We start from the raw sequence: 57,671 nt of genomic DNA, 5'->3' as shown, positions 1-57,671 counted from the left end.
AATTACTAATGGTAGCCACTTATTTTTGGAAGCTAAACCTATGCCTTGCATTAAGTAGCCTCTAAACAAATACTCTTCAAAACTTGTTTGAATAGGCACTAAAACTATAGCAATAATAGCCAGTATAGCAAACTTCTGCGCATCGAAATTCCATACATAACCAGAAGGATTCATTTTATAACCCACCACTGTTAAAACAACAGTTATCAATCCCCACAAACCAAAAGCAAAGAATATTCTTTTCCAGTCTATTTTAGATCTAGAAGTTGTTAACCAAGTAAGTGTTCCTTTATGTATAACTTTATTCCAAATTAACAACAGCACTAATCCTACTAAAAAGGGAAATAATATAAGAACTAATGTAATATTAGGCTCAAACATGGTAAAAATGGAATTTAAATCTGTTATGTTCGGGGCTTTGCCATCTTTAACAGATTTATAAGCTATAGCACCAAACAAAGGCAAGGCACCGATGATTTGAGAACCAATAAAAAAGCTAACCAAAACGCCTAAAACGTAACGCCAGCCATCGTGTAAACCTTTATATGCTTGAGATATATACATATTTTTATTAATTAAAACACCTGGCTTAACCTAGTGCATAATGATTTTAGTGATTATTTAAATATTAAAATTCCAATTCAATTTTTTGTTGTAATATAAATGCCCATTTTTTACTTCTAACGGACTATCGATATTATTGGTATACAAACTCCCAGTTCCTAAACCTTGTGGCAAAGGGTTGTTTAGTGTAAACGTCCATTGACTTATGGCATTTAAGCCTACATTACTTTCTAGAGCACTGGTTATCCAATTACTTATTTTTAAATCAGCTGCTAAATCAATCCATTCTTTACTTCCTTTAAAACCTCCTATCAAGCTAGGTTTTAAAATAATGTATTGCGGTTGTATTGTTTGTAGCACTTTTTTCTTATCTGTTACAGAAAACACACCTATTAATTCTTCGTCTAATGCTATTGCCAAGGGTGATTTCTCACAAAGCATTGCCATTTCATTAAATTGTTTTGGCTTTATAGGCTGCTCAATAGAGTGCAAATCAAACTCAGAAAGCTTTTTTAGTTTTTCTAAAGCATTAACTGGAGTAAAAGCACCATTAGCATCTACGCGTAACTCAATATCATTTTTAGAAAATTCTTTTCGAATACTTTTTAGTAAATCTAATTCTGTTTCAAAATCAATCGCTCCAATTTTCATTTTAATACATGAAAAACCTTGTGCTAATTTATCTTTTATCTGAGATTTCATGAATTGCTTATCACCCATCCAGATCAAACCATTGATATTGATACCTATTTTATCTTTTGTGAATGGTGAAGTAAACAATTCAAACTGATTTTGACTATTTAAAGACATAAATGCTTGCTCTAAACCAAACTGAATAGATGGATATTGAATTAACTCTGGTAACAATTCATCTAATCCTAAATGAATATTTAAACAAGTCCATTGCAATACTTTTTCATATTCTGGAACATCATCTACAGATAATGTTCTTAAAATACCACATTCACCTATTCCTTGTTTTCCATCTTTCTCTAGAATAATAAACCAAGTTTCCTTAGTATTTAGAACACCTCTCGAGGTTCCGCTAGGTCTTTTAAATTCTAGAATATGTTTTTTATAAATAGCTTTCATTAAACAGTAAGACTATCACCTATTTCTAATAACACTAAATTTTTCCCTTTATTAGAAAACTTAGTAATAGCCTCTTCTTTATTTATTTTTATGGGTGGAAATGTATCATAATGGCATCCTAACACTTTATTACACTCAACAAAATCAGATGCTAGTATTGCCTCATCTACTCCCATAGTAAAATTATCTCCTATTGGTAATATAGCTAAGTCTATATTATTAAACATAGGTATTAATTTCATATCGTATGTAACTGCTGTATCTCCAGCTATGTATACAGATTTATTACCATGTGATAATACAAATCCTCCTGGTTGACCTCCATAACTCCCATCTGGAAATGAAGATGTATGAACAGCGTTTACATATTTAATATTTACTTCATCGAATTCACAACTACCTCCATGATTTAAAGGGTGTCCTTTAAATTCTTTAGCTACATAATGCATTATTATTTCGTAATTAGATATAATGGTAGCTCCTGTTCTTTTTGCTATTGTTTCTACATCTAAAATATGATCTTGATGAGCATGGGTTATAAGTATATAATCAGCTTTTAAAGAATTGACATCAATGTGTTTAGCTAAAGTATTAACTGATATAAAGGGATCTATTAAAAATGTTTTATTGTTAATTTCTACACTTATAGATCCGTGTCCTAAATAAGTTACTTGCATTGGTTTGTTTTTTATATGAAGCAATATATAAAAAAAGCAAGCTTTATAAAAGCTTGCTACAAGTAATTCTGTTGGAAGATGTGTTTATTTAAGGGGGTATATATTTCTTTTTCTTACTGTAAATATAGAGCTATTTTTAAGGGTATTTTATATTATGTTGCCAATTAAACAAATGATGTTGTAAAACGATTGGTTATTAAATTTCAATAGTGTTTAAACTTATTGTTAAGTTTAGTTGTTGAGATAACCTATATATAATCTTACTGCTTAGCCCTTCTTGTAAATCTCCATTTAGTCTTTTTATAATACCTTGATTAGGTAAATTTACATTTAATTTCTTTTTCAATAAGTCTATATCTATAGCAATATGATCTTTAACATTTATTTCTTTCTTAAATAAAATAAGTAATAATTCATTAATTATTAAACCTAAAGGTAAGGCTTCTTCTATGCTGATATTGGTAAAGAAAAAATTAACTTTAAAATTGGGGTCTTTATTACATTTTGGAGATAACAAGCCATTTTCTGCTTTGTATTTATTAAATATTTTATCTATAAAAATATCTTTATAAACCTTTGTTGATATGCTATTATTAACCATATCTTCACATAAATAAGCTTTGTTAATAAGAGATAGGGTTGCTAACCTTTTGTGGGTATCGTCTAATTCTCTAGAGATGTTTGAGTTCTTTACATACCTTCTTTGTAAATTAACTAAACTATATGCAAGTTGCATATTATTTTTAACCCTATGATGCAATTGCTTTTTTAAAGAACAATTTTCTACGAAAACTTTTTTGTACTTAAAAAAAAGCACAGATAGTAAAGCAATTAGTATTACAATAAATGATATTAAAAAAAAATCCCCAAACATTTAAGCCTAAATTAAATTAAAGCGTAAACAACTAGGGATTAAGTTATTATAAAAATACAGTTTAGTAAGCTATATAAGCTTTAAATGTTGTTAACTGCATGAATTTTGTGGTAAAATGCTGAATTATAGATTTAAAATAGACTGCATTATAGGTTTAAACTCTTTAGAAATAGGTATCATTTGGTCGTTAATAATTACGTCTCTAGAGTTAATTGATTGAATATGCTTAATATTTATAATATAAGATTTACTAGTCCTATAAAAAGCATCTTGAGGCAATCTTGTTAAGAAATCTTTTAATGTAGAGCGCAAAACATACATTTTACTTTTAGTATATACTTCTACATATACATTGTCTGCCTTGACATATAAGATATCTTTGTATAATATTTTATGGTATAAATGACCTTCTTTTATAAAAATAGAGTTTTTTAATATTTTATTTTTACCATCATTAGAGTCAGATTCTGCATCTTGAAAGTTAGACATAGTTATTTCTATGGTGGTAAATAAATCTTTCTCTTCAAAAGGTTTTACTAAATAACCGTTTGGCTTTACGTCTTTAGCTTTATTGATTGTATCTTTATCTGAGTTCGATGTTACAAAAACAAATGGAATATTGTATTTTTCTCTAATATGTCTACCAATATCTATACCTGTTTTTTCTGTAGCCAACTGAATATCAAGTAGAGCTAAATCTATAGAGTTATTAGCCAATGCATCTACAGCTTTTTCATATGATGTTACATTAGCTGCAATCATATACCCCATATCCTCTAACATCATTTGCATGTCATCTGCTATAAGCACATTATCTTCTACTATTAATATATTTATTGGTTTATCCATCAATGTTTTTTGTTTTATTATCCAAAATTAAATATACAAAAAAAAAGAATTAATTTGTTGTGAAACGTGTTAAAAATGTTGTAAAACAACTCATTTTTGTTGTAAAATTAATTAAGTCTTGTTTTGCAGCATTAAAAGCTGTAAATTTATTTCTATATATAATAGTATTTTGTTTGCACCTAAAAAACATACTTACTGGATTTTTTTCTTCTTTTTCTTGTCTTATACTTTTAGTCAAGAATCACCTATGCATTTTAAACATTTTACTATTAGCAATGGGTTATCTCAAAACACAATCAATTCTCTTTATGAAGATCAGAATGGGTTTATATGGGTTGGAACAGATGATGGCATTAACAGGTTCGATGGTATTAATTTTAAACTGTACTACTTCGATTTAGAAAACAACAATAGTATATCTAACAATCAGATAAACTCTATAACCGAAGATCAACACAATAATATTTGGGTTGCAACTGTAAATGGTTTAAATAAAATTAATACTATTAGTAACCGCATTACACGTTATTATCAAGATAAAATAAACGGTATAAATAATAACTTTATTTCTAAACTTCTATCTTATGATGAAAATTCTTTTCTAATTTCAAGTACAAATAGCATTAGCTCTTATAATAGTAATAAGAAAGAGTTTATACCAATTATAGATCTAGGTAATCAACTAATTAATGATTTTATAATTGATAAAAATGGTAATTTATTAATTGCTTCTGAAAGCAAATTATTCTTTTATGACATTAAAAATGAAAAATTAAAGCATATTTCTATTCAGAAAAAAGAACTAAAATATCAAAAATTATTATTAGATAGTGATAATAATTTATGGGCTGGAACTAATGTAGGTGTTTTAAAATTTGACTCTAATTATCAAGATATAACACCTAAAAACATTTTAGAAAACACCAATAATGAATCTGTAATTACATTATTTGAAGATCATTTTAAAACTATTTGGATCGGTACAGAAAACGGTGTGAGATCTTTTAACCTAAAGAATAAAACTATTCATGCCTATAAGAGAGATACTAATAATTTAAATTCCTTATCTAACGATTCTATTCACTGTATAATTCAAGATAGTTCAGAAACTTTATGGATTGGCACATATCATGGTTTAAACAGCCTTATGCTTAACCAAAAAAACTTTAACCATATATCTTTATTTCCTAAATACACTAAGGACATTAGTTCTAACTTTATTTGGTGTTTTACCAAAGATAAATCAGGTAACTTATGGTTAGGAACTGCTAATGGACTTTATATACTAAATGAAGAAAAAGATCTATTTAAGTCAATAGAAATCGAACAAATAAAGCAAAAATTAAGAAAAAGTATATTTTATATTTACTTTGATAAATATGAAAATTTATGGGCTGGTGGTAGCCAAGGTTTACATTATCTACCTCAGGAAGTTGTAAAGAATATATGGGAACACAAAAATCCAACTCTGAAAAAATTAAACAACAATCCTATAAAAAACATTACTAACATAACAAATATTACAGAAAATCCTGCAACAGATGAAATATGGATTGGCTCTTTAGATAATGGTGTTTTTAAAGCAAAAAACACTCATAAAAATCCTGATTTAATTAATTTTATCAATTATAAAAATCAAAAAAACATCCCCCACTCACTACCGAGCAATACGTCTGCCAATATAATTTCTATAAAAAATAAAAAAGGGGATTATGATATGTGGGTTGGTACCCGAAAAGGGCTGGCCAAATACTCTTCTGAGAATAATAACTTTATTACTTATAACTTTAATAGAAATAAAGATGTTGACTTGCAAATATCTGCGATAAATACATATAAAGATAGTATTTTATGGATCGGTACTTTTAACAGCGGACTCATAAAATATAATTTATCAAGTAAAAGACATCAGTATATCAATACTAAAAGTGGGTTAGCTAACAATTCTATTTATGGAATTTTAATACACAATAATGAGTTATGGCTTAGTACTAACAGAGGCCTATCTAAATACAATACCATAACACATGATATAAAAAACTATGATAAAAGCTATGGACTTCAAGATGATGAATTTGCTGAAGGTGCTTATTTTAAAGACAAAACTAACAAGTTATATTTTGGAGGTTTACAAGGTTATAATGCCTTTTATTCTCACAAAATAACAAGTGATTCTATACCTCCTAAAATAAATTACATTGATTTTAAAATATTTGATCAATCTGTTTTACCAAATATAAGCAATACCAATCAAAATTTATCTAAAGACAACAACATCATATTAAAGAAAAACATTACATATACAGATACTATAAACCTATCTTATCAACATTCAGTTTTTTCTTTTAAAGTAGCTATTATACATAATAAAAATAGCCTTAAAAATTTATATGCATATCAATTAAGTTCAATAGATAAAGATTGGAATACAAGACCGAGTATACAAAATCAATTTACATATACTAACCTCAATCCTGGCCAATATATTTTAAAAATAAAAGCAGCCAATAGCGATGGTATTTGGTCTAAGCCTAAGTCAATTTATATAAATATCGAACCTCCATTTTGGCAAACTAAATGGTTTTACTTGTTAAGCTCTATACTTTTATTAGCAACCATATTGCTATTCTTACAAATTTGGAAAAAACAGATAAAACTAAAACAGCGTAGAGATTTTCATAAAAGAGAAAATGATCAAAAAACAGCTATGATTAAAGAAATACATCATAGAGTAAAGAACAACCTGCAAGTAATAAATAGTTTTTTAAGAGTTCAGGCATCTAAAATAGAAGACCCAGAAATAGTTACTATTTTTAAAAAAACTCAGAGTAGAGTCCTTTCAATGGCAGTTATACATGAAAAAATGTATCAAACAAAAAACTTACATTCTTTAAATGCTCAAGAACACTTTGAACCATTAATTATAGATTTAATAGAAGCATATGGTATTAACAAAGATGTAAGTTTAGACCTTAAAATTATACCTGTAGACTTTGAAATGGAAACACTTACGCCTTTAGCTCTAATTATTAATGAACTAATTAGTAACTCATTAAAATATGCCTTTAATAATCAAGAAAATGGAACTATTAAAATACATTTAAACACTACCAACACACCTAATTATTATCAATTAATAATAGGAGATAATGGATCTGGATACGACCAAACAAAGACAACCAGCTCTAAGCAAATTGGAACAAAACTAATAACTTCTTTTGTTAAGCAACTAAATGGTAGTATTAAACAATTAGATTTGCCTGGCACCTATTTTGAAATCTTTTTTTATTGCAAAAAAAGAGAGCTATAAATTAAATGTTATAGACACTTTTAGCCCGTTGCTTCCGTCTAATATAGCCTCGCTATTTAGCTGATGTGATAATCTTTTAACCAACCTCATTCCTAAAGAATTTAAAGTTTCTAAAGTAGTTGTCTCTACTCCTATTCCGTTATCTTTATAATTAAAAATTATCTGTCCGTTTTGCTCTTCTAATTTAATATTAATTATTCCAGAATCCCTATTAACAAATGCATGTTTATAGGAATTGGTTAACAATTCATTTAAAATTAACCCCAAAGGTATTGCCTTATCTAAATCTAAATAAATATTATTGGTTTCTACATCTACCTGAATATTTTTTTTGCTACTATATACTTGAGAAATATTGTTTATTAAAGACTTAATATAACCATCTAAAAATACTTTTTCTAATTTATCTGATTCATATAAAATCTTATGAATTAAAGCCATAGCCATTACTCTAGATTTACCTTCAGAAATAATTTTAAGAGCTTCAGAATTGTTATCTATTTCTCTAGATTGCATATTAAGCATGCTGTAAACAATCTGTAAATTGTTCTTTACTCTATGATGTATTTCTTTTAATAATACATCTTTTTCAGCATTTTTATGATTAATAAGAGCTAAAGACTCTTTTAGGTTATCTTCTGCTTTTGCTCTAATTTTTATTTGGTTTCTTAGCGTTTTATTCCATAGGTAAAACAAGCTAATAGCAATCATAAAAATAATCACAGAAATGTATATGTATTGCTTTAATTCTTGTTTTTTTATTCCCCTATCATACCTAAGGACTACCCATTTAGCTCTAATGGCGTATTTATCATTTTCAGATAAATTATCAAAAACTTTTTGAACTATATCTCTAAAAACAGACCATTCTTTATTAACCCCGAAACATAATTTAATAATACCATCACTAGTAGAAGATGCTATTTTTAAATCTTTAAATCCATATTCATTAATATAAAATGTAACTACACTTAGACTTCCTATAAAAATATCTGCCTTATTGTTACTAACCATGTTCAAAGCATGCATAACATCTTTACTTTCTACAATAGTTGCCGATGTGCATTTGGACTTTAATTTACTTACTCTATTGTATCCTTTAGGGACAACTACCCTCTCCGTAGTAATATCTTCTATACTTTTTATAGATGTATTTTTTTTTCGTGTAACAATAACCAATACATCTTTTATATATACATCTGTAAAAGCATAATCGTTATTACTATTTCTACTTTCTCCTAAAGCAGATAGCACTTTAATTTGCCCTTTATTAAATTTATCAAGAGACTCTTGCCATTGCAATGGAGGACCAGGAATCATATCTATTCCTGTTTCTTTTTCAATAATTTTTACATAATCAGCAATAATACCTTCGTACTCTCCATCATTGTACATTTCAAACGGTGGCCAATTAGGCTCATAACCAAAGTGAATTGTTGGATGTTTTGCAATCCAATCTTTCTCCTCTTCTGTAAAATCTATTTTTGTTTGTGCATTAGATGATTGCGATACAATCGCAAAAAAAACCAATGCATAAAAATATTTCTGAAACATGTAAAAATTACTGAATACTTATTAAGCTATTTAAATATAAGAAAAAAAGCCAAGTATTAACCTACTAATTTACTTATAAGAAAAAGGATTGATAATAAAAATGTACTCAAAGCTACCTTCTTAAGCTCTGTATCTAAATCTTTAAACAATATATTCTTAGCCACTACTATTATGTTTTTTACTAAAGGAATGTATGCCAAAAATATCCAACTATTTGTTAATAAGCTTTCTTGTTTATACAAGTAGGTTGTCAAACATAATAATGAACCTAATATTAAAAAATAATGATAATTCTTAGCTTTTTTACTTCCTAGCTTTACTACCAAAGTATTCTTACCAGCTTTTTTATCTTGAATTTGATCTCGCATATTATTCAAGTTCAATACAGCTGCACTTAGCATACCTATAGCAGAAGCAGGTAAAAGTATATAACATGAATTTAACTCTTGGCTGTATAAATAGTAACTTCCAATAACACTTAACCATCCAAAAAACAAGAACACAAAAACATCTCCTAAACCAGAATATCCATATGCATTAGAACCAACCGTATACTTAACTGCTGCAATAATACTAGCTATCCCTAATGCAAAGAATAACAATGCTTTATAAAAATTATCTGGAAAAGAAATGTAAATTAGTAAAAGTGCTATTATTAAAGTTATAAATATCGTGACTGTCATAGCTTTCTTCATTTGCTTCGGTGTTATTTTACCTGAAGCTACGAGCCTTAATTCTCCTTCTCTTTCATCATCTGTTCCCTTTATTCCATCACCATAATCGTTAGCAAAATTAGAGAGTACTTGAAAACCTATTGTTGTTAAAATAGCTAATATTAGTATACTAGCATGAAACTTACCTTCACCAATAGCAATAGCAGTTCCGACAATTATTCCAGACACTGATAAAGGCAAGGTTCTCAACCTTGCCGCTTGAATATAGTCTTTAAGGCTAGGCATTAATTAGGTATCCATTTTTTATCAAAATTCGGAGCTCTTTTTTCTAAGAAGGCATTTCTTCCTTCCTTAGCTTCATCTGTCATATAAGCCAAACGAGTAGCTTCGCCTGCAAATACTTGTTGCCCTACCATTCCATCGTCTGTTAAGTTCATAGCATATTTTAGCATCTTTATAGAAGTAGGAGACTTAGCTAATATTTCTTGCGCCCATTCGTAAGCAGTATCTTCTAATTCATCATGAGGAATTACAGCATTAACCATTCCCATCTCAAAAGCTTCTTGAGCTGAATAATTTCTTCCTAAGAAAAATATTTCTCTTGCTTTCTTTTGCCCCACCATCTTCGCTAAATAAGCAGAACCGTAACCGCCATCAAAACTAGTAACATCTGCATCTGTTTGTTTAAAAATAGCATGTTCCTTACTTGCTAAAGTTAAATCACAAACTACATGCAAACTATGCCCACCTCCTACAGCCCATCCTGGTACTACAGCAATAACAGCTTTAGGCATAAAACGAATTAAACGTTGAGCTTCTAATATATTCAATCTGTGGTAACCATCTTCTCCTACATAACCTTGATGCCCTCTTGCCTTTTGATCTCCTCCAGAACAAAATGAATAAACACCATCTTTAGGAGATGGACCTTCTGCAGAAATTAATACCACTCCTATATTTACATCTATAGTCGCATCTTGAAGAGCATCTATTATTTCTGATGTTGTTTGAGGCCTAAAAGCATTTCTTACTTCTGGTCTATTAAAAGCAATTCTTGCTACTCCGTTAGACTTTTTATATGTAATATCTGTATATTCTTTGGCTGTTACCCAATTTATTGTGCTCATATTTTTTTATTTTGCGTAAAAATAAATCTTTTTAATCTCAAATAATAAAAAACCGATGCGTAAATTTTTCATTTGTATTTGCATTTTTTTCAGTAGTAATTTCATAAATGCACAAGAATATAAATTTACTCCTATAGTTGATATTGAGTGTTCTGATGTGAAAAGTCAAGGAAGAACAGGTACCTGCTGGAGTTTTTCTACTTCATCTTTTATTGAAGCAGAAATTAAACGAATTACTGGTAAAAACATTGACGTATCTGAAATGTACACAGTACGAAACACTTACCCAAAAAAAGCTTGGAATTATGTTATGCGCCAAGGAAAAGCCCAATTTAGTGAAGGAGGTTTGGCTCATGATGTAATTAACTCTATTTCCGATTATGGATTAGTTCCTGAAAATGTGTTTTCTGGATTAAGTGATAACAGTAATCAACACAACCATACAGAAATGGTAGCGGTTTTAAAAGGCATGCTGGATGTTTATATAAAAAATCCTGCTAAAAAATTAAGCCCTAGATGGAAAGAAGCAATTAATGCTGTATTAGATATTTATTTAGGCAAAAATGTAACTGAATTTACCTATAATGGAAAAAAATACACTCCAAAATCGTTTAGAGATGAATTGGGTATAAAACCAAATGATTACATAACAATTACTTCTTTTGCTCATCAACCCTTTTACTCGAACTTTATTTTAAGCATACCTGATAATTTTTCTAACGGAAGTATGTATAATGTTCCTTTAAATGAATTCGAACAAACTATCATTAATGCTTTGGAAAAAGGATATACAGTAGAGTTAGATACAGACGTTAGCGAACAAACTTTTTCTTCTAAGGATGGTCTAGCTGTTGTTCCGTTACACAATGATAAAGCTGCTGAATCTTTGTTAAGTGTTAGACCAGAAAAGGTTATTACACAAGATTATCGCCAACAAGAATTTGAAAACTTTACCACTACAGATGATCATTTAATGCATATAACCGGAATGGTTAAAGACCAAAATGGCACTATTTACTTTAAAACTAAAAACTCTTGGGGTAGTGAAGGCAATAGAGTTAAATTTGGTGGTTATGTTTATATGAGTAGCTCGTTTATTAGATTGAAAGCTATTTCTGTTACCATAAATAAAAATGCTTTAAACAAAGATTTAAGTAACAAGTTAGATTTGTAAAATAAAGTATCTTGAAGGTTTTGCCCTTTTAGTATTTGGGTTCGGATTATTTTTTTTCTTAATGGGGTGGCCTGGTGGATTAATAATGATTATTACCTCTTTAGGCTCTTTATCGATTTTCTACCTAATTTTTGGGTTTAATTTTTTAACTAATATAAGACTAAGAGATTCTTTCAATAAAGTAAATTACCAAAACCTTTCTGCTACTAGAGTAATTGGAAGCATTATGGCGGGGATTAATTTATCAATATTATTAATTGGTGTCATTTTTGGTCTGATGAATTGGCCTGGTTCAGGTGTAATGCTCTTAATTAGTTTTTTACCTTCATTTGTTATAGCAGTAATATGTCTAATTAAACACTTAAAAAACTCTAAGGGTTACATAAGAACTTTAAGTAGAACTGGTGTTTTTTTAGTTCTTGGATTGATTCTTTATTTCTGTCCAATTGTATTACAAAAAATAAGATATCGCAATCAACCAAAAATACTACATGCCTATGAAAGGTATTATAACGAGCCTACTAATGAAAATAGAAAGCTTTTAAAAGCTGAACTAAATAGAAATATTTTTTCTAAAGAAAAGTTAAATACTAAATACAAAGACAGTATTTAGCTATAATTAAAAAAAGCTTCTACAGTAAAACATTACAAGCCATCCATTCAACACTAAAAAGTATTTTCACCACAAAACACTAAACTTAAACAACTTAATTTCAAACAGTTAACTTTTATAATGTTTCTTTGAACTATCAAATTAAGCCTAGCTTAAAAAAATTAAACCCAATGAAAAAGTTAACCTTACTAATTACATGTTTATTTCTTTCTATAATTTCTTTAAAAGCACAAAATGATTCTGTAGATATAGATGGAAGAATACAGCCATATTTACAAGACTTTTTAAGTTATTGCGATGCTTATGGAATTGAATACCAAGATAAATTATTTCAATTAAAAAGTATTAAAATTGTTAATGATTTACCTCTAGAAGAAAGCAACACTGTTCTTGGTAAAGTTTTACGTGATGAAAAAGGGAATATTGATAGTATCGTTTTTAACTGGGCTACTTTATTAGATAAAGAAATATTACAGGTAGTTGCTTTTCATGAATTTGCTCATCATTTTTTAGATTACAAACACACTTGTAGAGACTGTAACGAAATTATGGCTGAAACCAATGTAAGTTATTTTGATATTATACGAGACTGGGACAATCAGGTTAGTTTTTTATTCGAAACCTCGCCCGCCTATTTAAATCAACACCCTGAAGAATCTATAGCGGTTGCACAGAATAAAACAAAAAGCTTAGCGAAAAGTAAAGGGTTTAGACCATAAAAAAACACTTATTAAACCAACTAAAAACTTAATATAAGTGATTAAAGAGTCGTTAGAAATAAAGCACTAACGACTTATTTTATTTCCTTGTTGTATAAATACCATCCTTTTCAATAGTTATAAGCCTTTGCTTATATAAAGAACCAATAGCTTTTTTGAAGTTCTTTTTACTCATTTGGAGGATTTGCTTTATAATTTCTGGATTAGATTTATCTGTTAAACCTAAAAAACCTTCATTATCTTCTAATTCGGTTAAAATTCTTTGTGCATTAGGCTCAATACTTTTATAACCTATTTGTTGAAGCGAAACATCTATTTTATTATCCTTTCTTATTTTTTTGATGATTCCTTTTAGCTTATCACCTACTCTAATATCTTTAAAAACTTGATCTTCATAAACTAGACCTTTATGTTTTTTATTGATGATTACATTTACACCTATATCGGTCATATGAGAAACGATTAAATCTACTTCATCAAAAACTGACACAGTTAACTCATCATTCGATAAAAACTTATTAATCTTACTCGTACCTACAAGCCTATCAGTTTTTTCATCTAGGTGCATGTATATTAAATAAGATTTTCCTTCTTGCATAGGTCTTGCCTGCTCTTTAAAGGGTACAAATAAATCCTTTTCAATACCCATATCTAAAAAAGCCCCATGTCGTGTTATTTGATTTACTCGTAACCATGCAAAATCATTTAATTCTATATAAGGCTTTAAAGTAGTAGCAATTATTCTTTCTTCATTGTCTAAATAAACAAAAACATCTAGCTTATCTCCTATCTCAAATGTTTTGGGTATGTACTTACCTGGTAGTAATACGTCATTGTCTTCTTCATCTATCAAAAACAAACCAGGTGATGTGTTTCTATCTATAGTTAAGCTATTTATTTTTCCTAATTGCATATTTTATCATTTCTAAATGCAAAAGTACAAATAAGAATAAGATAATACATGATTAAAAAATAATCATAAAAAAAGCGCTCTAAAAAGAGCGCTAAATATCTATTAAAGAACTATTAGTTATAAATAGCTTCTTTTCCAAAATGTTTTGCTAATAAATAATATACAACTGCTCTGTATTTATTACGATTAGATCTTCCATATTTTTCCATAACAGCATCTATACCTTTATCTAAATCTGCACCATCTTTTAAACCTAATTTTTTGATTAAAAAATTATTTTTAACAGTAGCTAATTCAGACTCGTCAGAACCAGAAACAGTAGAAGCATCGTTATTATAGATAGATGGACCACATCCAATTGTTACTTTAGTTAATAAATCCATATCTGCAGTAACTCCGCATTTATCTTTTAAATCTGCAGCATATTTCTGAATTAATTCGTCTCTTTTACTCATAATAGTTAATAGATTTTAATGTTGATTATTTTGTTCAAAACCAAATATAGTTATTTTACTTGTTATTTAAAAACGTTTATCCAACAACAATACTTAATCGATGAAATGTTTAAAATATCCGATTAAAAGCTCATCGTTAATAATTCTAGGAGTAAATACTTCTAACAATTTAGGTTGTTTATTGTCTTTAAAAAAAGATTTTAAACTCATTTTAAGGTTAGCTTCGTCGGTTGCATGAGCATAAGTAATACCATACATTTCGCATAAATGTTTAGCCGTTAAATTATGTGTAGTTTCAAAATAAGTTTCAAAGTTTTCTGTATTCTTATTACCAGGTAAAATTCTAAAAATACCACCTCCATTGTTGTTTATTACGATAATTCTAAAATTTGAAGGAATGTAATTATTCCATAGTGCATTAGAATCGTAAAAGAAACTTAAATCTCCCGTAATAAGTACTTGTTGCTTATTAGAAACAACTGAATGACCTATTGCTGTACTTGTCGATCCGTCTATGCCACTGGTTCCTCTATTACAATATTGTTCTATAGTCGGGTTGTTATCAAACAACTGCATGTACCTAATTGTAGAACTATTACTTAAATGTAAGCCAATGTTATTAGGAAGGCTTTCTATAATATTTTCAAATACTTTTAAATCTGAAAAAAGTTGTCTTTTTAAGTATTTTTGATGCTTGTCTGCTCTTTCTGCCTTTTTAGAAAGCCAATTAGATTGATAAGTACTTTTAGTTTTTTCAACAAACTGGATCATTTGATTGAAAAAATAATTTGGCCTACAGTTAAAATGATATGTCAGACTAAAAAAAGTATCTAAAGCCCTTACAGAACTTATATGGTAATGATACTTAGGTTTATAAGTACGTAAAAATGCTTTGATTTTTTTAGAAACAATTAAACCTCCAAAAGTTAGTAAAACCTCTGGTTGTAAGTCTATAAATTCTTCTTCTGTTAATGGAGCTATTATTTTATCTATACTTGGAAAAAAATTAGCGTGATGAATATTAGAGGTTGTTTCTGTAAAAACTATGGTTGACTCATCATTCCCTAAAAACTCTACTACTTCTTTATCTAAAGTATTAGGTTGTTTAACACCAACTAAAACCATTTTTTTATTTGCCCCATTCCAATTCTTAATAAATTCTTTAAAAACTGTAGTGTCAACAGTATCTATATTAAAATCTGGTTTAAGCAAAGTAATTTTTTCTGTAAATTCTTGTTGCGTATCGTATAAAGGTTCAGCAAAAGGAATATTTATATGAACAGGACCTCTCTTAGTAATTGCTACATTAATAGCTTTATTAATTTCTTTCTGATTGAAATTTACAAGTTTATCATCTATTCCTGATAGCTTATCAATAATAAAAGAAGGTATGTCTCTATCTTTACCAAAACGCTCATCATTAACAACCAAATCTTGTTTTAAATTAGCACTATAAAGTATGTGTTTTTCAAAAACATTTTCTTGCCTTATTGTTTGCCCATCGCCAACATCTATTAAATGCTTGGGTCTATCGGCTGTGAGTACTATTAAAGGAATATTGGTATAAAAAGCTTCTGCTATTGCAGGGTAATAATTTAGTAAAGCTGAACCAGATGTACAAACAACAGCAACGGGTTCTTGTAATTTTTGAGCAATACCCATGGCAAAAAATGCAGCACAACGTTCATCTACAATACTATATGACTTAATTTCTGGGTGATTAGAAAACCCTATAGTTAATGGCGCATTTCTACTACCAGGAGAAATAACAACATGATTGATACCTTTAGCTTTTACTAACTGAATAACTTGTTGAGCGAGTGGTATTTTGGGATAACTCAATATCTTATAATTTTGTATCCAACAAATTTAAGAAAGTTAATGCATTATCTTATACAATAACTCTTTTAATAAATCTCCTTGAGGTAAATTACTAGCTCCTACTCCTTTACTTTTTACATCGGCCTCTCTTAATAAACTTATTACCTGACTTACTTTTTTCATAGGATAATTTTTACCCGCCACTAAATATTCCCCAACAAAATACGGATTTACTTTTAAGGCTTTTGCTACACTAAATTTAGACTTGTCTGCCAATGCATGATATTGTAGCAACTGAGAAAAAAAATTATACAATAACGAAATAGTCATAACTGTCGGGTTGTCTTTCGGGTTTTGAGCAAAATACCTACTTATTTTGACTGCTTTTAAAACATCTCTTTCTCCTACAGCTTTGCGCAACTCAAAATTGTTATAATCTTTACTAATTCCAATATTTTCTTCTATGTGCAATGGTGTAATTACTGTTCCTTTTGGCAGGATTAACTGTAATTTCTCTAATTCATTACTTATTTTACCCAAATCTGTTCCTAAAAACTCTACTAACATCTGAGCAGCTTTAGGGTCTATTGTATAGCTTTTACCTTTTAACACACGCCTAATCCAATCTGGAACTTGATTGTCATATAACTTTTTACTTTCGAATAAAACTCCGTTCTTTTGTACTGTTTTATATAATTTTTTTCTTTTATCTAACTTTTTGTATTTGTAACAAACAACTAAAATGGTAGTTAACTGTGGGTTTAATACGTAAGCTTCTAATTTTTCTATAGTTCTACTTAAATCTTGAGCTTCTTTAACTATAACAACTTGTTTATCAGCCATCATAGGATATCGCTTAGAATTAGAAACAATATCTTCAACAGTTATGTCTCTACCATATAAAACCATCTGATTAAACCCTTTTTCTTCTTCCGCTAAAACATTTTTTTCTATATAATTAGAAATTGCATCTATATAGTAGGGCTCTTCTCCCATTAAAAAATAAACAGGAGAAAAATTTCCGTTTTTAATATCTGTAACTATTTGTTTTACCTCTTCCATCAAGGAATTAAAAGATTAGCAATTTATAAATAAAAAGATTCTTATTTTTGGGTCGTGCAAGAACTCAACTTTCCTACATATCAGTTTCGATTCAAAAATAGCGAAAATAAACTCAAAATTTTTGATGAAATAAGAAAAAAATTCGTGGTTTTAACCCCTGAAGAATGGGTGAGACAACATTGTGTTCAGTATTTAATTCAAGAAAAAGAAATTCCAAAATCTTTAATTAACATTGAAAAAGAACTCACCATAAACAGTTTAAAAAAAAGATATGATATAGTTGTTTTTCATCCTAATGGCAACATTTATATATTGATAGAATGCAAAGCCCCCAAGATTAATATCACACAAAGTACTTTTGACCAAATTGCTCAGTACAATTTATTATTAAAAGCTGACTTTTTAATGGTTACAAACGGATTAAATCATTACTATTGTATAATGGATTTTAAAAAAGAAAAATATCATTTTTTAAATAAACTTCCTAATTATAGTATACAACCATGAATATTGCAATAGTTATTTTAAACTGGAATGGAAAACAGTTATTAGAACAGTTTTTACCAAGTATTGTAAAATATTCTAAAGGAGCGAGTATTTATGTTGCTGACAATGCTTCTACAGATGATTCTGTTAACTTTTTAAGAACTAGCTACCCTGATGTTAAAATTATTAAAAATCCAACAAATGGTGGTTATGCAAAAGGGTATAATGACTCCTTACAAAGTATAAATGCTGATGTTTATTGCTTATTGAATTCAGATATTGAAGTAACAAATAATTGGTTAACTCCTATAATTAAAGAGTTTAAAACAAATAGCAAAATTGCAGCCATTCAACCCAAAATATTAGATTATAAAAATAAATCAGTATTTGAATATGCTGGTGCTGCAGGAGGTTTCATAGATAAATATGGGTATCCTTATTGCAGAGGAAGACGCTTTACTACAATAGAGAAAGATACCGGACAGTACAATGATATTATAGATGTTTTTTGGGCTTCTGGAGCTTGTTTATTTGTAAAAAGTAATATTTACCATGAATTAAACGGTTTTGATGAGGATTACTTTGCTCATCAAGAAGAAATAGATTTATGCTGGCGCATACAGAATAAAAATTACTTAATTAAATACGTTGGTAATTCTACAGTATTTCATGTTGGTGGCGCTACACTTGCCACCCAAAACCCTAAAAAAACTTTTTTAAATTTCAGAAACTCTTTATTCAACTTAGTAAAGAACAGTCCTAAAAACAAAGGGTTTTCATTAATTTTTACCAGACTTTTATTAGATGGATTAGCTGGTGTTAAATTTTTACTAGAATTAAAACCATTACATACAATTGCTATTATAAAATCTCATTTTAGTTTTTATTGGTACTTACCCAAAATGTTAAAAAAGAGAAGGTCTAAAAAATATAAAAAAGACTATTATCAAATTAAAAGCATTGTTTGGAATTACTTTATAAAGGGATTAAAAAAATAATATTATCTCCTCATCAAACTGCAACATATTTCATCATAAAAAGTCTTTAAGGTAAGAAACGAACAAACTCTCTTAAATGACTAAATTTATTTTTACTTTTTTAAGCTTACTTATCACTGAGCTACAGGCTCAAGATTTCAATCCAAAGATCTTAGAATTACCAAAACCTCTTGTCTCTAGTGATTTTTCTTTTTTAAAAGACGAATTGAAAAATGTACAAGTATTCATGCTGGGTGAAAAAACTCACAATGATGCCAACGTTTTTGAAACCAACGTAGAAATTGCTAGATACTTAATTAAAAATCACGGTTTTAAAACTATTGCTTTTGAATCTGGTATTTATGATTTATACAAAGCTACTCAAGAAATACAAAAAGGTACTAGCTTAGATGAAGCCCTTAGAAATTCATTATTCTACTTTTGGAGTAAAACAAATAAATCAAAGTTGTTATCAGATTTAATAAAACAAAACAATATAAACATTACTGGGTTTGACAGTCAGATTACAGGAAATTATGGAAATTTATTTTTAATAGATGATTTATACTTTTATTGTAAAAAAAATAAGTTCTCATTTAACTTAAATAAAGACGATTTTAAGTTATTAATTGAGTCAATTAGGTTTTCCAATGTCTTTGATGAAGGAGATATTAGTTTTGATAAATTTAAGTACGAAATAAACAATCTAATTCTACAAATATCTAAAAGTAAAAAGTCTGAAAAAAATACTTATTGGATACAAATAGCAAAGAGCATTTACTCACTTGGTTTAGATTCTTATCAAAAAGGAAAGGACATTATTTCAACTTTTAACTGCAATGCTACTGACAACATTCGTGACAAACAAATGGCAGAAAATTTGCTATCATATATAAAAACTCATCCCAATGAAAAAATAATTTGCTGGGGAGCTAATCTTCATTTTATCAATAATATAAGTTCAGTAAAAACTGCTATTGCCAAAGACTTTATTCCTATGGGGTCTTATTTAAAAAAAGAACTCAAAAACAGAATGTATAGTTTTGCAAATATTACAGCGCAAGACTCCATTTTTATACAGGACAAATGGGAAACAACTCCTATAGAAAATAATAGCTTAGAGCATTTTTTAAATAATACAAAAAGTAAACATGTTTTTATTTCTAGTAAAGATTTAATCAATAATTCTTTCATTAAAAATCGTTTGTTCTCCCCTGTTACATTTATACCCGCACAATTAAACGCACTACATGATGGTTACCTATATCACAACACCACCACCCAATATAAATTTATAAAAGATGAATTAAACGATCAGAAAGAAACCAAACAGCTAAATGAATTAGACTATATAACTGGTAAAATCATTGATGAAAAAACAAAAGAAACGATACCATTTGTTCAACTTCTTATTAAAGGGACAACAAGAGGCACTATGGCTGATAAAAAAGGTGAATTTAGGTTGGAATACTACAATTCTGATGAAGAAATAATTCTTTCTTCATTAGGGTATAGAGAAAAAACAATTAACATTAAAGATCTTAAATCTACTATTAGCTTAAAAGAAGATGCAGAAACTTTAGAGGAAATAATTCTATTTGGCAAAATTTCACCATATACCATTATTGAAAATTCAATTAAAAACAAAAAGAAAAACTATTCAACTACCGGATACAATTCTAAACATTATGCAAATATCAATTTTAAAACTCGAGATAGTTCTTTATTAAAGTTTGAATTTATTAGTCAACAATTTTCTAGAGGAGTTCATAAAACATATAGAAACACCCAAGTAATTGAGGAAATTAAATGGAGTAAAAAACATGAAAATTTACCCGAAAAAATACATCTTTTTTTAAGAGAATCAGACGCAATAAAAAGAAGTGCTTTTTTAACTAAAAACAAATACAAAAAATTTTGGTTCGAAATAGAAAAAGTAATTGATTATAAAGAAGAGGAGACATACATTATTAATTTTAAAGTCAATCGCAGTCATTGGAACTATACTCAACAATTTTACCCTACAATATATTCTGGACAACTTTATATAACCAAAAACACTTATGCCATTGTAAAAATAATTGAAAACTGGGAAACAATAGCTTATCCTGAAATTTTCAAAACTTACTCTGGCTTAAGGTATTGGCCTAAAGAGTATATAGAAATTACGCCTCAAAAAACAACTAGAGTTTGTAATTACATTAAAAAATCTGATAATAAATACTACTTAAAAAATTCAGTTATTAATACAAACGGTATTATTTCTTCAAAAGAAAATAAACTAATTCCTTATTCGGAAACATATTCTTCAATTTGGTATGACTTTGAAACAAAAAAACCTAAACCCATTAGTTTTAAAGAAGATGAGGAAGGAGAAAAATTTAAAAATATAACATATCACTCAAAATTTTGGGAGACTTATACTTGTCCTAAATAAAAATCAATAGAATCTATTTAGACAATTACAAAAGTTTTGGGCATAAAAAAACAGCTAATACCTCATTAGCTGTTTAACTATTTATAAATATATTTTATTTTTTTCCAAAAATTCTTCCTTTAAGTGCCGTAAAAAGTGCTACAGCTCCTATAGCTATAAATTTCCAAAACTTTAATAATAAAGCAAAAAAACCAGCTTTAGCCAATACCTTTCCGGCTATTAATCCTCCAATACCATAAGCAGCTACTTTATCTACATCTGGATTAAAGTCTGAATATTTATTTCCCTCTGTAAAAGCAGCACTAGCAATTATTTTGTCTACGTTATTCTTTACCATAGGTAAAACAGTCATATCTCCAATTACATTTAAATTTAAATATCCTTTTCTACCTAAAACTCTAATGTTATAATTTAACGTATTAACATCTGTATTTTCAAACTTTAATTCTTTAGCCCAATGCAATTTCTTCTCTACTTCATCGTAATAAGGAGCAGAAGCCCAACCAACCATATCCATTGTACCATAACCTAACTTTACCCTTTCTGGGTTTGCCAGTTCAGTATCCTTTTTCATTTCTTCTAATAACTCATCATAATCAATATCTTTCGCATCTTCATCATCTATATAACCTTCTTCTGAATATGTAATCTCTACTGCATATGTAAAATTATCACTCACTGGACTAATATCTTCCGGAAATAACATTCCTAATGGTTCACTAGGCGGATTACCCCATAAATCTGTTAATACTTTTTTACTTTGTTCTGCATTTAAAAACTTATAACCTTTAGGTACCGTAATTGTTGCCATATCGCCATCTAGAACAACAGTCCCTTTTTCATAAGTAAAACTTGCAGCTATACTATCATATACTTTTTGAATTGATTCAAAAGTCATTGTTTCATCAATAGCCGAATCATCTTGTGCAAAAGACAAACCTATACACAATAGAAATGCCCAAAAGAATGTTTTTTTCATATTTATTCTGTTACATATTAGTTAGTTCTGGCAAAGTTAAAATCTTACACACAAAACAACCTATATTTACAAAAAAACTCCTGATAAAATTTATCAGGAGTTTTTTTACAAAAGTTAATTTATTTTATTTACTCTGTTTCTTTATCAAATTCAATGCAGATCCTTCTTTATACCACTCAATTTGTCCTTCATTATAAGTATGATTAGCTTTAATTACATCTTTAGAACCATCTATATGCAATACTTCTATCATTAATGGTTTCCCTGAAGTAAACTGATCTAAATCTAAAAAGTTAAACGTATCATCCTCTTGAATTAAATCGTAGTCATTTTCATTATCAAATGTCAATCCAAGCATACCTTGCTTTTTCAAGTTAGTTTCATGAATACGAGCAAAAGATTTTACTAAAACAGCTGCCACACCTAAATGACGAGGCTCCATTGCTGCATGTTCTCTAGAAGATCCCTCTCCATAATTATGATCTCCAACTACAATTGTTTTAATTCCGGCTGCTTTGTATGCTCTTTGAGTCTTAGGTACTGCATCATACTCTCCTGTTAATTGACTCTTAACAAAATTTGTTTTCATATTAAAAGCATTGACCGCTCCAATTAAGCAATTATTAGAAATATTGTCTAAATGTCCTCTATAGCGTAACCAAGGTCCAGCCATAGAAATATGGTCAGTTGTACATTTACCATGAGCTTTAATTAATAATTTTGCTCCATTAATTTTATCTCCTATTGGAGTAAATGGTGTTAGCAATTCTAAACGTTCAGAATTAGGGTCAACCACTACTTCTACTCCGCTTCCATCTTCAATTGGCTCTAAATATCCATTATCATCTACTTCAAAACCTTTAGGAGGTAATTCCCAACCTGTTGGCTCATCTAACATCACCTCTTCTCCATTCTCATTAATTAATTTATCAGTTAATGGGTTGAAATCTAACCTTCCTGCAATTGCAATTGCCGCGGTTAACTCTGGTGAAGCTACAAAAGCATGTGTATTAGGATTACCATCTGCACGTTTAGCAAAATTTCTATTGAATGAATGTACAATAGAGTTTTTAGGTGCGTTTTTAGGGTCTTCATATCTAGCCCATTGACCAATACATGGCCCACAAGCATTGGTAAATATTTTAGCATTTAGTTTTTCAAAAACTTGTAAAATCCCATCTCTTTCTGCTGTATAGCGAACTTGTTCTGACCCAGGATTTATACCAAATTCTGCCTTAGTTTTTAACCCTTTGTCTAAAGCTTGCTGAGCTACAGAAGAAGCTCTTGATAAATCTTCGTATGATGAATTGGTACAAGATCCAATAAGCCCCCACTCTACTTGTAATGGCCAATCGTTAGCTTTTGCTTTTTGGCTCATTTCTTTACCAACCGTAGTTGATAAATCTGGTGTAAACGGTCCATTTAACAAAGGCCCTAATTCAGATAAGTTAATATCTATTACTTGATCAAAATATTCTTCTGGATTTGCATATACTTCAGAATCTCCCGTTAGGTGGTCTTTAATTGCGTTTGCTGCATCTGCTACATCATTTCTATCGGTTGCTCTTAAATAACGTTCCATAGATTCATCATAACCAAAAGTAGAAGTTGTTGCACCAATTTCAGCACCCATATTACAAATTGTTCCTTTACCAGTACAAGACATTGCTGTTGCACCTGGTCCGAAATACTCTACAATTGCTCCTGTTCCTCCTTTTACTGTTAAAATTTCTGCTACTTTTAAAATAACATCTTTAGGAGCTGTCCAACCTGATAACTTTCCGGTTAGTCTAACTCCAATTAATTTTGGAAACTTTAACTCCCATGGCATTCCTGCCATAACATCTACAGCATCAGCCCCTCCAACACCTATAGCCACCATTCCTAATCCTCCTGCATTAACAGTATGAGAATCGGTACCAATCATCATTCCTCCAGGAAAAGCATAGTTTTCTAAAACTACTTGATGAATAATTCCAGCTCCTGGTTTCCAAAAACCTATTCCGTACTTATTAGAAACAGATTCTAAAAAATTAAATACCTCATTAGAAGTATTTAAAGCTTCTTGTAAATCTGTTGATGCACCAACTTTAGCTTGTATTAAATGATCGCAATGTACTGTAGTAGGCACGGCCACCTTTTTCTTACCCGCTTGCATAAATTGCAATAATGCCATTTGAGCTGTTGCATCTTGACATGCAATACGGTCTGGTGCAAAATCTACATAGTCTACTCCTCTTTTATAAGCGGTTGTTGAAGTTCCATCCCATAAATGAGCATATAAAATCTTCTCAGCAAGTGTAAGTGGTTTTCCAGTTAGTCTTCTTGCTGCTTCAACTCTCTCAGGAAATTTAGCATAAACCTCCTTTATCATTTTAATATCAAAAGCCATTGTCTGTTAATTTAGTTGTCACACGAATTTAACAAAAAAAGAGGATAAAAATCTCCTAAATAACTAAATATAATGATGATAAATAAGTTTTATTTGTTATGTGTATCTACTCAGGTCTTACAGGTAAATAAGGTAGAAAGCAATGAACCTAATCGTATCTGATCTTATTTATGTAATATTTATTGGTGCTTTTTCTATTCAATTTAGTATATAACATGAGTTATAAAACAAACTCAGAATAATGTAGAGAAAATACATTTAGTAGTACCATATCTCTAATCCGATCAGCATAAAAAAAACCTGAGTTTATGATACTCAGGCTTTATATAGTTTTAAATAATTATCTTATTAATTAGTTCATTACTAATTCTTTAGTGGATGGTTTAAACTTAGTTAATACAATTCCGTTAACCGCAGCCTCATATTCTTCCATTGTAGGAGTTCTTCCTAGAATAGTTGATAATACTACTACCGGAGTTGATGATAAAAGTGATTCTCCTTTCTTACCTTCTGCATCTTTTACTACACGGCCCTGAAATAAACGTGTAGAAGTAGCCATAACCGTATCTCCTGGCTCTGCTTTTTCTTGGTTACCCATACATAGGTTACAACCTGGGCGCTCTAAATACAATTTATTTTCATATTTGGTACGCGCCGAAGCTTTTGGATTATCATCATCAAAAACAAACCCAGCATATTTAGCTAAAACATCCCAATCTCCTTCTGCCTTTAATTCATCTACAATATTGTATGTTGGTGGCGCTACAACTAAAGGAGCTTTGAATTCAACCTCTCCTTGTAATGCTTCAATATTCTTTAACATCTGAGCTAAGATTTGCATATCTCCTTTATGTACCATGCAAGAACCTACAAATCCTAAATCTACTTGTTTGGTTCCTCCATAATAAGATAGCGGACGAATAGTATCGTGAGTATAACGCTTAGAAGGATCGTCATTATGCACATCTGGGTCAGCAATCATAGGTTCAACTATTTCATCTAAATCTATAACAACCTCTGCATAATACTTTGCGTTAGCATCTGGTCTTAACGCTGGTCTAATTCCAGTTTTAACTTCTTGTATTCTAGCATTAGCCTTATCTACTAATCCTTTTAATACTTGTTTTTCGTTATCCATACCTTTCTCAATCATGATAAGGATACGATCTCTAGCAATTTCTAATGACTCTATTAATGTTTCATCTTCTGAAATACAGATAGATGCTTTCGCTTTCATTTCAGCCGTCCAATCTGTAAATGTAAAGGCTTGATCTGAAGTTAATGTCCCAATATGTACTTCAATAATTCTTCCTTGGAATACATTTTCTCCTCCAAACTGTTTCAACATTTGTTGTTGTGTTGCATGTACTACATCACGGAAATCCATATATCCTTTCATGTTACCTTTAAAAGTAACTTTTACCGAATCTGGAATAGGCATGGTAGCCTCTCCTGTAGCTAAAGCTAAAGCTACTGTACCAGAATCGGCACCAAAAGCAACACCTTTAGACATACGAGTATGAGAATCACCTCCAATAATTACATCCCAATCATCAACTGCTATGTCATTCAACACTTTATGAATAACATCTGTCATTGCATGATACTGTCCTTTAGGGTCACGAGCTGTAATTAAACCGAAATCGTTCATGAACTTCATTAACCTAGGAATATTAGCCTTAGACTTATCATCCCATACAGAAGCCGTATGACATCCAGATTGATAACCCGCATCTACTATTGGAGAAATAACGGTAGCTGCCATCATTTCTAATTCCTGTGAAGTCATTAAACCTGTAGTGTCTTGAGAACCTACAATATTTACTTCTACACGAACATTAGAGCCTGTATGCAATGTTTTTCCTGGAGTTGTACCAACAGCATTCTTATTGAAAATTTTCTCAACAGCCGTTAATCCTTGCCCATCTATAGAAATTTCTTTTGAAGGAGCATAAACCTGAGGAACATCAATCCCTAAAGCTTTACATGCAAAAGTTTGTAATTTTTTACCGAAAACTACAGCATAAGATCCTCCCGCCTTTATAAACTCCATTTTTTGTGGAGTTAAAGCAGTAGAAATATCTTTTAACTCTTGATCTCCGTTATATAACTTCTTCTCTTTTGTATTAATTGTAAGAACAGTTCCTGTATCTACAGAGTATACCTGCTTTAAAATAGGCTCTCCATCTTTATCTACAATCGTATTTCCGTTCTCGTCTTTTTGCTTAACCCAGTTCTTTAAATCTATACCAATACCTCCTGTAACTCCAACAGTGGTTAAGAAAATTGGTGCAATTCCATTAGTTCCTGCAATTACTGGAGCTATATTGATAAATGGCACATACGGACTAGAAGAAACACCTGTCCATAATGCTACATTATTTACACCAGACATTCTTGAAGAACCTACTCCCATAGTTCCTTTTTCTGCGATTAACATAATACGCTTATCTGGATGCTGAGCCTTTAGATCTAAAACTTCTTGTTGCATTTGTTTGTTGTGTTCAAACATACATTGCCCATGCAACTCACGATCTGATCTAGAGTGTGCATCAGCTCCTGGAGATAATAAATCTGTAGAAATATCTCCTATTCCTGCAACATAAGTTACTATTTCTATTTCTTCGTCTATTTCTGGTAATTTAGTAAAGAATTCTGCTTGAGCATAGCTTTCAATGATATCTTTAGCTATTGAATTACCTGACTTCATAGCTGTTTCTAAACGCTCTGTATCTGCTTCATATAAAAACACCTGTGTCTTCAAAACTTTAGCCGCTTCTTGAGCTATTGCTTCGTCATTTCCTAAAGCTAAATCTAATAATACTTCAATAGAAGGTCCTCCTTTCATATGAGATAATAACTCAAAAGCAAAAGCAGGAGTAATTTCTTCAACATTATACAACCCAAGAATTATTTGCTTTAAAAACTTAGCTTTCACTCCAGCAGCACTAGTAGTACCTGGTAAAACATTGTAAATAAAGAAATTTAATGATTCTTTTCTATGCTCGTTATTTACATCTATAATTTGTGTGATTAACTCACTTACTAGTTCTGCTCCATCAATTGGTTTTGGGTGTAAGCCTTGACCTTTTCTTTCATCTATCTCTTTTAGATAATCTTTATAAATGCTCATAATTGTCTTTATTGTCTGTTATTATTCCCGCGAAAGTACGAAAAACAGGACTCAATTAAAAGATATTCAACCGATAAAGACTTTGTGTGAATTATTTTTATCAGATCCTTATTTTTAACATTCTATTTTTAATAAATGTAAAAATTACTCGTTATTTTTTGTTAATTAATCAATATCAATAATATTTGTATGTAATCATAATTAATTTTAAGTGAATGCTCTATATACTTATTAGTTGGTTTTTTATGTTTTTTATTAGCCTTAACTTTAGTTTAGCTTTAGAAAACATTATAAATATTAGTTATTCTAATATGTTCACTCAGCATTTGTTGGGCTTATTTTTATATATGATAGCTATATGGATAGCTGCTTTTTTTATTCCGATTAATGGAGCTTTTTACCTGAGCATACTTATAATTAATACTATACTTTTTTTTAAGTATAGATCAGATGTTTTTGATCACATAAAAAAAATAAAAAAGAGTGTTAAGAATTGGTCTTTCGTATATAGATGCTTATTTATTTGTATTGCTTTTATTTTATTAACTCAAAGCAGTACAGCTCCTTACTTATTAGATAATGAAAGCTATTATATTCAATCTATTAAATGGATAAATGAGTATGGTTTTGTTAAAGGACTTGCTAACCTACATTTGTTTTTTGGACAAACTTCTGGTTGGCATATTTTACAGTCTGGATTGAATTTTTATCCTATAACAGATCTATTAAATGATTTAAATGGGTATGTGCTACTTCTATTCTCATTCATATCTATTGAAAAACTTTCAGTTTATACTAAAGAAAAAATTGAGTTTGCATTTATTTTTGGCGTACTATTTTTCTTTGCTTTTTTAATGCAATTTATTAATACTCCATCTCCAGATATACCAATCTTCTTGTTATGTAGTATTCTATTTTATTTATTTATTATTCGGTTTAAAAATATCAACTCAAAACAATTTACTGAAGTTTTATGTTTAAGTCTAATGGTGTGTACTATTAAAGTTACCGCAGCTATAATGGTTATTATACCTATATTTTTATTTTTAAAACATTATAGTAATGTAAAATCTTTTACCACTACCTATAGCATACTTTGTATTGTGCCAGCTGTATTATTTATTTTAAAAAATTATATCATCTCTGGCTATATTCTATATCCTCTTACTAGTATTGATATTTTTTCTCCAGATTGGAAACAACCCAATATACTAATATCTGAATATGGAAAATTTACTTATTTATGTGGTTTTAATAATATACCTCTTGATGATTTAAATAAATTAAGTTTACTTGAAAAAGTAAAATTCTGGCTTACAATACCCAAGTTACATAGCATATTTAATATATTTTACTCATTGCTTATTGTATTGGCTCCCTTTATAATTACTCTAAAAAAACACACAAATACTTACTGGATATTATACTTGATATGTGTGTCTCAGCTAATATTGATATGGCATTTATCTCCTCAATATCGTTTCTTTTTTATGGGTATTATATTCTTATCTATATTCGTATTTATTTCACTTATTAAATCAAAGAAAATAATCTTAGTAATTATTACTACATCAGTTATTGCAAGTTATATCCCCGTATTTATTCCTATAGACCTTAACAAAATTAGTACCAACAAGTTTAATTTATCTTTAAATACATTCAGTTTAAATAATTTAATAAAACCTTCAGGCATATCTAAAATAAAAGAATACAAATTAAATAGTTACAATAATTTTGAGTTTTATTCTCCTGCAAATGAAGATTTTCCTTTTTCGACTGGAAATGGAAAACTACCAACAAGTAACGAGGTTTTAATTAAATACATTGATAAACATTATCAATATATACCTAGAAAAAGAACTCACCTATTAAAAGATGGTTTTAAATCTGTTAAGACTAATAATTAAGGCTTTTTAAATATTGGCTTATCACGAAGATCCATCATAGGCTTTTCAAAATACTTATACATATAAGATGATAACAAATAACTTAAAATTGTATAAAGTAAAAGTAAAGCCCATTTTTGAATAATAGAAAAAGAATTCAATGGCAAATACTTAACCATAAAAGAAAGTATTAAAGAATAGTGTATTAAGTATATTGAATACGAATACATGCTAATATTCTGTATTAAATTCTTTAGCATGACATTTGGTTTTGACAAGTAATAAATAAATGGTAAACAGCTTGCAATTGCTATTGAATTAAGAGGTAAATAGAGAACATTCCAGAAAAATTTAACTCCTGTTATTTGAAATTTAGTAACTATCATTATTCCATAAATAAGAAAAAATAATACCATACCGAATAACAACATATACATTTTATATCTTTTAAAGATTCTAATATGCTTATTAAAAAGATAAGCCATTAAAAAACCATAAAATATACTATCTAACCTATAAACCACAACCCCTTTTAGGCTTGCATTCCAAATAATCAAATCTTCATAATTATGAACATTAGAAAAATAATATGATAATTTAACTCCTATAAAAAATACAATTGCAAAAATACTAGCCAATAAAAAAGCCTTAGCCCTATCTCTCACTAATTTAATTAAAACTAGTATTAAAAGTGGAGCAAACACATAAGAAAACTCTTCAACAGTTAAACTCCATGATTCTGGAAAAAAATACGATTGCTTATGGTTGAAGTTTTGTAAAAAGAAAAAATATTTCCATAATTGACCAGGTAAGGCCTCAGAAAAAATAATTGACTTAACAATATTAATTAGTAATATTAAAAAATACAATGGTAGAGTTCTAAACCATCTTCTTACCCAAAAATACTTTACTGTATGTATTGTCAAGCTATTTTTATCAAGTAATTTTAATAAAATACCTCCTATTAAAAAACCACTTAATACATAAAACATTTCTACTCCAAAAACTCCTAACAACTGTAAAGCATCTGTTACTAAGTTATTATAGCCCGGAAATAATAATGCTCCATGAGAAGCTATTACTAAAATGGTAGCAAAAGCTCTAATAAAATCTAACCCAAAAATTCGATCTTTAGTTATCATTAATAATATTCTATCTCTGTTGGAATTTTAGCGTATTGATCTAAATATGCCTTAACATCTTTATAAACTCTTTCTTCTGGATACACCAATACTTTTATTGTTTTTCCTGCCCATTCATTAAAATCTATATAATACATTCCATTAAACTCTCTAATAGAGCTCTGAATACCAATAGGAAAACTTTTTAAATCCCTTTTATCTATATAAACTCTTGCGTATTTTGGTTTACCCGATAAATAACTAAAAGCTAAAATATGATCGTATTTTCCTAAAAAATTAAAACAAGGAAATATGATTGTTATCAATAAAAAAACTACTTTTTTAACATGATTTATTTTAAAAATACTTTTAAAATTTATTTCTGAATCTTCATAGAATAAATAATATAAAACAAATACATTAAAAATATTAAGTGGTATTACTGCAAAACCAAAAGAGTCTTTTAGTAGCGTTACTATTATAATACCGTGCATACAAGCTAATAACCAAATAACTATTTTTCTTGTTTTAATAAACAATAATCCAAGTCCAAAAGCTGCTTCTATAAATGGAATGGCATTGGTAAATAGAGATCGCATCCAATAAGGTATAAAAGGAATACGCTTATCAAGACCACCCATCCATTTTTCGAAAAACAAATCATTGTACTTATGCAGACCACTATAAAAATATGTCCCTACAAAAATTAACAACAAACACTCTTTAGCTAGTTTAATGTTATTACTAAATATGGTTAAAGCAAGTACTACATATATAATTTCAAAGAAAAAATTCTGTATTCTATTCTGATCTAAAAGAGCCCAAAGTGTATATATTATTACAACCGGAAGTCCTATTTTCCAATTTGGATTTATGATAAACCAAACAAAAAAAGATAAAAAAGTGACTAATAAAAAAACATCAAAATAAATATTAGTTATTGAAAAAGTATCGAATAAAGGAATTGTTGGAAAATTACGGGTAGAAAACCACAATGATTTAGTTAGCAACATTGGTATCAAAAAAACCAGAAAAGAAACTGCCCTTACTACTTGTAACTTATCATTTTTAAACAATTCTATTGACATTTAACTAATTAAATACAAAATTTGCACTAAAGTAATCATATTATATGAAGTATTAAACATCAAAAAAAGTATTTTTAAGTAACTTGCAAATTCAATTCATTGTTAAAAAAATGAAACGTAAAAAACTTTATATACTCTCTTTTTTTATCCTATTACTCTTAGGAGGTTTTACTTATTTTAAATCACTAAAAAAAAGACATCAAGAACTTATTAAATCTAAAGTTTATTATTCTTTAAATTTAATAGACTCTGAGTGGAAGAAAGAATTATCAGATAATAAGGTAGTGTTTACTACTCCAACTTTTATTATTGCTGATATTTATAAATCTATGGAAGGCCCAAAATCTGATAAATACGTAACAATAAATGAAGAAAAGGAAGAGTTGCTATGGCTTACTTCTTTTAAAACGAACGTTTATGCCACAAATGAAAAACAAAGACTTTCCAACGATTTTGTATGCCATACTAATTTTGAGTTTAGGGCAGCTGAGCATTATAACAGATGGGATTTAACCAATAGAATTAATCAAAGTTATCCAAGAATTACCTCAATAAGCAATGGTATTGAAGAGTTTGAATTACCTGAAGGATATGGGTTTCCGGTTTATTCTAATGAAAAATTATTTTTAAATGCTCAAGCTTTAAACCACAACATTACAGACTCAAGTTTTCATGTAAAGCATAAAATAGAAATTGGCTTTATTAAAGACCAGGATCAAAGGCTACAAGCTTTGCAACCAAAAACTATTTTTATGATGCTACCATTTAATGCAGACGACCCTTATGCTGGTCCAACAGAATTAATGCCTAATGCATGTATCCCAGTAGAAACAAAAAATCATACGTATCAAGATCAACAGGGTAATCCACTATCAGGCCATTGGATATTCTCTCCAGGAAAACACCAATACACCTATAATACCACAGAACAATTGGCTATTAAAGATAGTATTAGATTGCACCAGGTTACCTCTCACTTACATCCGTTTGCTGAAAAATTTATTTTAAAAGACAAAACTACTAATACAATTATTTATGAATGTATTAGTGAAAACTACTCTAATAAAACTGGCTTAAAAAACACCCCAGTTTTTACCAGTAAAGATGGAGTGTGGTTATATAAAGATCATGAATATGAAATGGTTTTAAACGTAAATAATACAACCAATCAAGATCAAGAAATGATGGGTAGCATGGCTATTTTTTATTATGATCCAGAAATGAACAATAAAATTAATACGCTTAATAAATAACTATACCTTGAAACCTTTCTTTCTGTTTATATGTATATTATTTTTAATTTCTTGTAAAAAAGAAAATGGAGATGTTTTACCTGTGTTAAGCTATCATATTATTAACGGTGAGAAGAAAAATTATAAGATAGATAACTTCAGCTTTGTTAATCAATACGGAAAAATCGTTACCCCTAAAAACACCTTAGGTAAAGTACATACATTTAATTTCTTTTTTACTTCTTGTCCATCTATTTGTCCTCCAATGAAGTTAAAACAGCTAAATTTAGCAGAGGAGTTTAAAAATTATAAAGATTTTCAACAATTTTCTATTACAATTGACTTAAAAAGAGATAGTATTGAAAAGCTTCAATATTATTCTGAAATTTCAGGGATCAATCATCAACAATGGAACTTATTACGTGCCAAAAATGAAACAGATTTACAAAAAATGGCTCAACTTTTAAAAACCAACTTTAAACCAAATGAAGATGGTACAGATTTTTATCATTCAAGTTACTTAGCTTTATTAGATAAACAACAGCAAATAAGAGGGTTTTATGATATTTTATCTGACAGCGAACTTAGCTTGCTTAAAAAAGATATTACTATTCTACTTAGTGAAGAATAATTAAAACACAGAACTATTTTAAAACAGTGAATTTATAATAGATTCTTTGGTAATTCTTTCTGCTTCTGCTTTGTAGTTTTTTACTATTCTATGTTGTAATATGCCAATAGCTACAGCTTGCACATTTTCTATATCTGGCGAAAATTTACCCTGAAGTGCTGCATGTGTTTTAGCAGCCAAAATTAAGTTTTGAGAAGCTCTAGGACCCGCTCCCCAATCTATGTATTGCTTAACTAAATCTGTAGCATCAGATTCATTAGGCCTTGTTTTCCTTACTAAGTTTACAGCATATTCTATTACATTATCTGCAACAGGTATTCTTCTAATTAACTCTTGATATTTAATAATTTCTGGAGCATCAAAAAGCTTATTAACTTTAACATTAAGGCTACCAGTAGTGTTTTTAACTACATTTACTTCTTCTTGAAAGGTTGGATAAGTCAATTCAATAGCAAACATAAAACGATCTAATTGAGCTTCTGGTAATGGGTAAGTTCCCTCCTGCTCAATAGGGTTTTGAGTAGCCAAAACAAAATAAGGTAAATCTAACTTATAATGATTTCCTGCTACAGTTACAGACCTTTCTTGCATAGCCTCTAACAAAGCAGCTTGAGTTTTAGGTGGTGTTCTATTAATTTCATCTGCCAAAATAATGTTGGCAAACACCGGACCTTTTATAAACTTAAACTCTCTATTGTTATCTAATATTTCACTTCCTAAAATATCAGATGGCATTAAATCTGGCGTAAATTGAATTCTTTTAAAATTCAACCCTAAAGTTTGAGCTATGGTATTAACCATTAGTGTTTTAGCTAAACCAGGAACACCAACTAATAAAGCATGCCCCCCTGAAAAAACCGACAATAATATTTGATCTATAACAGCTTCTTGCCCTACTATTATTTTTGCAATTTCTTGCTTTAATAATTTATGTTTTTCTACAAGTGAATTTATAGCTGCTACGTCTGACATATATTATTTTTTTAACCAGTTATTAGTATACTCGCAATTTCTATAATCGCCAGTTATTTTTATATAAGTATCTTTAATTTTTTCTTTTTGCCATTTAGCAATGGTTTCAACTTGTTTTTCTTTTAAAGCTAATTCTTTTATTTTTAAAAAATCTTTGCCGTATGTTGCCACATGCTCTTCTTTTCTATCTGTCACTACCAAAATTTTATAAAAAGCTTCACCAGTTCTACTATATTCTAATATAGGATCTGACACTTCTCCCTCTTTTAAGTTAACCACTTGAGCATACAAAGAAGGATCCATTTTGGTTAATTCGAAACTATGATCAAATGTTTCTGGATTACGTAATTGACCTCCATCAAATTTTGTTTCTTTCTCATCAGAAAATTCTAATGCTGCATCTGCAAAAGTTAACTCTTTGTCAACTATTCTGGTTCTTAAAGTATCTATTGTTGATCTAGCTTCGTCTAAATTTTCATTAGAAGTCTCTGGCATTAGTAATATATGACGAATATCAACTTCTTGTCCTCTTATTTGATCTACCATCAAAATATGATATCCAAACTCTGTTTTAAAAGGTTCTGATATTTCTCCCTCTTCTAAACTAAAAGCTACATCTCTAAATTCCTTAACCATTCTTGGTTTTTTTCTGTGCAAGGTATATTTACCACCTGTACTTCTAGAAGGCTCATCTTTAGAATATAAAACAGCTTTAGATGCAAAACTAGCTCCGTTTTCTAAAACATCTGCTTTAAACTGTTTCAATCTATCTACAACTTTGTCTATTTCTCTTTGAGGTGTTTTTGGTTTTATAACTATTTGAGCTATTTTTAATTCTGTTCCAAAAGTTGGTCTATCTGCTTCTGGAATTTCATTAAAAAAAGTATAAACTTCTTCAGGACTAATTTCTACATCTTCTACTATTTTTCTAGTCATTTTACTAGCAAGCCTGTTGGTTTTAATCAGCTCAAACAATTCTTTTCTAAAAGCAGCTTCGTCATCTTTTTTATAAAATGATAATACTTTTTTCATATCGCCTCCCATTTGAGACTTCATATAGTCTATCTGTTGATTAACATCACTATTAATTTCATCATCAGATACGGTTATACTATCTTGAATAGCATGATGCGCATAAAGTTTGTCTTCTAATAATTTACCCATAATATTACAACGGGTAACATCTTCTGTTGATACACCTTGACTCTTTAACTCAATGTACATTTTATCTACATCAGAATCTAGCACAATATAATCACCAACAACTGCCGAAACTCCATCTATTTTTGCTTTGCTTATGGCTGTAGAGTCTTGAGCTTGTAATAAGTTTGTTGCTAAAAAAACTACAGTAAATATACTAGTTATAGATTTCAAATTCATTATTCTGTAAGGCATCTTTTCTAATATCAATTTCTAATTGCTTTATAAGTTCTAATTTTCTTTTGTTTTGAATAATTTGCTCTAAAGTTGGTTTAACATATTCTAGAGGAGCCTGCTCACCTCTTCTCAACAAATTATTAACTCGCACCAAATATACTCTTAATGAATCTTCTAGTTGTAAAAAATTAGATTTTTTTAACAATTGAATGTGATCGTTTTCTTTTAAGATTGGCAATCTTCTTAACAACTGTGTTTTTTTAACCCAAGTTGAATCATTTAACATATAAGAATGAAATTGAATAGACAGTGAATCTAAATCTATTTTATCATTATTATCAAACTTTAGAAACTTTTCTTTTACTTTTTCTAATTCTTTGTGTTCTTTATTTATAACTATATATCTAAACTGAAGAACTTCTTCATTCAGCTTAAAATTCAAAGCAGTTTGTTTGTAAAGAGTATCTATTTCTATAGCTGTAATAACTGTATCTATTTCTTTTGTTACTAAGGCATCTAGATAAGCATTGGTATACAAATCTAACTTGTAAGCTTCTGCTAAACGATTAAATTTTTCCTGTGTATTCTGATCTAAATTTAAAATTGCTTTTTGCTTTAATATCTGCTTTGTAGCCCAATTATTTATTATTTGGTTTGCAAATAACAAACTATCTTCTCTTGCTATATTGTCAGGGAACAGCTTTAGATATTCACTTTCATATAAATATGTATCCTGTACTCTTGCTATAAGATTTTCTTCTTTTTTAGGTACTAAAAAATCACACGATAAAAAGCTTATAGATACAAGTAAAAAAAATATGTATAGTCTAAAAAAATTCAAATTATTTGGTTAATTCTTTTTTTACCTTTTTTAACATTTCCTCGTTTACAACTACAGAGTATTTTTCTCTTAAATTTTTCAACCAATTTTTCTCTAATTGTATTTGATAATCATTGATAACATTCCCTTTAACTTCATCAAACTCTTTTTGAGATGGAGGAAGAATACGCTTAATATCTAACACGACATATTGGCTATTGTGCCTAAAAATTTTAGATACTCCCTTCTCTAGTTTTGCTTTAGATGGAATTTCTCTATTATTTTTTTCAAACATACCTTCAGATACAACTACTCCTTTTATATCTTTTATCTTTTGTATATCGGTATTGGTTTCTTTTAAGATTTTACAAATTTTCTTGGCCTCTTTTTTTGACTTAGTTGTTGCAACTATAGCCTCTACACGCTTATCCCAAAAATACTTACTCTTATTTGCGTCGTAATACTTTTTTAAGCCTATTGTATCTGTTTTAGATTTTTTCCATATTTCTTTTTCCATCAACTCAAATAACAACAATCCTTCTTTATATTCTTGCATAATGGCAGCAAAATCCTCAAACTCATTTTCTAAGTTTCCATCATGATAAGAATACACCTGTTGATTGGTATAAGTATTTAAACTCTCACTAACAAGATTTTCAAAATTTGTATAATTTTTAAACTTACGAGATCTTGCTTTTAAATATTTATAATAATCAAGGTAACTAATAGACTCACTAGCATAAGTAGCCATCACCTCTTTATAAACTTTGTTATTTTCATCTAAAGAACCATTAAAAAAGTTTTTATTGACAACTTTTAATATATTTCCTTTTGCATTAGGCTGTAATTTAAAATTATATCGATTTTTTAATGATTTATAAAATTTAGCATTTATAATTTTTGACCTTGAATCTTTAGTTATTTTTCTATTTAACTCTGTTTTTAACTCTTCAAAAGTAGGTACGTCATGTTTTTTTAATAACTTTATAATATGCCACCCGAAATTTGTTTTAATAGGCTTAGATATTTCTCCTTCTTCTTGAAGATTGAAAGCTGTTTCTTCAAATTTTTTGGCATTTAATTTTCCTGCACCAAAACGATTCAATTTTCCTCCTTTTTTAGCTGAGTTTTTATCATCAGAAAATTGTCTAGCCAAATCTTCGAAAACCGATCCTTCTTTTAATTGTTTATATAATTCATCTATTCTTTCTTTTGAGGTGCCAGTTAAAGTCTTGTTATTATCAGAAATCATGATATGAGCTACTGTAACTTCTCCTCTAGACTTCCTTTTGTCTATTATATTAACAATATGATATCCAAACTTAGTTCTAAATGGTTCAGATATCTCTCCTACTGGAGTATTATATGCTGCACTTTCGAATAAATAAACCATTCTAAAAGCGTTAAAATAACCTAATGATTCTCCAAAAACAGTGTTTCCGTTATGAACAGATTTCATAGTGATATTAAAACCTTCCTTTAAAGCTTGATCTTTTAACTCTTTGATTTTGGTATAAGCTTTTAATGTATCGCTTGGTTTTGCATTTTCGTCAACTCTAACTAATATATGGTTTGCATTAACCTCATTTATAGTTCTTTCATAAGCTTCCTTTAAAAGTTTTTCAGAAACCTGTGTATCTGTTAAATACTTTTTAGCTAATTGATTTCTATATGAACTTAATTCTCTTTTATACTGAGGTTCTTTATCTAACCCCATAGAAATAGCTTCTTGAAGCTTTAATTTATAATTGATATATAAATTAAGATATTCATCAATATCTTTTTGTTTTTCGTCTTTAACTAAATCAATATTTTTATTATAAACTCTTTTAAACTCTTTATTAGTTGTAGGATTATTTTCTACTGTAAATAATACTTCTTGGTTTTGTGCATATAAACTAGCAGAAAATAATATAATAAATAATGCGGTTATTGATTTTTTCATTTTTGTAGGTTTATTTCTTGATGCTAGCAAAAATAGCAAATCTTAACTAGAATACAACCTCAAAACTTTTTCAGAAAATACTTTTTAAAAATAAAATACTGAACATTCATTTGAATATTCAGTATCATTATTATTTATACTCTATTACTCCCAGTCTGGCATCTTAGCATTAGTAAATAGTTCTGTTCTTGTAGCTAATTGGTCTAAGTCTATGGTTAATAAAGTTTTTTCAGATATACCATCATTACTCCCATGAGCACATATTACCTCTGCTTCATTAGGCGAAAACCTTGGATCTACATCTACAAAACCAATTGGTTTACTAGCAGATATATCTAAACTGGTAGTAGTTCCAAAATCATATACAAATACATGAGTATCTAGCTGTCTGTAAGATGGATCTTCAAAACCAGAAATATCATGTGAGTATAATAGTTTAGTGCCATCTACCGAAAAATTGATACCTCCAACAGCTCCATTTATTCCAGATAAAACAGTTGTTAAAACATTACCCGCCATATCGATTGTATAAATAGAAGCTCCATAACCATTTACATTATTTGTTTTCAACGCAATTGTTGTTCCATTAAAACTCCAGTCACATTCCGTTATAAAATCTCCATTTGAAGTTTGATAAACTAAGGTTAAACCACTACCATCATTATTTATTGAATAAAGTTTATCAAAACTTGGATATAAAATTTTATCTCCACTAGTAGACCAACTAAAATCAACTTCAGATAATTTAAAACCTGAAACCGGTATTGAATTTGTTATTTGTATAATATCAGAGCCATCAGGCAGCATCGAAAAAATGTGTGTTTCTGCTCCTACACTTCTTAGAAAAGCTACTCTACCAATGGTATTATTTTTTCTTGGCCTCCAACTGTTTTGAGAACTTTCTGTTAATTGTAATTCTATAACCGAATCTTCTCCATCTTGTTCTCCAGAAAAAATTACATCATTACCGCCAATATTCCTTGTAAAGAAAAATCGGTGCTGAGGATCTGTTGTTGTAAAAAAGGATTGAGAGTTACTCCATACAATATCATTAACACCATCGCTCACACCTATTTGCCAAAAATATTGTGTTCCAAAACTAAGATCTGTTAAAGTATAATTAGGCTCTGTAATATTTTCTATCATTTGAACTGTTGAGTTTTGGTCATTTCTCAATTCAATAGAATAAGTCAATGGATCTTCATCTAAGTCACTACTCTCCCAAGTCAATTCAACAGTTATATCTAAATCCATAGTATTATCTAAAGGCGTAAGTAAATTGGGCTGAACAGGTGCCGTGTTAGTTGTTGTTTCTGGTAACATTTCAAAAATAGTTCCTATACTTTGATTTGTAATAACCGTAACTCCCTCAAAACTTGTTAATAACCCTTCTTTAGATGCTTCTACAGAATATTGTCCGCTTGGTATATTACTCAGGACAAAATTTCCACTAGCATCTGTAAAAACTGTATTAGAATTAGGGTTAGTAGCAATCTTCACATTTTCAACAGGTTCATTACTCCCTTTTAGAACTACAGTACCTGTAATTGTTCCGAATCCAGTAGCATCAAGAGAATCTTCACTACAACTAGAAACCAATAAAAGAATACTTAAACTTATATATTTTATTATTTTTTTCATATCTATTATTTTTTACCACAATCTTAATTGCTATTTTTTCTCAATGATTTTCTATTTTGCCTTCTTAGTTTTCTCAACTCCCTTTTAGAAATTGAACCTTTATTACTAACTTCTTCTGCTACTTTTATCGGATTGCTTATATCTAATTTTTCAGTTATCTTTTTAGATCCTTTTTTCTTTTTTTTATTGAACAAATAAAAATTTAATCCAGCACCGAAACGTAAAAAATGGTCATCTCTCTTTCCTGCAGCTACTTGATCTAACTCATCATTAAAAACAATGTTGTAACCGCCATACAAATTCATTCCTACTTTTTCTGATAATAAATATTCTAAACCAACACCATATTCTATTTTAGGGTGATTATCTTTGAAATAATTTGAAACATTGTAACCTGCCGAAGTAAATAAATAGGGTGACAAATCATCATAAGGTAATAAGTTAACTTCGGCCTTTAAATCAAAAGACATATAGCCAAAAGTAGATTGAAAAGCTGGAACATCTTTATTTGCTAAATTATATTTGGCATAGTTTACACCTAAATTAAAATAAGGGGTTAAATAACGTTTATACCCTCCTTGTATAGCCATTAGCTCTACCTTTGTTTTTGGATAATCGCTCCTAAAAATAGTTGCTCCTCCTCCTATTTCAAAAACATTTTTTCCTCTTTTTTCTTTATAAATTCTATCATAAATTTTTCTATATGAAGCTTCTTCCTTCTCTGCTTCGTAAGATTTAATGGTTTCTTGTGCAATTGCATTATCTTTAGCCAACCATAAACCATCTTCTACTCCTTCTATCACCATTGCCTCAACAGCTTTTTCTATAGCTTCAGTAATTGCCATATGAACTGGTTCGTTTTTGGTAATTCCTGTTTCTGCCTCTAATAATCTTTGAAAATTTACATACCTAAAAAGACTAGCATCAATTGCTTGAAATAATATTGTTTTACTAACATAAACAGTCTTTAACACCTCTCCACTAGATGTAGAAATAGCCCTTAAATAAATAGATATCCTATCTTGTCTATACCTCGATGAACCTCCCACACCAAAGTATCTTGCTCCAATACCTCCGGTAACAATATTTGAATCATATGATATAACACCACCTTCTAATAAAACTCCCGCATAGAGTAAAGGAGGTAATTGAGGTTCGTTAGGATTTGAAGTTTTTCTGTATTCTTGACGAGTGGAACGAATTATATTACGCTCATTTAAAAGGTTATTTAAGTTCTCTCTTTCTATTACCCTAAACCATTTAGAATCTTCTAAAGCTTTTAACAAAATTGTTGTAGCTCCTTGTGTAATAGCGGTACTAAAGCTACTACCATTTTCTTGTAATTTATATTGCCCTGTTTGATCTCTAAAATTATATACACCCACAACTACAGGATCTTTAGGTTCAGGTAAATTGACTAATCTCTTAGTATTAGGTGTTGGTTCTCCTAATACCGCATTTGAAACTGTTAAAGGTTGATTGAAGTACGCTCCACAAGAGGACAACAAAAAACAAATAACAGCTATACTAGCGTTACTTACTTTTTTAAACATAAAACTTTAATTAGGAATGATTACTTGTGTTTGTTCTCCGTTGCTTGTATCTAAAATATTTACAACTAAGCCTTCTGTAGATTCAAAAATCTCTACAGATAAACTTCCATATGTATATACACCTGGTTGTAAATCTCCATTTAAATCAAACTGACCATCTAACAACAACCTGTTAATTCTACTTAACAATTGTCTATTTAAGTCATCTGCAAAATCTTCTAGCTCAGAATTTTCTTCATCATCATCTTCATCAGAAAAAGAGTTTTGAGCATCTGCAGAACTTTGTAACCACTGATAATTAAAGGATTCTCCACCAAAAGCTGGATTTTTTGGCTTGTAAACAAAATTTTGGCTATACAAGTTTGGTAAAACAAACAATGCATTAAAGAGTAGTAATATCAATACTTTTTTATTCATAATTTTTGAATTAAATTAATGATTTATAAGTAGTAATATTTTATGAAGGGTATAAATGCTATAGCATGATTGTCAGCTTATTATAATAAATTTGAGTGCTTTTATCTATAATTTTACGTTCTATTAATTTACAAAAAAAATCAATACCGAACAATGTAATCTTTTTCTTTTTTTTCGAATTCTTGATAAAGAACCCTAATTGCAACATCCACATTTCGTTTTAAGTAATCTAAATTTGGTTGCACAAAAAATTCGTAAATTTTTCTGTTATCTAATTTTATAAAGATTTTTGTATTTCTTCCTCTATCATGTATTTCCTCTACTAATATTGCACGACTGTCTTTAAAATTATATGTCATGTATTTACTATAAAAGAAGTTATAAAAATCTCTTCCTGGTTTAGTTTTAACCCTTTCCAAAACAACTCCTTTTAGTTTTATTCCATCTGATGGCTTTTTCTTTAAGGTAACCTTGTTGTCATAATCTTTTTGAATTATTCTATTATCTGTGATTATTTTACGATCTCTACCTACAATCTCTCCCTCCTCATTTTTTAATAAAAGTAAAATAATAACCTTATCTGTTTTAGAAACATTAATTGATGTTTTAGACAAGGTTATTATTTCCTTAGCTTCAATAACAAACCTATCTGTTTGCTTATTGTTGCTTTTATTTTTAGTCTTTGTATTTTCTTTAAACACTATTAGTTCATATTCTAAACTTCTATTAATATTTGATAAATTTTCGGCCTTTCCTATTACAGAAAAAACATCTTCAGATTGCTCAATCTCTAATAAAGGCTTAACTTCTTTATTTAAAAATTGTTGAGCTAACGAAGTGTTCAGATTCCCTAAGAATATCGACGTAGAAAAAATAAAATATAGAAGTAATTTCATGTGATTATTTTTTTTAAAAACTATTTACATAAATAGTTTTATCATTTCCTATTAGTCTTATTTTAATTTTTTCAGACAAACTATTTGCTCCATTCATCATAATTTGCTGATTATCCCCTTTTTGATAAACATCTACTTGATGTTTTAAATTATTACGCCTATTAAAGTCTCTAAAAAAATTATTGTTTCCTAATTGAACAATATTTTCATTTACCTCAGTTGCTTTAATATTTAAATGTACTTGGTTTTTATCTCCTTTTTGTAAAATATTAATATTACTTTTTGATGATTCAATAATTACACTAGATAAGTTTTCGTTTCCTATTTGTCTTAAATAAACATTATTATTAAAACTGTAATTTGGCGTAGTATTTACTCTATTAACCTGCTCTAATATATACAACGATTTTACCTGTTCTCTTTCCGAAGAGGTATTTGTATAATTTTGAGCTGTTAAAGCTCCAAAAAACATTATTAATATTAGTACTATATATCTTTTCATTTTATTAAACATTAAATCATATAAAAACAAGCCCTAACTTTTAGGGCTTGTTTAATTTATACTATTATTTTTGTGAAACAAATGCAGTATTTCCTACACCTGCTTGGCTTAAATAACTAGCCTCAAAGTTACCTATCTGCTGAACTGTTAATTCATTAAATAGACCTAATTGTTCAGACAATGAATAATTTCTTACTCCATCTTGAGAAATATCTGCTAAGTTTGCAGCTCCATTTTGGTGAGCTATAGTCATGTTTCTTCTTCCAGTTTGCGTTTGATAAATTGTATTATCAATTCCTAGAATAAAGAAAGCTCCTTCTTGCGTAGCTAATGCTTCGTTACGGTTTCCTGTTTGAGTTTGTTCTATTACATTACCTCCACCAAAAGACAATAAATTTTGTCTTGCTTCTGCATAGTTTCTGTTACCTACTTGAGATTGCTTAGCCGTATTAAAATATTCTTCTTGATCTATAAAAGCTTTATTTCTATTACCATCTTGAAATTGACGAGCAACACCTCCGTAAGACCAATATGCTAAACTACCTTGACGAATACTAGCTTGATTTAACTTACCACCTAGCTGAGTTTGAATAGCATCATTATATTCACCTACTTGCTTTATACACTCATCATTCAAAATATTAGTTTGATTTTGTTGAGAAATATTACACAATCCTCTCTGACTGGTTCTAGCTTCATTATGACATCCTTCTTGATCAACATCTGCATCATTATGTCTACCTCTTTGATCTACATCAGCTGTATTCATATACTCTGCCTGTAAAACTCTTGCAGAGTTATAAAAACCTGTTTGAGTAACATCTGCTCTTTGTCCTTCTCCAGTTTGAGTAACTGTTGCACTATTCCCTTTCCCCCATAATTGTCTAATTATAGCTAAGTTAGGTATATCTCCACCATCTTTTTGTGCTATAATTGCACTACCATCATCTCCATATTGTCTTACAAATGCTATATTTCGATCTTCTTGACTTACATTGGCGTCATTTCTTAATCCTTCCTGCATTACATCTGAATAACTAGCACCATGCTGCAAAGCGGTACGCATACTACCAGGACAACTTGGATAAATTGGGCCAATATATGGTGAACATACTCCATCTCTTTGGTCTATTGTTTCACAATCCCCATCTGGACAATCATTATCATTCTGATGAGATTGCGAAAAACCAAATACAGCAAAAACTGCTGAAAACACTAAGGTTAAAATTGCTTTTTTCATAATTTAAAAATATTTATTGGTTATTAAATACATGCCAAAATGTTTAAAACATAAATATGTAATAAACTTTTTCTGGGGGATATATTTAATTGGGGGAATTACTCTTGAAAAGAGTTTAAATTATGAAATTGTGAAATTAGCTGTAGGTTTAAATTCAATCACATATCAAATGTAATATCAAATATCTAATAATCAAAGTTTTATGTTTTGTTTTTTTTTTGTATGTTAAAAGTTAATAAAGTGATCTCTCATAATAATTAACCCTTCTTTAGTTAAAAAGAAGGGTTAATTATTTTATTGAATTTATAATCTATCTAGTAAACAATAATTCTCTATATTTAGTTAAGGGCCAAAGCTCGTCATCTACCAACAGTTCTAGCTTATCACAGTGATATCTAATATCTTCAAAGTATGGTTTTACTTTATCACAATAACTAAAAGCTTTCTTTTCTATACTATTTAATTTATTAGCCTTTTTTCTTGCTTCAATCATATCAGAAACACCTTTGTTGATTTTTTCTATGTGAGAAGATATACTTTCAATTATAATTAACTGTTCTTTGGCTACTTTTTGGAAGTTGTTACCATAAATTTCTTTCAAGCCTCTTACATTTTCAATTAAAATATTTTGATACTTAATCGCTGTTGGTACAATATGGTTTCTTGCTATGTCTCCAAGTGTTCTTGACTCTATCTGAATTCGCATTGTATATTCTTCTATCTCAATCTCATGCCTTGCCTCTACTTCTACCTTATTCATAATACCAAGTGACTCATACAAATCAATAGCCTTTTTAGAAACTTTGGCCTTTAAAGCTTCAGGTGTGGTTTTATTATTGCTTAAACCTCTCTTTTTTGCTTCTTTTTCCCATTCTTCTCCATAACCATTCCCTTCGAATCGAATATTTTTAGATGCCTTGATATACTCTCGAAGTACATTGAAAATGGCATCATCTTTTTTCATTCCTTTTTCTTTTATTAATTGATCCACTTCTATTTTAAACTCTTGAAGCTGTTTTGCCATTATAGCATTTAAAACCGTCATAGGATTAGCACAGTTTGCTGTAGATCCTACTGCTCTAAACTCAAATTTATTTCCCGTAAAAGCAAATGGAGATGTTCTATTTCTATCTGTATTATCTAAAAGTATTTCAGGTATTTTACCAACAACGTTTAATTTTAAGTCGGTCATTTCTTTTGGCGATATTTTTCCTTTGGTAACATTTTCTAAGGCATCTAAAACTTCTGTTAACTGAGAGCCAATAAAAACCGATACAATAGCTGGTGGTGCCTCATTAGCTCCTAATCTATGGTCATTACTTGCGCTTGCTATTGCGGCTCTTAACAACTCTTCATTATCATTAACTGCTTTAATAGTATTGATAAAAAACGTCAAGAACTCTAAATTACGCATTGGTGTTTTACCTGGACTCAATAGATTCACTCCTGTGTTAGTACTCAACGACCAGTTATTGTGCTTACCCGAACCATTAACACCTGCAAACGGTTTTTCATGTAATAATACTTTAAAATTATGTCGGTCAGCAACCCTTTCCATCACATCCATTAATAATGAATTATGATCTACCGCTAAATTTGCTTCTTCAAAAATAGGAGCTAATTCAAACTGATTAGGTGCTACTTCGTTATGACGTGTTTTAACAGGAATACCTAATAACATACATTGAGTTTCTAAATCACGCATATAGCTAATTACTCTACTAGGTATAGAACCAAAGTAATGATCATCTAGCTGCTGACCTTTAGCTGCAGCATGACCTAATAAAGTTCTGCCTGCTTGAATAATATCTGGTCTAGACTTAGCTAAAGCTGAATCTATTAAAAAGTATTCTTGCTCCCATCCTAAAGTTGCATTTACTTTTGTAACATTTTTGTCAAAATATTTTGCTACAGCGGTTGCCGCTTGATCTACAGATTGCAATGCTCGTAATAATGGTGTTTTGTAATCCAACGCTTCACCAGTGTAAGCTACAAAAACTGTTGGTATACAAAGTGTAGTTCCTAAAATGAAAGCTGGAGATGTTGGATCCCAAGCAGTATACCCTCTCGCTTCAAATGTATTTCTTATTCCTCCATTAGGAAAAGAAGATGCATCTGGTTCTTGCTGCACTAATTCTCCTCCACCAAATTTTTCTATTGCATTTCCCCCTCCAATAGTTTCAAAAAAAGCATCGTGCTTTTCTGCTGTAGCCCCTGTTAAAGGTTGAAACCAGTGTGTATAATGAGTAGCTCCTTTAGAAATAGCCCAATCTTTCATAGATGCAGAAATTTGATTAGCTATACTCCTATTTATTTTAGAGCCATTATCAATGGCATCCATAACACTATTATAAGCTTCTTTAGTAAGATACTGCCTCATTGTATTTTCATTAAAGACATGCTGGCCAAACAACTCAGACCTTCTAACTTTTTCTTCTATTATTACTGGTTTTCTGTTTAGGGTTTCTCGTAAAGCGTGAAATCTTAATGTAGACATAAAGTATATTAATTAGCGATTAGTTTTTATAAAAGTACACAATATTTAAAACACACCCCTAAAAAAACAGGGGTATTTATGTTACTAAATCGTTAAAACCCAAAATTACCCCTATAAAAAACATATTATTAAAAGATTAAACATATATTTGCATCGTTAAAAACAACAACACTAATAATTTTAAGTATTATGGCTAAAATTAAATTAGAGTATATCTGGTTAGACGGATACAAACCGACTCAAAATTTAAGAAGTAAAACTAAAGTTGAGGAACATGAAAATTTTCAAGGAACTTTAGAAGAATTAGGAAACTGGTCTTTTGATGGGTCTTCTACACAACAAGCTTCTGGTGGAGCGTCTGATTGTTTGTTAGTACCTGTTGCTATTTACCCAGACCCAATGAGGATTAACGGTTATTTAGTTATGACTGAAGTTATGAATGCTGATGGTACTCCTCATGAATCTAACGGAAGGGCTACTATAGACGATAATGATAATGACTTCTGGTTTGGTTTTGAGCAAGAATATTTTATTATGGATAAAACCACACAATTACCTTTAGGTTTCCCTGTTGGTGGTTATCCTGGTCCTCAAGGAATGTATTACTGTTCTGTAGGAGGAAGAAATACGCATGGTAGAGATTTTGTTGAAGAGCATGCTGACTTATGCATTGAAGCTGGTTTAAACTTTGAAGGAATTAACCAAGAAGTTGCTTCTGGGCAGTGGGAGTTTCAATTATTTGCTAAAGGAGCTAAAAAAGCTGGAGATGAAATTTGGATTGCTCGTTACTTACTAGATCGTTTAACCGAAAAATACGGCTACTATATAGAATACCACCCAAAACCTGTAAAAGGAGATTGGAACGGTTCTGGTATGCACGCTAACTTCTCTAACGAAGTATTAAGAACATGTGGTTCTCAGGCTGTTTATGAAGAAATTTGTGAAGCGTTTAGACCAGTAGCTAAGGAACATATTGCTGTTTACGGGGCATATAATGATCAACGTTTAACTGGATTACACGAAACTGCTTCTATTAACGATTTTAGTTACGGAGTTTCAGATAGAGGTGCTTCAATTCGTATACCTATTATTACTGTAGAAAAAGGATGGAAAGGTTGGTTAGAAGATAGAAGACCAGCATCTAACGGAGATCCTTATAAGATTGCTGCAAGAATTATAAAAACTGTTAAACCAGTTTCAGAAAAGTTTAAATAAGCTTCTCAATACAAACAACAACACACAACAACTAAAAAAACCACTGAGATCTTATTCTTAGTGGTTTTTTTATTAAAGTAAATATGATACGAAAAGCAACACTTAACGACGTAAAAGTCATCACCAATATTTACAATTATTATGTAGAAAATGAGATGCCAACTTTTGAAGAAAATCCAGTTACTACAGATTTCTTTAAAGAAAAAATAAGCACTAGTTCAGACAGATTTCCGTGGTTAGTATATGAACTAAACTCATCTGTAATTGGTTATGCTTACGCAAGCCCCTGGAAACCACGATCGGGTTATCGTTTTACTGCTGAGATTTCTATTTATTTACAACATAATAATACTGAGAAAGGGATAGGCTCTTTATTATACAAAGAACTTATTAAGCAATTAAAAGAAAAAGGATTCAATAGTATTATTGGAGGCATCACACTACCTAACCCACCCTGTGTACGATTGCACGAAAAATTTGGTTTTGAAAAAGTAGCTCAATTTAAGCAAATAGGAACCAAATTTAATAAGTGGGCAGATGTAGGCTATTGGCAATTGTTATTAAATGAATAAATAGTTCACCTATATCAAAAAACAATAGTTTTTTACTTAGATTTACTTAACTAAACAACCAACCATGATACAAAAAACTATTGTCCTATTATTCATTTTATTAGCAAACTTTAGTTACTCACAAGAAACCAATAAAACTCCTGAGAAATTAGCCCAACAACAATTAGAGGCTTATAACGCTAGAGATATTGAAGCTTTTTTAATTCCATATGCAGAAGACGTTGAAGCTTATAATTTTCCTGATAAATTATTATTTAAAGGGAAAGAAGCCATGAGGAAAGGTTATGCTCAAATTTTTAATGAAGTAACCAATTTACATTGCGAGGTAAAATCTAGAATGATTCAAGGAAATATTGTTATTGATAAGGAATATGTGCAATTTGGGTAATAAAACTATTAATGCCATTGCCATATATCACATAGAAAAAAACAAAATCAAGAAAGTATATTTTATTCAGTAAAAGTAACAATAAATGAATATAACTCCTTTTCCAAAGATATCTACTAATAGGCTTTTATTAAGAAAAATTAATGAAATAGATGCTGAATCTATTTTGTTTTTAAGATCGGATAAAATAGTTAACCAATTTATCCAAAGACCACCAGAAAGACAAATCAATACTTTAGATAAAGCTTTAGCTCATATCAACAAACTAAACACACTAACAGAAAATAACCAATCTATAACTTGGGGAATTACTTTAAAAAATAACCCCAATATTATTGGTACAATTTGCCTATGGAATTTCTCTAACAATAATACCGTTGTAGAAGTTGGATATGATTTACACCCAGACTATCACAGAAAAGGTATTATGAGTGAAGCACTAAAATCAGTAATTCAATTTAGTTTTGAAGAACTTAAATTTCAAAAAATAGAAGCTTATACTCATTTAAAAAATGAAAGTTCTAAAATGCTTCTGGAACGAAATGGATTTAATTTAGTTGAAAATAAATATGATGAAGACAACTCTTCAAATATTATCTTTGAAATAATAAATCCTAAACAAAAGCCAAATAAATAAATACCATATAAGCTGCCAACAATAAAAAACCTTTAAAACGAGTTACCACAAACTTTTTAGGTAATAAAATAAGTGGTAATAAAACAATAGCAATGGCTAACATCCAGAAAATATCATTACTTAAAATCTGAGGAGCAGTTACAGGAATTGTTTTCACCAAACTGGTTAGACCTAAAACAGATGCTATATTAAAAATATTAGAGCCAATTAAATTACCTATAGATATCGCTTTTTCTCCTTTTAATGCCGCTATAACAGAAGCAGCTAATTCTGGAATACTTGTACCTATTGCTATCATAGTTACAGAAATAACAGCTTTACTTACTCCAATTTGTTTTGCTAAATCTACAGCTCCATTTACCAACCATTCAGAACCAAAGAATAGAGCCAACCCACCAATAGCTAGCCATAAAAATATCTTGCCATAACCAACTGTTGCTAATTGATCATCTACTTCATCAGAAGCGTCTTCTTCTTTACTATTTTTCAATAATACTATTAAAAATATAATCAATCCTAAAAACAATCCTCCACCTTCTATTCTATCTAACTGATTGTCATTCCACAAAAAATAATATAGTAACAAAGAAAAAGCTACCATTACTGGCCAATTTAATTTATAGAAAGATTTATCAACTGCTATTGGTCCTATCAAAGCAGTAACCCCTAATACCAAAGCTATATTAGCAATATTAGACCCAACAACATTGTTAATAGCTATTGCTGGAGAACCATCAAATGCAGCTTGCATACTTACTAATAATTCTGGTGCAGAAGTAGCAAAAGAAACCACCGTCATACCAATAACCATTTTAGAAATGTTTAGTTTAAATGATAAGCCAACAGAAGATTTCACTAAATAATCTCCACCTATAACTAATAATACTAAACCACCTAAGAGGTATAAAACACTTTCCATTAAATCTAAAATTTTAGCGAAGATACATATAAATGACATATTTACAGCTAAAAAAAATAGCTAAAAATATATTTTGCTAATATTATTTGCATAATTAATATTTTTTTGTAATTTAGAAAAACATTAAAGCGCTATAATAATTAATTGTTTAACTCTAAAAACTTAAAACTATGCTAACATTTATCGGGATTTTATCAATAATAATAGGAGTTATAGCTATTGTAGCTAAAATTATATTTAAAGAAAACAAATATGCTAACATAATTAGCAACAAAGCTTCAGGGGTCTTAATAGCTTCTGGTTTCTTACTAAGCATTATATCAGGAATGTTCTTTTATGCTGAACCAGGTACTGCCTATGCTGTTCAATATCCATGGGGAGGACAAAAAGCAGTTTTTAGACAAGGACTAAATGTTAAAATGTGGGGGCGATTAATACCAATTCAATTTGAATTACCTATAAAATATGTAATACCTAATGAAAAAGGTGCATTAGGAGAGCAAAGCAAATATACTTATGTAAAGCCTTCTAAACATTGGGAATTTAATGATGCAGTAAAAGGTAAAATTGCCACATCTGTAGTAATTAGCATTAACACAAATGATGATGACCAATTTTTATCTGTAGCTGATAGAAATAAAACAGAAAAGAATTTAGTTTTTTCTAGAATCATACCCAATATCGATCAAGCTATAAAAAACACTAGTAAATTAATGGCTGCACAAGATTACATATCTGGACAAGCTGCTGACTTTGATAGATATTTTCAAGATCAATTAGAAAACGGCATGTATGTTTTAGAAGAGTTTACTCATAATGAAACACCAGATATTATTGGAGATACTACTGTTATCAGAAAAATTGTCAATAAAGAATCAAAGCAAAAAAGGTATAGAATAAAAATGCAAAATGGAGAACCAGTAAGGGTTAGTGGCAATTCATTAAAATCATACGGACTAACTGTTGTTCAGGCTGTAGTAAATGAAATTGATTGGGAAAACACTTTTGACAAAAGATTACAACTTCAAAAAGAAGAAGTTGCCCAAACACAACTTGAGAAACAACAAGCTGAACGTGAATTTTATCGTGCACAGAAAGAAAAAGCTAAAGGAGAAGCTAACAAAGCTCAAGAAAGAGCAAAATTAGAGAAAGAGCAAATTCAGAAAACAATCACAGCTGAGACGGAAGCTAAAGTTGCTGAGTTTAATTTAGTAAAAGAAAAGAAACAATATGAAGTTGAATTATTTAAAGCAAAAAGTAAAAAAGTAGCTGCAGATGCTCAATATTACGAAAATGCAAAATTGGTAAGTGCTGGTCTAACTCCACAGGAAAGAGCAGAATGGCAATATAAGACTTCTGTTCATGTTGCTAAACAATTAAAAGACTTAAACTTACCCGATATTTATATACAAAATGGTGAAGAATCTGGGAAAGGTAATGACTTATTACAATCGTTAATTGGAGCAGATATGGCTAAGACTATGTTGAATAAAAATAATGGCAACTAAAAATATCAATCTCTAAATTAGAAAGGTTAGCAAAGTCTAGCCTTTCTGTTAGCTTTAATATTTAAATATAAAGTATTACAACAACTGTTAAACTTTTCTAAAACTAGTTTTTTTTAACATAACACAATTTTTTTTAAGCTATTTTTATACTAATCAATTAATTAACTAAAAAACTATGTATATGTCAATCATCAAAAAAGGAATAGTTGTTTGTAGTTTAGCAGCTTTTGTATTTACACCAATACAAAATTTTGCCACTACTTCTACCCCAACTCTTTTCAAAATTACTAAAGATCGTGAAATTAAAATCACAATAGACAAAGACACTAGAGATAGTGAGTTTAAAGAAATTACCAATACCTTAAAAAAGCATGATATTGAAGCCTCTTTCAGTAAAATAAAACGCAATAAACAAGGTGAAATAACTGGAATTAAAATTGAGTTAGAAGACAATAAAGGAAATGCATCTTCCACTTCTATTTCAAGTTCAGAACCAATTAATGCTATTACTTTAGGAGCTAAAAACGATAGCTTATATATCACTTCAGAAAATTCTAATAATTTTAGTTTCAATGGTAAGCATTCTCTCTCTAAGCATTTTGATTTTTCTTTTGATGATGAAAAAGATGAAATGATTATTAACGGAAAAAAATACCATTTCGATGAGATCAAGAAAAAAATGAAAGACGCTTTTGTTTTTGAAGAAGATGAAAACGGGAAACGTATGATTTTAAAACTAAACGATTTTGATTTTGACTTCGACTTTGATCAAGATAACGGTGATGTTGATGAAAATGTTTGGATTGAAAAGAAAACTACGCAAAAATTCCGTTTCATAGACGATCCTGAAATAGAAAAATACATTGTAATTGATGGAAAAAAAGCTGACTTCAAAAGGCTTGACGAATTAGCTAAAGCAAACAAATTAAATAAAGTAGACTTTTTAAAACCTGAAACAGCTATGAGTGTTTATGGTAAAAAAGCAAAAGACGGAGCTATTATAGCTACTACTAAAAAATAATAAAAAGCACTAATTAATTCTTAAACTCGTTCTAAAATGAACGAGTTTTTTATTTTTGTCAAAAATCTTAAAGAAGTGAAAAAAACATTCTTTAAAATACTCGCTAAAATAAACAAGGCTATATTTCCTAGCTTTAGCAAGAGAAGATTAGATTTAAGTAAAGCCTCTAAGTTGCAGTTAGCAATAATTGGTTGGCGCACTTATGTTACTAAAAGAGCTTTAGATTAACGAGAAATATTTCGTTAAAACTTCCCTATTTCCTTTCCTTAAAATTGTGGCAATCCGTTCAGGATGCTTATATTTGTACTTCAAAATTTTGAATACATGAAGATTTCTTATAACTGGTTAAAACAGTTTATACAATTAGATTGGACTGCTGAAAAAACTGGTGAATTACTAACCGATTTAGGTTTAGAAGTTGAAGGCATAAAAACCTATCAATCTATACAAGGAGGATTAGAAGGTATTATTGTTGGTCACGTATTAGAATGTGAAAAACACCCCAATGCCGATAAATTAAGTGTCACTAAAGTAGATTTAGGAAATGGCTCTCCTGTGCAAATAGTTTGTGGAGCTCCTAATGTAGCTGCCGGACAAAAAGTTCCTGTAGCAACTATTGGCACACTACTGTATGATGCTGACGGTAAAGAGTTCAAAATTAAAAAAGGGAAGATTCGCGGAGAAGAATCACACGGAATGATTTGCGCCGAAGATGAATTAGGTTTAGGAAATAGTCATGATGGCATTATGGTTCTTGATAATACTTTAGAGCCAGGAACTCCTTGTGCTTCTGTATTTGAAATTGAAAACGATGAAGTTTTTGAAATTGGATTGACTCCAAATAGATCTGATGCTATGAGCCATTATGGTACTGCTAGAGATTTGCGCGCTGGTTTAATACAACTCGGAGAAAAAGTAGAACTAATATCTCCTTCAGTAAGTGATTTTCATGTAGAAAATAGAACTTTAAAAATTGATGTTTCGGTTGAAAATTCAGATTTAGCTCCAAGATATTGTGGTGTTACAATTAGTGGGTTAATGGTAATGGAATCACCTGAATGGTTACAAAACAGATTAAAAGCTATTGGTTTAACACCTAAAAATAACGTTGTAGACGTTACAAATTATGTATTGCACGAACTAGGGCAACCCTTACATGCTTTTGATGCCAATAAAATAGTTGGAAATAAGATAGAAGTAAAAACATTACCAACTGGTACTAAGTTTACAACTTTAGATGAAATAGAAAGAGAGTTACACGAAGATGATTTAATGATCTGTAACGCTGAAGGTCCAATGTGTATTGCTGGTGTGTTTGGTGGTATTGAATCGGGTGTTACCGAAAGTACTACTTCTATTTTTCTAGAAAGTGCATACTTTAATCCTGTATCTGTTAGAAAAACTGCTAAGAGACATGGAATGAATACAGATGCTTCTTTTAGATTCGAAAGAGGAATCGATCCTAATATTACTGAATATGCTTTAAAAAGAGCTGCTCTACTGATTCAAGAATTAGCAGGCGGAGAAATTACTTCAGATATTATTGATTTGTATCCTAATAAAATTGAAGATTTCCAGGTATTCTTATCCTTCGAAAACACAACCAAATTAATTGGTCAAGAAATTCCTAGAGAAACTATTAAAAGTATCTTAACCTCTTTAGATATAAAAGTTAACAACGTTACAGAAGCTGGTTTAGGACTTACAATTCCTGCTTATAGAAACGATGTTCAGAGAGAAGCAGATGTTATAGAAGAAATCTTACGTGTTTATGGTTACAATAATATAGAGTTTTCTAACAAGCTAAACGCTACCATGAGTAACTCTTCAAAGTTTGAAGATCATAAAATACAAAACGTTATAGCTAATCAATTAATTGGTCAAGGTTTTAATGAGATGATGGCCAATTCATTAACTAGTTCAAAACATTTAGAACTAACCACTCAGTTACTAGAAGAACATAATGTAACTATGCTTAATCCTTTAAGCCAAGATTTAGCTACCATGCGTCAGTCATTGTTATTTTCTGGTTTAGAAGCTGTAGCTTATAACATTAATAGAAAACAAAGTGATTTAAAGTTTTTTGAATTTGGAAAGACATATCATAATTATGAATCTGGTTATTCCGAAAACAAGCACTTAAGTTTATTAATTACTGGTAATAGAACTCAAGAAAGCTGGAAAGGCACGCATCAAAAATCAGACTATTTTTATTTAAAGGGAATTGTAACTGCTATTTTAGCTAGATTAGGTGTAAATAAAATAAAAACTTCTCCTATTAAAACCGATGTTTTATCAGAGGGCATAATTCTTAGCTTAGGAAAACAAAAATTGGTTGAGTTCGGTGTTGTTAAAAAAGCTATTCTAAAGAACTTTGGAATTAGTCAAGAAGTTTTATTTGCTGATTTTAACTGGGATAATATTTTAGAAGTTGCAAAATTTAATAAAATAAAATTTTCTCCTATCCCTAAATATCCTGCCGTAAGAAGAGATTTTGCATTATTGTTAGATGAAAAAATCACTTTTCAAGAAATTTTTAATTTAGCTAAACAAAGTGAACGCAAACTTTTAAAAGATATTAATTTGTTTGATGTTTATGAAGGTAAAAACTTACCTAAAGGAAAGAAAAGTTATGCTGTTAGTTTTATGCTTCAAGATGAAGAAAAAACACTTACCGATAAGCAAATTGATAAAATAATGAATAAACTGCAAACTACTTTTGAAAAACAACTAGGAGCAGAATTGAGATAAAAGTCATTACTTTTTTATAAAACGCTGAAATGTCACTTCATTTCAGCGTTTTTTTTTATCTATTAATCCAATCAAATTGTAAGGAAAGAAACTTTTTATTAACTTAATAAAGGAAATTAAAACAGTAAAATATGGGGTTATTTACATTACAAAACAATTTAAAAAGGGTTTTCACTGGTTCGCTAGTTCAAGTTCAAGCAATAGAAACTCGTTTACTCGATCATCAAATAAAAGGTATTACTAAAAATCATTATAATTCTGGAATAATGGCAGGTTTTGGAGCTAGTAGCCAGGTTCAACTGTTTGTCGATAAGAGAGACTATAAAATAGCTTATCAAATAGTGAGCGATTATTTATCCGATTACAACCTAAAGGCGGTTTAAGTAATTTCATGGGTTAAATAATTGTTAAACGCTTTAAGAGCTCTGCGCTTTCTCATACTTTTGTATTAGTATTTAAAATAAAACTTTACAATGAATAAAATCATTTTATCTATACTTAGTATAACTTTACTGAGTGCGTGTGTTTCTAAAAAGAAATTTAGTTCATTAGAAGCCGAAAACAAAAAGAATAAAGACTTATTAAATACCGCTACAGTTAAGCTAAATTCTTGTCTAGAGGAAAGAGCTTCAGCAACTGCTCGTTTAGCTTCTCTAGAAGAACGTTTAGCTGAGTTGCGAAAAACCAATGAAGGCTTAATAGAAAGCTCAAAAGAACTAACCGTTTTAACAACTAAAGGAGCTCAAAACTTAGAAAAATCTTTGGAATCTTTAAAAGAAAAAGATTTAAAAATATCTCGATTACAAGATGCCTTATCTAAAAAAGATAGTGTTACCTTAGCTTTAGTAACTAGTTTAAAACGTGAAGTTGGTATTAGTGATCCGGACATTAATGTAAATGTTGAAAAGGGAGTAGTATTTATATCTATAGCAGATAAAATGTTGTTTAAAACTGGTAGCT

The 57,671-nt window shown here is 29.6% G+C and carries 49 protein-coding genes (2 of these 49 cut by a window edge); 20 read left to right on the top strand and 29 right to left on the bottom strand.

The window, feature by feature from the left end:
• The 5 genes from ACFQ1O_RS09100 to ACFQ1O_RS09080 all read right to left on the bottom strand — a co-directional run.
• Positions 1-564, bottom strand: partial view of a CPBP family intramembrane glutamic endopeptidase gene (locus ACFQ1O_RS09100; protein WP_377715594.1) — the 5' portion only. It extends 399 nt beyond the left edge of the window; 564 of the gene's 963 nt are visible here — the first part of the coding sequence; it begins with the start codon at positions 562-564; its stop codon lies off the left edge, out of view.
• 57 nt (positions 565-621) lie between these two features.
• Positions 622-1,656, bottom strand: coding sequence for an o-succinylbenzoate synthase (locus ACFQ1O_RS09095; protein WP_377715591.1), 1,035 nt, complete (start codon positions 1,654-1,656; stop codon positions 622-624).
• Positions 1,656-2,333: a metal-dependent hydrolase gene (locus ACFQ1O_RS09090; RefSeq protein ID WP_377715589.1), complete on the bottom strand. Its 678-nt coding sequence runs from the start codon at positions 2,331-2,333 to the stop codon at positions 1,656-1,658. The genes ACFQ1O_RS09095 and ACFQ1O_RS09090 overlap by 1 nt, the downstream gene beginning before the upstream one ends.
• A 196-nt stretch (positions 2,334-2,529) precedes the next feature.
• On the bottom strand, positions 2,530-3,207 hold the full coding sequence (locus ACFQ1O_RS09085; RefSeq protein WP_377715586.1) for a histidine kinase dimerization/phosphoacceptor domain -containing protein: 678 nt from the start codon (positions 3,205-3,207) through the stop codon (positions 2,530-2,532).
• 123 nt (positions 3,208-3,330) lie between these two features.
• On the bottom strand, positions 3,331-4,056 hold the full coding sequence (locus ACFQ1O_RS09080) for a LytR/AlgR family response regulator transcription factor (protein WP_377715583.1): 726 nt from the start codon (positions 4,054-4,056) through the stop codon (positions 3,331-3,333).
• A 247-nt stretch (positions 4,057-4,303) separates the two neighbouring features.
• Between ACFQ1O_RS09080 and ACFQ1O_RS09075 the strand changes: the two genes are divergently transcribed.
• Positions 4,304-7,366, top strand: coding sequence for a ligand-binding sensor domain-containing protein (locus ACFQ1O_RS09075; protein ID WP_377715581.1), 3,063 nt, complete (start codon positions 4,304-4,306; stop codon positions 7,364-7,366).
• Here ACFQ1O_RS09075 and ACFQ1O_RS09070 read toward each other — a convergent pair.
• From ACFQ1O_RS09070 to ACFQ1O_RS09060, 3 genes are read right to left on the bottom strand one after another with little or no spacing between them, the layout of a single operon-like run.
• Entirely contained in the window at positions 7,361-8,920 is a 1,560-nt protein-coding gene (locus ACFQ1O_RS09070; protein WP_377715579.1) for a histidine kinase dimerization/phosphoacceptor domain -containing protein, read from the bottom strand. The genes ACFQ1O_RS09075 and ACFQ1O_RS09070 overlap by 6 nt on opposite strands.
• A gap of 56 nt (positions 8,921-8,976) precedes the next feature.
• A complete protein-coding gene (gene menA, locus ACFQ1O_RS09065; protein ID WP_377715577.1) occupies positions 8,977-9,879 on the bottom strand; it encodes a 1,4-dihydroxy-2-naphthoate octaprenyltransferase in 903 nt (300 codons plus the stop codon).
• Positions 9,879-10,721 (bottom strand): 1,4-dihydroxy-2-naphthoyl-CoA synthase, encoded by an 843-nt coding sequence (locus ACFQ1O_RS09060; RefSeq protein WP_377715575.1) that lies wholly within the window; start codon positions 10,719-10,721, stop codon positions 9,879-9,881. The genes menA and ACFQ1O_RS09060 overlap by 1 nt, the downstream gene beginning before the upstream one ends.
• 55 nt (positions 10,722-10,776) lie before the next feature.
• Here ACFQ1O_RS09060 and ACFQ1O_RS09055 point away from each other — a divergent pair, with 55 nt between their 5' ends.
• From ACFQ1O_RS09055 to ACFQ1O_RS09045, 3 genes are all read left to right on the top strand, one after another.
• A complete protein-coding gene (locus ACFQ1O_RS09055) occupies positions 10,777-11,895 on the top strand; it encodes a C1 family peptidase (protein ID WP_377715573.1) in 1,119 nt (372 codons plus the stop codon).
• A gap of 61 nt (positions 11,896-11,956) precedes the next feature.
• Positions 11,957-12,508: a hypothetical protein gene (locus ACFQ1O_RS09050; RefSeq protein WP_377715571.1), complete on the top strand. Its 552-nt coding sequence runs from the start codon at positions 11,957-11,959 to the stop codon at positions 12,506-12,508.
• Positions 12,509-12,678: 170 nt separating this feature from the next.
• On the top strand, positions 12,679-13,227 hold the full coding sequence (locus ACFQ1O_RS09045; protein WP_377715569.1) for a hypothetical protein: 549 nt from the start codon (positions 12,679-12,681) through the stop codon (positions 13,225-13,227).
• Between the two features lie 79 nt (positions 13,228-13,306).
• Here ACFQ1O_RS09045 and ACFQ1O_RS09040 read toward each other — a convergent pair whose 3' ends face one another.
• The 4 genes from ACFQ1O_RS09040 to holA form a co-directional block, all read right to left on the bottom strand.
• Positions 13,307-14,140: a CvfB family protein gene (locus tag ACFQ1O_RS09040; RefSeq protein WP_377715567.1), complete on the bottom strand. Its 834-nt coding sequence runs from the start codon at positions 14,138-14,140 to the stop codon at positions 13,307-13,309.
• 113 nt (positions 14,141-14,253) lie between these two features.
• A complete protein-coding gene (locus ACFQ1O_RS09035) occupies positions 14,254-14,595 on the bottom strand; it encodes a DUF2853 family protein (protein ID WP_377715565.1) in 342 nt (113 codons plus the stop codon).
• Positions 14,596-14,688: 93 nt separating this feature from the next.
• A complete protein-coding gene (gene menD, locus ACFQ1O_RS09030; RefSeq protein ID WP_377715563.1) occupies positions 14,689-16,437 on the bottom strand; it encodes a 2-succinyl-5-enolpyruvyl-6-hydroxy-3-cyclohexene-1-carboxylate synthase in 1,749 nt (582 codons plus the stop codon).
• Between the two features lie 36 nt (positions 16,438-16,473).
• Complete coding sequence (gene holA / locus ACFQ1O_RS09025; protein WP_377715562.1) at positions 16,474-17,478, bottom strand: DNA polymerase III subunit delta; 1,005 nt, start codon at positions 17,476-17,478, stop codon at positions 16,474-16,476.
• A 54-nt stretch (positions 17,479-17,532) separates the two neighbouring features.
• Between holA and ACFQ1O_RS09020 the strand changes: the two genes are divergently transcribed.
• The 3 genes from ACFQ1O_RS09020 to ACFQ1O_RS09010 all read left to right on the top strand — a co-directional run bounded on the left by ACFQ1O_RS09020 (position 17,533) and on the right by ACFQ1O_RS09010 (position 21,378).
• Complete coding sequence (locus tag ACFQ1O_RS09020) at positions 17,533-17,985, top strand: type I restriction enzyme HsdR N-terminal domain-containing protein (protein ID WP_377715561.1); 453 nt, start codon at positions 17,533-17,535, stop codon at positions 17,983-17,985.
• Entirely contained in the window at positions 17,982-18,962 is a 981-nt protein-coding gene (locus ACFQ1O_RS09015; RefSeq protein ID WP_377715560.1) for a glycosyltransferase family 2 protein, read from the top strand. Before ACFQ1O_RS09020 ends, ACFQ1O_RS09015 begins: the two co-directional genes overlap by 4 nt.
• 76 nt (positions 18,963-19,038) lie before the next feature.
• Positions 19,039-21,378: a carboxypeptidase-like regulatory domain-containing protein gene (locus ACFQ1O_RS09010; RefSeq protein WP_377715559.1), complete on the top strand. Its 2,340-nt coding sequence runs from the start codon at positions 19,039-19,041 to the stop codon at positions 21,376-21,378.
• Between the two features lie 94 nt (positions 21,379-21,472).
• On the opposite strand, the gene ACFQ1O_RS09005 is transcribed toward ACFQ1O_RS09010, so the two are convergent.
• The 3 genes from ACFQ1O_RS09005 to ACFQ1O_RS08995 form a co-directional block, all read right to left on the bottom strand.
• Complete coding sequence (locus ACFQ1O_RS09005; RefSeq protein ID WP_377715557.1) at positions 21,473-22,357, bottom strand: DUF2167 domain-containing protein; 885 nt, start codon at positions 22,355-22,357, stop codon at positions 21,473-21,475.
• Positions 22,358-22,481: 124 nt separating this feature from the next.
• Complete coding sequence (locus tag ACFQ1O_RS09000; protein WP_377715555.1) at positions 22,482-24,749, bottom strand: aconitate hydratase; 2,268 nt, start codon at positions 24,747-24,749, stop codon at positions 22,482-22,484.
• A 352-nt stretch (positions 24,750-25,101) separates the two neighbouring features.
• Positions 25,102-27,882 carry a bifunctional aconitate hydratase 2/2-methylisocitrate dehydratase gene (locus ACFQ1O_RS08995; protein ID WP_377715553.1) on the bottom strand — a complete coding sequence of 927 codons (2,781 nt, stop codon included), beginning with the start codon at positions 27,880-27,882 and terminating at the stop codon, positions 25,102-25,104.
• A 215-nt stretch (positions 27,883-28,097) separates the two neighbouring features.
• On the opposite strand from ACFQ1O_RS08995, the gene ACFQ1O_RS08990 reads away from it, so the two are divergent.
• Positions 28,098-29,789, top strand: coding sequence for an LIC_10190 family membrane protein (locus tag ACFQ1O_RS08990; protein WP_377715551.1), 1,692 nt, complete (start codon positions 28,098-28,100; stop codon positions 29,787-29,789).
• Here the strand turns inward: ACFQ1O_RS08990 and ACFQ1O_RS08985 are convergent.
• Positions 29,786-30,910 carry an acyltransferase family protein gene (locus ACFQ1O_RS08985; RefSeq protein ID WP_377715549.1) on the bottom strand — a complete coding sequence of 375 codons (1,125 nt, stop codon included), beginning with the start codon at positions 30,908-30,910 and terminating at the stop codon, positions 29,786-29,788. The genes ACFQ1O_RS08990 and ACFQ1O_RS08985 overlap by 4 nt on opposite strands.
• Entirely contained in the window at positions 30,910-31,977 is a 1,068-nt protein-coding gene (locus tag ACFQ1O_RS08980; RefSeq protein ID WP_377715547.1) for a hypothetical protein, read from the bottom strand. Before ACFQ1O_RS08980 ends, ACFQ1O_RS08985 begins: the two co-directional genes overlap by 1 nt.
• A gap of 110 nt (positions 31,978-32,087) precedes the next feature.
• Between ACFQ1O_RS08980 and ACFQ1O_RS08975 the strand changes: the two genes are divergently transcribed.
• Entirely contained in the window at positions 32,088-33,230 is a 1,143-nt protein-coding gene (locus ACFQ1O_RS08975; RefSeq protein ID WP_377715545.1) for a hypothetical protein, read from the top strand.
• A gap of 7 nt (positions 33,231-33,237) precedes the next feature.
• Positions 33,238-33,840 (top strand): SCO family protein, encoded by a 603-nt coding sequence (locus tag ACFQ1O_RS08970; RefSeq protein ID WP_377715543.1) that lies wholly within the window; start codon positions 33,238-33,240, stop codon positions 33,838-33,840.
• A gap of 18 nt (positions 33,841-33,858) precedes the next feature.
• Here ACFQ1O_RS08970 and ACFQ1O_RS08965 read toward each other — a convergent pair whose 3' ends face one another.
• The 11 genes from ACFQ1O_RS08965 to ACFQ1O_RS08915 form a co-directional block, all read right to left on the bottom strand.
• Positions 33,859-34,812, bottom strand: coding sequence for an AAA family ATPase (locus ACFQ1O_RS08965; RefSeq protein ID WP_377715541.1), 954 nt, complete (start codon positions 34,810-34,812; stop codon positions 33,859-33,861).
• A 3-nt stretch (positions 34,813-34,815) separates the two neighbouring features.
• Entirely contained in the window at positions 34,816-36,192 is a 1,377-nt protein-coding gene (locus ACFQ1O_RS08960) for a peptidylprolyl isomerase (RefSeq protein ID WP_377715539.1), read from the bottom strand.
• Complete coding sequence (locus ACFQ1O_RS08955) at positions 36,170-37,030, bottom strand: peptidyl-prolyl cis-trans isomerase (RefSeq protein ID WP_377715537.1); 861 nt, start codon at positions 37,028-37,030, stop codon at positions 36,170-36,172. Before ACFQ1O_RS08955 ends, ACFQ1O_RS08960 begins: the two co-directional genes overlap by 23 nt.
• A 1-nt stretch (position 37,031) precedes the next feature.
• Positions 37,032-38,954: a peptidylprolyl isomerase gene (locus tag ACFQ1O_RS08950; RefSeq protein ID WP_377715535.1), complete on the bottom strand. Its 1,923-nt coding sequence runs from the start codon at positions 38,952-38,954 to the stop codon at positions 37,032-37,034.
• Positions 38,955-39,098: 144 nt separating this feature from the next.
• Positions 39,099-40,595, bottom strand: a complete 1,497-nt coding sequence (locus tag ACFQ1O_RS08945; RefSeq protein WP_377715533.1) for a carboxypeptidase regulatory-like domain-containing protein — start codon at positions 40,593-40,595, stop codon at positions 39,099-39,101.
• A gap of 23 nt (positions 40,596-40,618) precedes the next feature.
• Complete coding sequence (locus ACFQ1O_RS08940) at positions 40,619-42,148, bottom strand: CsgG/HfaB family protein (RefSeq protein ID WP_377715531.1); 1,530 nt, start codon at positions 42,146-42,148, stop codon at positions 40,619-40,621.
• Positions 42,149-42,154: 6 nt separating this feature from the next.
• The gene (locus tag ACFQ1O_RS08935; protein WP_377715529.1) at positions 42,155-42,565 is read right to left on the bottom strand and encodes a curli assembly protein CsgF; all 411 of its coding nucleotides are present in this window, start codon (positions 42,563-42,565) and stop codon (positions 42,155-42,157) included.
• Between the two features lie 140 nt (positions 42,566-42,705).
• Positions 42,706-43,461, bottom strand: a complete 756-nt coding sequence (locus ACFQ1O_RS08930) for a CsgE family curli-type amyloid fiber assembly protein (RefSeq protein WP_377715527.1) — start codon at positions 43,459-43,461, stop codon at positions 42,706-42,708.
• A 13-nt stretch (positions 43,462-43,474) separates the two neighbouring features.
• Positions 43,475-43,963 carry a hypothetical protein gene (locus ACFQ1O_RS08925; protein ID WP_377715526.1) on the bottom strand — a complete coding sequence of 163 codons (489 nt, stop codon included), beginning with the start codon at positions 43,961-43,963 and terminating at the stop codon, positions 43,475-43,477.
• 64 nt (positions 43,964-44,027) lie between these two features.
• Entirely contained in the window at positions 44,028-45,203 is a 1,176-nt protein-coding gene (locus ACFQ1O_RS08920) for a hypothetical protein (RefSeq protein WP_377715524.1), read from the bottom strand.
• 310 nt (positions 45,204-45,513) lie between these two features.
• Entirely contained in the window at positions 45,514-47,700 is a 2,187-nt protein-coding gene (locus ACFQ1O_RS08915) for a glutamine synthetase III family protein (protein ID WP_377715523.1), read from the bottom strand.
• Between the two features lie 189 nt (positions 47,701-47,889).
• On the opposite strand from ACFQ1O_RS08915, the gene ACFQ1O_RS08910 reads away from it, so the two are divergent.
• The 4 genes from ACFQ1O_RS08910 to ACFQ1O_RS08895 all read left to right on the top strand — a co-directional run bounded on the left by ACFQ1O_RS08910 (position 47,890) and on the right by ACFQ1O_RS08895 (position 50,512).
• Positions 47,890-48,915 (top strand): glutamine synthetase beta-grasp domain-containing protein, encoded by a 1,026-nt coding sequence (locus ACFQ1O_RS08910; protein ID WP_377715521.1) that lies wholly within the window; start codon positions 47,890-47,892, stop codon positions 48,913-48,915.
• An 83-nt stretch (positions 48,916-48,998) separates the two neighbouring features.
• Complete coding sequence (locus ACFQ1O_RS08905) at positions 48,999-49,487, top strand: GNAT family N-acetyltransferase (protein ID WP_377715519.1); 489 nt, start codon at positions 48,999-49,001, stop codon at positions 49,485-49,487.
• Between the two features lie 64 nt (positions 49,488-49,551).
• Complete coding sequence (locus tag ACFQ1O_RS08900; RefSeq protein ID WP_377715517.1) at positions 49,552-49,875, top strand: nuclear transport factor 2 family protein; 324 nt, start codon at positions 49,552-49,554, stop codon at positions 49,873-49,875.
• A gap of 85 nt (positions 49,876-49,960) precedes the next feature.
• Complete coding sequence (locus ACFQ1O_RS08895) at positions 49,961-50,512, top strand: GNAT family N-acetyltransferase (RefSeq protein ID WP_377715515.1); 552 nt, start codon at positions 49,961-49,963, stop codon at positions 50,510-50,512.
• On the opposite strand, the gene ACFQ1O_RS08890 is transcribed toward ACFQ1O_RS08895, so the two are convergent.
• Positions 50,490-51,431, bottom strand: a complete 942-nt coding sequence (locus ACFQ1O_RS08890; protein WP_377715513.1) for a calcium/sodium antiporter — start codon at positions 51,429-51,431, stop codon at positions 50,490-50,492. The two genes, ACFQ1O_RS08895 and ACFQ1O_RS08890, sit on opposite strands and share 23 nt — an antisense overlap.
• Before the next feature lie 170 nt (positions 51,432-51,601).
• Here ACFQ1O_RS08890 and ACFQ1O_RS08885 point away from each other — a divergent pair, with 170 nt between their 5' ends.
• The 6 genes from ACFQ1O_RS08885 to ACFQ1O_RS08860 all read left to right on the top strand — a co-directional run.
• The gene (locus ACFQ1O_RS08885) at positions 51,602-52,939 is read left to right on the top strand and encodes a hypothetical protein (RefSeq protein WP_377715511.1); all 1,338 of its coding nucleotides are present in this window, start codon (positions 51,602-51,604) and stop codon (positions 52,937-52,939) included.
• A 181-nt stretch (positions 52,940-53,120) separates the two neighbouring features.
• The gene (locus tag ACFQ1O_RS08880) at positions 53,121-53,960 is read left to right on the top strand and encodes a hypothetical protein (RefSeq protein ID WP_377715509.1); all 840 of its coding nucleotides are present in this window, start codon (positions 53,121-53,123) and stop codon (positions 53,958-53,960) included.
• A 75-nt stretch (positions 53,961-54,035) separates the two neighbouring features.
• The gene (locus ACFQ1O_RS08875) at positions 54,036-54,188 is read left to right on the top strand and encodes an SsrA-binding protein (protein WP_377715507.1); all 153 of its coding nucleotides are present in this window, start codon (positions 54,036-54,038) and stop codon (positions 54,186-54,188) included.
• Positions 54,189-54,284: 96 nt separating this feature from the next.
• A complete protein-coding gene (gene pheT / locus ACFQ1O_RS08870) occupies positions 54,285-56,711 on the top strand; it encodes a phenylalanine--tRNA ligase subunit beta (RefSeq protein WP_377715505.1) in 2,427 nt (808 codons plus the stop codon).
• A gap of 131 nt (positions 56,712-56,842) precedes the next feature.
• Positions 56,843-57,094: a DUF2007 domain-containing protein gene (locus ACFQ1O_RS08865; protein ID WP_377715503.1), complete on the top strand. Its 252-nt coding sequence runs from the start codon at positions 56,843-56,845 to the stop codon at positions 57,092-57,094.
• 90 nt (positions 57,095-57,184) lie between these two features.
• A protein-coding gene (locus ACFQ1O_RS08860) for an OmpA/MotB family protein (RefSeq protein ID WP_377715501.1) crosses the window boundary here: on the top strand, positions 57,185-57,671 show its 5' portion. Its footprint extends 368 nt past the window's final position; 487 of the gene's 855 nt are visible here — the first part of the coding sequence; its start codon is at positions 57,185-57,187; the stop codon falls past the right edge of the window.

Origin of the sequence: Pseudofulvibacter geojedonensis, assembly GCF_042675745.1 — a bacterium.
GTDB lineage: Bacteria > Bacteroidota > Bacteroidia > Flavobacteriales > Flavobacteriaceae > Pseudofulvibacter > Pseudofulvibacter geojedonensis.
The sequence above is the reverse complement of the archived record's forward strand: the minus strand, read 5'-3'. Positions and strand labels throughout refer to the sequence as shown.

Coding starts and splice junctions, on each gene's coding strand:
- ACFQ1O_RS09055 (WP_377715573.1), top strand. CDS start 10,777: ATGCGTAAATTTTTCATTTGTATTTGCATTTTTTTCAGTAGTAATTTC.
- pheT (WP_377715505.1), top strand. CDS start 54,285: ATGAAGATTTCTTATAACTGGTTAAAACAGTTTATACAATTAGATTGG.
- ACFQ1O_RS08980 (WP_377715547.1), bottom strand. CDS start 31,977: ATGTCAATAGAATTGTTTAAAAATGATAAGTTACAAGTAGTAAGGGCA.
- ACFQ1O_RS09000 (WP_377715555.1), bottom strand. CDS start 24,749: ATGGCTTTTGATATTAAAATGATAAAGGAGGTTTATGCTAAATTTCCT.
- ACFQ1O_RS08905 (WP_377715519.1), top strand. CDS start 48,999: ATGATACGAAAAGCAACACTTAACGACGTAAAAGTCATCACCAATATT.
- ACFQ1O_RS09040 (WP_377715567.1), bottom strand. CDS start 14,140: ATGCAATTAGGAAAAATAAATAGCTTAACTATAGATAGAAACACATCA.
- ACFQ1O_RS09070 (WP_377715579.1), bottom strand. CDS start 8,920: ATGTTTCAGAAATATTTTTATGCATTGGTTTTTTTTGCGATTGTATCG.
- ACFQ1O_RS09095 (WP_377715591.1), bottom strand. CDS start 1,656: ATGAAAGCTATTTATAAAAAACATATTCTAGAATTTAAAAGACCTAGC.
- ACFQ1O_RS08915 (WP_377715523.1), bottom strand. CDS start 47,700: ATGTCTACATTAAGATTTCACGCTTTACGAGAAACCCTAAACAGAAAA.
- ACFQ1O_RS08925 (WP_377715526.1), bottom strand. CDS start 43,963: ATGAAAAGATATATAGTACTAATATTAATAATGTTTTTTGGAGCTTTA.
- ACFQ1O_RS09060 (WP_377715575.1), bottom strand. CDS start 10,721: ATGAGCACAATAAATTGGGTAACAGCCAAAGAATATACAGATATTACA.
- ACFQ1O_RS08985 (WP_377715549.1), bottom strand. CDS start 30,910: ATGATAACTAAAGATCGAATTTTTGGGTTAGATTTTATTAGAGCTTTT.
- ACFQ1O_RS09085 (WP_377715586.1), bottom strand. CDS start 3,207: ATGTTTGGGGATTTTTTTTTAATATCATTTATTGTAATACTAATTGCT.
- ACFQ1O_RS08885 (WP_377715511.1), top strand. CDS start 51,602: ATGCTAACATTTATCGGGATTTTATCAATAATAATAGGAGTTATAGCT.
- ACFQ1O_RS09045 (WP_377715569.1), top strand. CDS start 12,679: ATGAAAAAGTTAACCTTACTAATTACATGTTTATTTCTTTCTATAATT.
- ACFQ1O_RS08930 (WP_377715527.1), bottom strand. CDS start 43,461: ATGAAATTACTTCTATATTTTATTTTTTCTACGTCGATATTCTTAGGG.
- ACFQ1O_RS09050 (WP_377715571.1), top strand. CDS start 11,957: ATGGGGTGGCCTGGTGGATTAATAATGATTATTACCTCTTTAGGCTCT.
- ACFQ1O_RS08940 (WP_377715531.1), bottom strand. CDS start 42,148: ATGTTTAAAAAAGTAAGTAACGCTAGTATAGCTGTTATTTGTTTTTTG.
- ACFQ1O_RS09090 (WP_377715589.1), bottom strand. CDS start 2,333: ATGCAAGTAACTTATTTAGGACACGGATCTATAAGTGTAGAAATTAAC.
- ACFQ1O_RS08995 (WP_377715553.1), bottom strand. CDS start 27,882: ATGAGCATTTATAAAGATTATCTAAAAGAGATAGATGAAAGAAAAGGT.
- ACFQ1O_RS08880 (WP_377715509.1), top strand. CDS start 53,121: ATGTCAATCATCAAAAAAGGAATAGTTGTTTGTAGTTTAGCAGCTTTT.
- ACFQ1O_RS09010 (WP_377715559.1), top strand. CDS start 19,039: ATGACTAAATTTATTTTTACTTTTTTAAGCTTACTTATCACTGAGCTA.
- menA (WP_377715577.1), bottom strand. CDS start 9,879: ATGCCTAGCCTTAAAGACTATATTCAAGCGGCAAGGTTGAGAACCTTG.
- ACFQ1O_RS08950 (WP_377715535.1), bottom strand. CDS start 38,954: ATGAAAAAATCAATAACCGCATTATTTATTATATTATTTTCTGCTAGT.
- ACFQ1O_RS09075 (WP_377715581.1), top strand. CDS start 4,304: ATGCATTTTAAACATTTTACTATTAGCAATGGGTTATCTCAAAACACA.
- ACFQ1O_RS08890 (WP_377715513.1), bottom strand. CDS start 51,431: ATGGAAAGTGTTTTATACCTCTTAGGTGGTTTAGTATTATTAGTTATA.
- ACFQ1O_RS09035 (WP_377715565.1), bottom strand. CDS start 14,595: ATGAGTAAAAGAGACGAATTAATTCAGAAATATGCTGCAGATTTAAAA.
- ACFQ1O_RS08895 (WP_377715515.1), top strand. CDS start 49,961: ATGAATATAACTCCTTTTCCAAAGATATCTACTAATAGGCTTTTATTA.
- ACFQ1O_RS09080 (WP_377715583.1), bottom strand. CDS start 4,056: ATGGATAAACCAATAAATATATTAATAGTAGAAGATAATGTGCTTATA.
- ACFQ1O_RS08965 (WP_377715541.1), bottom strand. CDS start 34,812: ATGTCAGACGTAGCAGCTATAAATTCACTTGTAGAAAAACATAAATTA.
- ACFQ1O_RS08975 (WP_377715545.1), top strand. CDS start 32,088: ATGAAACGTAAAAAACTTTATATACTCTCTTTTTTTATCCTATTACTC.
- ACFQ1O_RS09005 (WP_377715557.1), bottom strand. CDS start 22,357: ATGAAAAAAACATTCTTTTGGGCATTTCTATTGTGTATAGGTTTGTCT.
- ACFQ1O_RS09015 (WP_377715560.1), top strand. CDS start 17,982: ATGAATATTGCAATAGTTATTTTAAACTGGAATGGAAAACAGTTATTA.
- ACFQ1O_RS08960 (WP_377715539.1), bottom strand. CDS start 36,192: ATGAATTTGAAATCTATAACTAGTATATTTACTGTAGTTTTTTTAGCA.
- holA (WP_377715562.1), bottom strand. CDS start 17,478: ATGGAAGAGGTAAAACAAATAGTTACAGATATTAAAAACGGAAATTTT.
- ACFQ1O_RS08935 (WP_377715529.1), bottom strand. CDS start 42,565: ATGAATAAAAAAGTATTGATATTACTACTCTTTAATGCATTGTTTGTT.
- ACFQ1O_RS08945 (WP_377715533.1), bottom strand. CDS start 40,595: ATGAAAAAAATAATAAAATATATAAGTTTAAGTATTCTTTTATTGGTT.
- ACFQ1O_RS08900 (WP_377715517.1), top strand. CDS start 49,552: ATGATACAAAAAACTATTGTCCTATTATTCATTTTATTAGCAAACTTT.
- ACFQ1O_RS08920 (WP_377715524.1), bottom strand. CDS start 45,203: ATGAAAAAAGCAATTTTAACCTTAGTGTTTTCAGCAGTTTTTGCTGTA.
- ACFQ1O_RS08910 (WP_377715521.1), top strand. CDS start 47,890: ATGGCTAAAATTAAATTAGAGTATATCTGGTTAGACGGATACAAACCG.
- ACFQ1O_RS08865 (WP_377715503.1), top strand. CDS start 56,843: ATGGGGTTATTTACATTACAAAACAATTTAAAAAGGGTTTTCACTGGT.
- ACFQ1O_RS08990 (WP_377715551.1), top strand. CDS start 28,098: ATGCTCTATATACTTATTAGTTGGTTTTTTATGTTTTTTATTAGCCTT.